Genomic DNA, 57,671 nt, shown 5'->3' with positions numbered 1-57,671 from the left:
GCCGCCGAACTGATGATTCGGGGCATGATCAAGATGATAGATACCGGTAGCAAACTGTTTTCACCTTCGCATCGGATGGTTATTTGTATACCATCGGGGATTACCGAAGTGGAAAAGCGCGCTGTTAAAGACTCTGCCGAACATGCCGGGGCGAAGGAAGTTTACATGGTGCACGAACCAATTGCAGCCGCAATTGGCATCGGTATCGATATTACACAGCCGAATGGTACCATGATTGTCGATATTGGAGGTGGTACTACCGAAATTGCCGTAATTGCTTTATCAGGAATTGTCTGCGAACAGTCGATCCGGATTGCCGGAGACGTTTTCACCCGCGATATTGTCGATTACATGCGTCGGGAACACAACCTGCTCATTGGCGAACGCTCGGCTGAACAAATCAAAATGGAAGTTGGCTCGGCATTGCCCGAACTCGACAACCCGCCCGCTGATTACGAAATCCGGGGTCGTGACTTAATGACCGGTATTCCGAAAGAAATTAAGGTTACCTACAGCGAAATTGCCTACGCTCTCGACAAATCAATTTCAAAGATTGAAGAGGCTACGATGAAGGCGCTGGAAATTTCGCCACCGGAACTTTCTGCCGACATTTACACGAACGGTATTCACCTGACGGGGGGCGGTGCCCTGCTGCATGGTCTCGACAAGCGGCTGGGCGCAAAAACCAAGCTGCCCATTCACGTGGCCGATGATCCGCTCAAAGCTGTTGTAAAAGGTACGGGCGAGGTGATTAAGAATCTGGACATGTACAGATCTGTTCTGATTAGTTAAGTTTTTGGAATGTAGCCTGGGCTTTAGTCCGGATAACCGAAAGCTGGATTGTAGCTGGTATTTTGTCTCTACAACCTGGCCTTTGGCTACCCGACAGCGTCCAGGCTACATTGTTAAGATGTTCCCCACTTTATGGGAGAGTTAGTCGACTTTTTTATTCGAAGCCGAAACTTCATCTTGTTTGTGTTGCTGGAAGTATTCTGCTTCTATTTTATCATTAACACAAGCAATTACTGGAGCGTGACCTATTTCAACACATCGAACCGGTATGCGGCTCAGGTGTTGGCGTGGTCCAACGCGGCCAATGAATATGCTCGTCTGCGGCAGGTTAATGCTGACCTGGCCATGGAGAACCAACGGCTCAATACTCAGTTAACGCAATTACTGCAAAGTAAGCCCGCGTCTCCAAGAGAGTATCTGGCCGACTCGGCTTTTGCCGACCGGTTCAAGTACACTGTTGCCAAGGTGATCGACAATACAACCCAGTTCGCTAACAACTACATCACGATCGATAAAGGTACTGATGATGGAATCCGGCCGGGTATGGGCGTGATTTCGCCAACGGGTATAGTCGGCAAGGTAAAAGTCTGTAATCGACATTTTTCGGTCGTTACGTCGATCTTACATTCTGGGTTTCTGGTGTCTTCGGCTTTAACAAAAGCCGACGAAATTGGGACGGCGAGGTGGGATGGCGTAGACCCGAGCCTGATCAAGCTGAATGACATTTCGCTGACCAAGACGGTTCATAAAGGTGATTCGGTCGTTACCTCGGAGCGTAACTCTACGTTTCCTCCGGGTATCCTGGTCGGGTATGTCCGAACAATGGGCATCCAGCCTAATCGGGTCTTTCATGATATTACACTTAATCTGGCCACCAATTTTGGTAGTCTGGCCTTTGTGTATGTCGTCGAAAATCGCCTGCAGGCAGAGCAGGAGCAGTTAGAAAAACAAGTTGAAACAGAGAAATAGTAAGCAGTAAGTAATGGGCATTTGGCAGTGAGAAACTGGCTGATTGCCGACTATCGACTGCCCACCGCCTACTACAAGATGACTTTACGCGAAATTCTGTCTACTGCGTTTTTATTTTTGCTGTATCTGGTATTGCAGATCCTGCTGGTGCGGAATTTGGTGCTCTTTGATTACGCGTTCTGTTTCGTTTACATCGCCTGCATTCTGTTATTGCCCAACGAAACCAGCCTTACCTGGCTGCTGCTCATTGGGTTTGTGACCGGAATTATTGTCGATACGTTCTACAATACGCTCGGTATGCACGCAGCCGCTACGGTGCTCATGGCCTATTTCAGGCCGTTGGTCGTACGAACACAAATCGATGTGCCGGGTATGGAATCACGGATTGAGTTTTCCTTGAAGGAACTGGGAGTCGGCGTGTTTTTTCGGTATGTATTTATACTGGCATTGATTCATCACTCGGCCTTGTTTTTTATTGAAGCCAGCAGTCTGGCCTTATTGATTCCTACGCTGATTCGGGTTGGGGCCAGTACACTGTTTACGACCCTAAGTATCGTTCTCATTCAGTTTTTTACACGGAACTAACTCCGTTTTGTTTTTTGTCATTGAGATGCTGCAGTCAAAAGCAGATTCACAAAATGGCAGAATCTTTATTTCTCCCCCAGACCACCGATCGTCGGCTGGTTTATGATAGTCTGATTCCACAAATTGCCGCACTTCTTGATGGCGAACCGGATCTAATAGCTAATCTGGCCAATATTTCGGCTGCGCTGAAAGAAGCCTTTGGTTTCTTTTGGGTTGGCTTTTATATCAAAAAAGAGAATCAGTTAGTACTTGGGCCGTTTCAGGGGCCTATTGCCTGCACACGCATCGCGTTCGACAAGGGCGTTTGCGGAGCGGCCTATACCCGGCGAGAAACAATTCTGGTGCCCGACGTTGAGCAGTTTCCCGGACATATTGCCTGTAGTTCGGCGTCGAAGTCGGAGGTTGTCGTGCCCGTGTTTGATCGGGCCGGAACAGTTCGTATGGTATTGGATGTCGATAGTGATGAATTAAATGACTTTAGCGAAGTCGACGCTCAGAGTCTGGAACGAATCGCGGCATTGATTACCGATTTACACTATACGACTGAGTAGCTCTCTTCGATAAACCTGGTTAAGATGCAATTAAATTCTGGCGATGGCTTAAACCATAGGCTGTTGCAGGTCGTCTTAGGTTCGAATAAAACGATCACGTACCATGTTTAAGAAAATTGCATTTAGTGGACTGATGCTTTCGATGCTCTCCTTGCCGCTGTTGGCTCAGCAAACGACTACGCCTGATGCTCCTGCTTCAGCCCAAAGAGGTAGAGGTCGGGCCATGAAGGAGTATCAGGCTGGAGACCCGACTACACGTGCCCGGAAAATGACGGACCGGATGACGCAGCAACTAGGGCTGGACGAGGCTACTTCTAAAAAAATTTATGATATAACCTTGGCCCGCGCTGAGAAAGTGGATGCGATTCAGAAAAGTTCTGATGACAACAAAACAAAAGCAGAGGCTTTGAAGGCTAATGCCGACGATTTTAAGAGTAAACTGCAAAGTATTTTGACACCCGATCAATTCACTAAGTTTGAATCGATGCGCGGCCGTATGGGCAGAGGCAAAGGTGGAAATGATGGAAGTAAGGACGGTCAGGAAAAAAACTGAACGAATTAACTTAAATAGCAGACGCCTGATTCTTCGACAAGCAAGAATCAGGCGTCTGCCGTTTGAATGCTTTCAGGAAGCGTGCATACCTACTGATTCGTTCAATAATAGATTAGGTAGCTTAACCCCTTAGCCTGGTAACAGTAAAGTTTAGGGCCAACTTCCTTTTTCTGTAAATAGTACATACACCATGGCTTCTTCGTTTTCGCGTCGGTCATTTATTCGGCAGGCATCGCTCGTAGCAGCGGCAAGTACCTCCGTACCAACGATTCTTTCGGCAAAAACCAATCGTTATAGCGCCGAAACAACTGTTTTAGGGCATAATGGATTTCGTTATCGGGTAGTGCCAGGCTGGGGCGTATTGGACGCGGGAAAAAATCCCGTTAATGATTGCCACGAAATGGTACAGGACGCTAAGGGACGAATCATTTTACTGACCAACGAGACCAAAAACAATATTCTGGTTTATGATAAGTCAGGTAAGTTACTCGAAACCTGGGGTCACGACTACCCCGGTGGTCATGGCTTAACGCTGGGTGGAGAAGGCAATGACCAATACCTGCTGATCAGCGATACTGACCGGCATCAGGTCATTAAGACTGATCTGAAAGGGCGCGAACTGATGAAGCTGGACTACCCGAAAGAAACAGGCTCATATGCTTATCCGACGCAATTTAAACCGACCGAAACCGCTATAAATCCCGCTAATGGCGATATTTATGTAGTCGATGGGTATGGCCTGAACTACGTCATGCAGTATGACAAAGCCGGTAAACTTATCCGGTATTGGGGTGGTAAAGGCGAAGCGAATGATACGTTCGATTGCTGCCACGGTATTGTCGTTGACCGGCGTACCAGCAGCCCTACACTACTCATTACCGACCGCCGACGGAATGCGCTCAAGCGTTTTACGCTCGATGGCAAATACGTGTCGACCATAGCGCTGCCTGGGTCATACATTTGCCGACCGGTTATTCATGGCGAAAACATCTATGGCGCTGTTTTCAGGAGCACATCCGATAGTTACCCTGATTCGGGTTATATTACCATTCTGGATAAAAACGACCGGGTAATTTCGACCCCCGGCGGATCTGAGCCAGTCTATCAGAATGGCAAACTTGGTGAACAGCGCAAAGAACGTGGTGTTTCGGCGTTTCTGCATCCGCATGATGTGCTGGTAGATGAAGATGATAGCATCTATGTAGCGCAATGGAGTTCCAAGAAAACCTATCCTATAAAATTAGAACGGGTTTCCTGAATCGAGTGCTGACTATGAATAAACTGATTTTTTTGCAGGCGAATGCTACTCAGCCCTCCGACTGGGTATTGTTTTTTGGCCATTTTCACCCACTGATTGTCCACCTGCCGATTGGATTTTTGCTCATTGCGGGCTTGCTCGAAATTGACCGCCTGACCCGGCGTAATTCGGTTAGTCCGCATACAATTACACTGATTTTATTCTGGTCGGCGGTAAGTGCAACGATGGCGTGCGTGTTTGGTTATATGCTTTCGCTGGGCGGAGGCTATGATACGGAAACACTCAATAATCATAAATGGGAGGGAATTGGCGTAGCAGCGTTTGCCTGGATTGCCTGGGCTGTAAAATCGGAGAATCTGGGCCGGGTGATCCCCTTTGCGCAATTGATGTACCTGCCTGCGCTTGGCGTATCGCTGCTGCTGTTACTGGCGGCTGGTCATCAGGGCGGAAATCTAACCCACGGTTCCGATTTCCTGACTCAGTATGCACCCGGCCCCCTGAGAACACTGGCTGGCTTACCGTCGAAACAGAAAGAATTTAAAGCGGAGCCGATTACCGACGTTAATCAGGCAATGGTGTATAAACAGATTATCAATCCTATTCTTCAGACGCGTTGCGTTCAATGCCATAATGCCGATAAGTCAAAGGCTGGCCTTCGGCTGGATTCGCCCGAAATGATAAAGAAAGGCTACGAAGATGGCCCTGTTTTCGTCGCAGGTAAAAGTAGTACCAGTGAAATGGTGAAAGTTTGCTTACTGCCCGAGGAAGATGATCACCACATGCCGCCAAAGGGGAAATCGCAGCTTAGTGAAGGGCAGATTGCCTTATTAACCTGGTGGATCGATCAGGGGGCTTCTTTTGATAAAAAAGTGTCGGAGTTAGCCGTAAACGACGCCATCAAGCCCGTATTGGCATCGCTGGGTGGTAGTGGTTCGACCAATGCTTCCTCAGGCAGTGGAATTGCTGCAATGGGCCCTGCGCCCGAATCGCCCGTGCTGACAATGAAAGTTCCGGCCGCTGACCCTAAAGTAATTGAGGAACTGAAGAAAACCGGTTTACTGGTCTTACCGCTCTCGAAAGAACAGAATCAACTGGAAGTTAGCGCAGTTAATGCACGAACCTACAATGATGCACAAGCGGCTTTGTTGCCCAAACTCAGTAACCAGATTGTTTGGTTGAAACTGGGTGAGACCGACATATCTGATGCGACATTAGCGCAGCTATCCAAATTGAAAAACCTGCAAAAACTACATCTGGAGCAGACAAAAATAACAGACGCTGGCCTGAAACAACTCAAAGGGCTGGCCAATCTCGAATACCTGAACCTGTATGGTACGGCAGTGACGGACGCTGGTCTGGCGGAGCTGACAAACTTGAAAAGTCTCAAAACGGTTTACCTCTGGCAAACAAAAGTAACTGCGCAGGGACTGGCTACCCTGAAAAAAACGATGCCAAAACTAGATGTTGTTGGCGGCATTGATGAGCAGGCCGTTGCCGCATTTGCCAAAGCTAATTCGGCTTCCGAAAAGCCGGACGAATCCAAAAAGAATTAGGGCGAGTAATTGCTAAACCTGGCACGCATACCCCGTCAACCCATTGTTCTAGCCCAGGAAATGGCGAAAACGGTCCAGCCGTCTGGCTCAGTTTGTAGTGAAAACGAAAAGCCGTGATTCAGTAAAATCTCCCGAGTTAGGGTCAGACCGATTCCCTGTCCGTTGGGGCGGGTACTATAAAAAGGGTTGAATAAATTAGCCACTACCTCCTCCGGAATAGGAGCACCGTTATCACGAATGATCAGGTGACTGGGTGTAATCAGCACCTCTACACGATTGCCTGGCTCACAAGCCTCAATCGCATTTTTGACAATGTTGACCAGTACCTGCTCCAGTTGCCCTAAATCGACGGGGTGCATAACCGGAGTATCGGGAGCCGTGATGGTTAGTGCTACATTACCGGCTTCGGCCTGTGGTTGCATAAGCCGCACAACGTTACGGGTTAACTCAGCCATATCGCTGGGAGACAGGTTCGGCTGAGGTAGCCGCACAACGTCGGCAAAGCGACGCATGAAGCGATTAAGCCGGTCGTTGCGGTCGATCGCTACCCGAACGGCTCGCTTTAGCTCAGAGTCGGGTAGTTCAGATTCAGTCACGCTCAGAATGGAGTTTACGGCCCCAATGGAGTTATTGACCTCGTGTGCCATCATCCGAATTACTTTGCTGTATGCTTTCTTTTCAGAAGCCAGAATCTCAGGCGTTAACTCTTCAATGATCAGAAACGATCGGCGAAAGCCCCGATCGATGAAATTGGACCGTAGTACTTTGTAGGTTTCAATCCCGTTGGGCTTCATCACCCGCGACTCGCCGTCGGCCAGATCGGCCATGTGAGCCAGCAAGGAGTAACCCAGCTCCGCCAACCGTTTCATGAGCATTTCGTCCGCTTGCATCCCCAGAAGTTGGCAAGCCTTGGGATTAACGGATGCGATCCGATCGTCGAAATCAAAGATCAGTATGGCAATTGGAGCGGCTTCAATCAATTTGTTAAGGAAGAACTGCTGCTCAACCTGCCGGGTACGCTCTTGCCGAAGCTGGTCGATCATCAAGTTATAAACCGTAATCAACTCATCGACTTCGTAATTGCCAGTCGGTACGAATTTGACGGTAAAGTCTTTATCCCGAATCGCTTCAATTCCTGACGCAATGAATTCCGACGGCTGCTGAAAGGCCCGATAAATACGAATGGCTACGTATACCGAAATCAGAATCAGAACCTCTGAGGCAATAAACAATGCTTTTTGTTCTCTCAATACCCAGCCGATTAAAGCGACCAGCGCGAGATGAACCGTAATAATGTAAATCAGGTAACGCGTACGCAGGCGTAAGTTCATTCCTCAGTTGTATAGGGAATGCCAAATTTCTCTAATCGGCGGTAGAGCGCAAAACGAGTGATGCCCAGCGCTCTGGCAACTTTGGCAACCCGATTGTTATGAAAGGCCATGGCCTGTTGAATCATCTGGTATTCCATCTCTTCGAGCGTCATGGTTCCTACTTCGGGCAGGGAGCGGGTAGCCTGGAGTTTGGGACTCACAGTGAGGTTTTGTTCGAAGTCGGCGATCGTTAATTTGTCGTTATGGGCCAGTAGTACCGTTCGCTCTACGACATTTTTCAACTGGCGGATATTGCCGGGTAACGACAGCGTTTTGAGCCAGTTCATCGCTTCTTTGCCGATGTGCAGATTGGGCCGTCCGTAGAGTGTTTTCAGGTTATTGACAAAAAAAGTCGCCAGCCTGGCAATGTCTTTTGGACGTTCGCATAGGGAAGGTAGTCGTACCGTGATGAGGTTGATCCGATAGAGCAAATCTTCCCGGAATAACCCTTTAGCGACCATATCTTCCAGGTTTCGGTTTGTCGCGCAGATTACCCGCACATCAACCGTTCGGCTTTTGCTGCTGCCCAGCGGCTCGAATGTTCGATCCTGCAATACACGTAGTAATTTTACCTGACTGGCCGGGTCGAGATCACCGATTTCGTCCAGAAAAATACTGCCTTTGTTGGCCAGTTCAAATCGCCCTACGCGGTCGGTTCGGGCATCGGTGAAGGCTCCACGAATATGCCCGAATAGTTCGCTTTCAAATAGTGTCGATGAGATACCACCCAGATTGACTTTGACAAATGGCTGTCGTTTTCGTCGACTATTCTGGTGAATGGCTTCTGCAATGAGTTCTTTGCCCGTACCACTCTCGCCCGTAATGAGTACCGGAGCATCGGTAGGTGCCACGCGTCCAACGGTTTTCAGAATAGTTAACAGGGTTGGATCTTCGCCAACGATGTTATCAAATGAAAATTGCTGATCAAGCTCCCGACGATCGGGTGAGACTGGATCTGACTGGGCCAGGTTTAGGGCCGTTCTGACCGACTGAACCAAGTAATCATTCTGCCAGGGCTTGGTAATGAAGTCTTTGGCTCCAGCTTTCATGCCTTCCACGGCAAGATCGATGCTGCCCCAGCCCGTTATCAGAATGACTGGCACATCCGGCAGGCGCTCCCGAATCCGACGTAGTAAGCGTAAGCCATCATCACCGGAGGTATCGACGGAGAAATTCATATCCAACAGAATGACTTCCGGCGTTTCCTCCTGCAAAATCTCGAAGGTATCAAAGGGCCCGTCGGCCGTACGTACCTTGAACCCTTCTTTCCTGAACAGGAGTGAAAGAGACGTCTGGATGGCAATATCGTCGTCGATGATGAGGAGCATGCTGGTCTACTGGCGAATGGACAAGGGATACTGTAAAATGATGGTTTTGAGGTTTTTGGGATTTACAGCATTCACTCCCTGCTCATTCTTCATGAAGCGCTACGGCTGGTTGAATGGTTGCAGCCTGCCGACTCGGGAATAAGGCACAGAGCGTAACGATCAGATAGATGACTATGATCGAAACGACAATGGCTGTTATATAGACATTTGCGTGTAAGTCAAATACGTTCAGGAGTGGAAATTGAGCGGCAAATAACAAACCAACCAGCATTCCAAAGGTGGCCAGCACCCAAATTTCACCAATAAACTGTGTCGAAATGCCTTTTTCGGTAGCCCCCAATGCCCGGCGCAATCCTATTTCGCTCCGTCGTTTAGCAATGCTCAAATTAAGAACGCCAAATAGGCCAAGTGCAACATTGATCAGCAGAAAGCTACACACGATCAGAAAAATTATTACAGGAACGAGTGTAAGATTATGCTGGTTTTTTCGGGAATCGGCCAGGTGATCGACTTCTACACTCCATCCTGTCAACATCGACGTGATATTCTTTACTATTTTGGCTTCAAACACTGCATCTGTTCCCGGTTTTACCCGAATAAGCAGCAAATCGTTCCAGGGACTTTTGGCATTTAGTAGTTCAAATATGGCGGGTTTATCGGCCATAAATTCGCCTTTCGCCTTAAAGGTATTAACCGTGCCCACTACCTTAAAGCGTTCGCCAATGATCTTTCCCATTGGGTTTTCATCACCGAACAAGCCTTCTTTCGCCTTTTGATTGATGATAACGGGCGTGTATTTACCGATGCTGTCAGCATTTCTGTACCACTTCCCAGTCGCCATGGGAATATCGAGTGTTTTGGCGAAATTATCGTCAGTTACGTAAAAATCAGCCATTATCTTTTTTTTGTTGTACTCTACCCCATTGTTCATTGAGTTTGCTGAAAATGGAAAATTACTGCTCATTCTGGTAGCTGATTCTACATCGGCGTATGTCTTTAACTGCTGCAGGGCTCGTTGAATTTTCTGCTCGACATCGGTAGTGTCCTGATTACTTTTCAGACTGATTGCCCAAACGTTTTTGTACTCAAAACCTAAAGGTTGTGTGTAATTCCCAACGTTATAGACAATCAGCGAAGCGAGCCCAAAGAGGACCATAAATGAAGCCCAGATCTCTATCATCAATAGAGCATGGGTTTTCTTCTTGTTCCAGATTAATTTGAAAAGATGACGGATCATGGTATAAAGAGTAAATGAAAGAGCGAATTCGTGAAAGAGTGAATGAGCGAAAGAGAGAATGCGTGATTAGCAGGTGAAAATCTTGCGCCGGCATTTCACTCTTTCATTCATTAAGCTTTAAGTGCTTCGGCAATGTTAAGTTTTGACATTCGTAAGGCCGGTAGCACGCCCGATAAAAGACCGAATATGAGACAGACCAGTATGCTGATAATAAATACGTTAATGTTGATCGTTAGATCGGCATAAGCGATCCATCCACTGTTGTTGATGAGCTGGATGATAATAAACGTGAGCACGAGAGCAATGGCGCCACCAATGAAGGTGATGAAAATGTTTTCGACAATAAACTGCCACACAAGCGCTTTTACGGGAGCACCAAATGCTTTTCGTATACCTATTTCTGATGCCCTTTCCATAATTCGGCTGACGTTTATATTTACCAGATTGATGGCCGGTAAACCCATGAGCATGAACATAATAAAGCCAATGACGCCAAAAAATATGGTCCTCAGGCCGGGCCCTCCGTCTAAAAGGGTGCCAATGAAATTTTCCAGATATGGATCACTTTTTACCTCCAGTACCGAGTACTTAAACCCATCCTGATTGCCCGGTAATGGAATTCGGTTTATATGATTTTGAAATTCATCCTGAATCGCTTTCAGGTCAGATTTATTTTTGGCTAATAATATCGCTACATAACCGCCCCGAAATCCAGATCGCTGATAATTACTTTTGGGAGTCGTATACGGGAAATAAACATCCGCATATGTAAACGGCCGGGTAACAGGGCTACCTTTTACCACACCAATTACCTTATAATGAATGTTCTCAATTTCGACATCCTTACCAATGACCGATTCTGTCGTATTACCAAAATAGTGGTTTTTGAAATCGTCGGTAATTACCGCTACATAGTCGCTATTGGCAATATTTTGTTCATTATAGGGTTTCCCCTCCAGAAACTCAAAGTCAGTTACCTGCCAGAAATCGGCATCCGTAAATTTGGTATTAAGCTTTATTTTCTGGGAGCCTACATAGGCGTTCGAACTGTTGATGAACGTGCAGAGCGTTACCCGTTCCGGCGTTTTCAGCGATTTAGCATAGTCTGTCAGAAATTTGAAACTCATAGGGCCCATACTTCTCGAACTTCTGCTCGAATCGGTCTGGAGCATCTGCATGATATAGAGCGACCGATCCCGTTTCGTTTCCGGATAGTGACTTCCAATCAGATGGTCGAGAAAGGAAGTTAGCACCATCAGCACCGTTAAGGTAAGGCTAATGCCAAAGAGCGTGATGAAGGTATAGAACGGATGCCGTAGCAGGACCTTCCAGGCGATTTTTATGTAGTTGATTAACATGGCGCAAAGAGTAGGAGGGGTATGGAACGCGGATACCCGTTGTGATTCGTAAGCCTATAAAGTTGATTTTTCTTCCGATGGGAAGACACGTCCAAGACCGGTCTCCATGCTCAGAGCTCCTTGTCCTATGCTGGAGTCTCCCACCATCGATCCGTCGAACAGTCGCACAAGCCGATGCGTCTTTTTAGCCATCGACTCATCGTGCGTTACCATAATAATCGTGCTCCCGTCGGTATTGAGTTGCTGGAGAATGGCCATGATTTCGTTCCCCATCCCGCTGTCGAGGTTTCCGGTTGGTTCATCGGCCAGAATAATATCAGGACGACCGACAATCGCACGGGCAATCGCTACCCGCTGTTTCTGCCCGCCTGACAACTGGTTCGGAAAGTGCTTTATCCGGTTACTCAACCCCACACGTTCAAGTGCCTGGCGGGCCAGTTCCCGACGTGACGCGCCTGTCGCATCGCCTTTCCGGTAGAGCAACGGGATCTCGACATTATCGAGTACCGATAAGTCGTTGATCAGGTGGAAACTCTGGAAAATAAAGCCAAGTTTCTGGTTCCTGAGCTGAGCCAGTTCTTTGTCGCGATAATGCGTTACAGTCTGACCCCCAATTTCAACGCTACCCTGGCTGGGTGCATCTAACAGGCCCATCAGATTCATGAGAGTCGACTTGCCGCAGCCACTCGGCCCCATGATGGAAATAAACTCACCAGCCCGAATGTCGAGGTTGATGTTCGTCAGCGCCAGCGTCTCGATGCTGCTGGTCCGGTAAACTTTTTCGATGTTTTTGAGAGTAATCATGGCGTTGGGAAATGGATAATGGTGATTGCCGAATGGATGGCGGATGGTCTTGTTCAATTATTCATTCGATCGAATCCATTCTTCATTTTATTTTCTGGTTTGTTTCAAAATCATATAACGTCAATAAGCGAAGCGTATAAAATGCCTGCCAGTAATCGCGTAAGGCCAGAATCGCGTCGCGACGGGCGCGATCTTTGTCCTGTGTGGCAATCCCGAGATCGGTTACACTCAGGTTGCTGAGTTTAAAGCGATCCTGGGCGATCTGATAACGGCTTTGGGCAATTTGATCAGCCTCGGCAGTTAGTTTAACCTGCTGTCGAAGCATTTCCAGCAGGGTTACCTGTGTATAAATCTGCTGCTCAAATGTTCGTTTCGATTGTTCGACCGTTTGAGCCGTAAGTTGCTGGTTGGCGCGGGCCGTTTCGGTTCGGGCCTGGGCTCGTCCCCACGTCATAATGGGAAGCGTAAACTGTATTTCAACAAACTCCCGATCCTGTGGGCGTACGTATACATCGCCAGGCCGATTGCCTCGATTCGACAAGCCAAAAGCAGCATTTAAGGTAGCATTTAGACCGTTTTCTTTACGTGCTTTGTCCAGATCGCGATCGGCTTCGAGAACCTGACGACGAAAGGCGATAGATGCGGAGCGATTGGCAAATGCTTCAGCCAGGGCCTGGTTGATGTCGACCGAAAAATCGGTCAGCTGTGTCGGCACGACTAATTCGAATCGTTGCGGTTGCCCGCTACCTTCGTTTCTAGAGTTCAGATATGATCGCAGTTTCAATGACGCGACTTCGGCTGTTTGGCGCGCCGATGCCAGATCTTTTTTTGCATTCAGAACGCTTAGCTGCAACTGAAGCAGATCATTTTGTGAGATTTTCCCCAGCTCCAGCTTATGTTCGGCTATTTTGAAGAGGGTATCGTTATTGGCGCGGTTTGTTTCGGCAATCTGAAGATTCACCTGCGAGACCAGTAAGTCAAAATACAGACCTGTGGCATCAAGGGCAACCTGTTCGAGAGCCTCGATGTATTGCTGGTTACTTTCAGCGTAGCGTAGCGGTTCGGTCCGGCGGTCCCATTTCATCTGGTTGAATCGAAACAGCGGCTGAGTCAGGCCGATTGCGAAAGGAATTCCGTTATAAAGTGTGCTGCTATTCAGGAAGTTATCGAATCGCTGGAGTTGTTGTTGTATAAAGATTGAGCCACCTGTTAGTGGAATATTCTGACTCAGCGAGAGGTTCAACACTGAGTTATTATTCGAAACGGGCTGAAACGCAATGGTTCCATCGGGTTGTGTGACCTGAACAAACGAGCGTGTAAAGCTCGGTAACGAGCCATCGAGACTCAACTGCGGTTTAAAATCAGCCAGAAATGAGCGGTATTTCCAGTAATTGGTTTTCTGCAAGGTAGACGCCTGTTTGCCCGCTATCGACTGTTCGCGGGCTAGTTGCACTACTTCATCGAGCGTAAGCTTCTGGGTTTGTGCCACGGCCAGATGGCTCATAAGAGGCCATAATAGTCCTAAACCCCATTTTGTCAGCGAGCGTATCAATTTGTCCGTTTCAGTAAAAAGTGCGCTCATCGTCAGGGCTTGTTAGGGTCAATAGTGAGTTGTTCGAGGTGTTCATACTCACTCAAATCCGTCAGAATAACCCGGTCGCCAGCCTGCAATCCACTCTTGATCTCTACCCAGTCGAAGTTTGACAGTCCCAACTGTACTTCCCGTCGGGTAGCCACAGTCGGGCTGGTCATAACATACACAAACTGCTTCCGTTTACCCTTAAAGGCAGGCCCATTGGCTACCCGCACAGACTGAGCAACCCGGTTTGTGACGATAAATACCTCGACTTTCTGATTGGGACGCAGTGAGGTATGGTGGTTATCGTCCAGATCTACTGCAAACTGCACCACACCATTCTGGACAGACGGTTTTACCTGAGTAATCTGTCCGCGAAGGGAGGTTTCATTGATTTTTACGATTACTGGAAGGCCTACTTTTACCTGTTCGGCATAAATATCGGAGCAGGAACCTTCTACGCGAAAACTGCCCAGATCAGCCAATCTTGCGAGCATTTCGCCCTCGTTTACGGCCGAACCAATGTGTTCATTTACCCAGGTCAGCACACCTGCCCGGTCGGTGAGTATGTCGGCCTGCTTAAGTTTATGATCGAGTACCTTAAGATTAGTCGCTTCAATTTGTGCCTGTAATTCAGACTCTTTCAGGCTGGCGCTCATCGACTGACGGTTGTAGGCCAGATCGTTCTCCAGTTGTTTTTTTTCTAATTGGGCAATTTGCAGAAGGTTTTCGGCGCGGGTTACGTCTTCGGGTGTTTGACCACCAACTTTCAGCAGGCGTTTGGCATCGCCAAGCTCGGCCTTGAGTTTATTGATCGTCAGTGATTTGATCTGATCATCGACATCGGCATCGTAGAGTTCCTTGTTGAGTTTCAGTCGCAGTTGTTCAATGCTATTTTTTTTGAGCGCAAGCTGATCTGCAATTTTTTCGTACTCAATCTGGGTCAGTGATTTATCAAGCTCAAGAATGGGCTGGTTGGGCCGAACACGGGTGCCGGGTGTGAGCAATACCCGCCGGATGCTGGCGCGAATGGGGCTGGTTATGATTTGTTCGTAAGCTGGAATAATCTCACCCGTAGCGCTCAGGGTATTTTCAACGTAACCGATTTGGGCAATGGCCGTTCGGATTTTGCTGGCTTCAACGGATGTTTTCAGGATCTTTTGAAACCAGACGATGCCACCCGCCAACGTGATAAACACGACGGCGCCAATCAGCCAACTTTTTCGGCGGGTTCGGGCAACAAGTTCGGGTGCTAATTCGCGGTCCATGTTTGGCTAGTGTAGTTACCTACCAGGTATGCCAAACACTATGCCATCTATAAGTGATTGTATATGAGGGTATTGCTTGAAATTGCTATATAAAAACTGTGCGAAATCGCACAAGATGTGCGATTTCGCCCGATTGGGAAAGACTCCAGAATTCTATAGCATATCAATGTGTAGAATCTCAGGTCATTTTAGTGGGAAGCTGTGCCACGGCTTCCCACTAAAAACCTGTTATTGAAGGGTCAACTTTTCCGGTTGGGGTTTATAAGTGGAACCGGCCGGTTTTACGGCAACCAATGTGATTATTGCTGATAAGAAGAGAGAGCCAGCCATAAAAATATAGGAAGCGCCGAACCCACCGGTTGTTCCGTTTAAATAGCCAACAATATAAGAGCCAACAAATGACCCTAAAGCACCTAAACTGTTGATCAGGGCCATAGCACCACCCGCCACGTTTTTGGGTAAAACATCTGGAATAATTGCAAAAAACGGTCCATAGGGCGCATACATCGCACCGCCGGCAATGATCAGGAGTACGAAGGATATCCAGAAGTGATTTACGCCAATTAAATATGAGCCATAGAAGGCAATGGCACCTAATAATAAAAACGGCCAGACAAATATCTTTCTGTTCAGGGTTTTGTCGGAAAAATAGGAGGCACTTAACATACCGATTATGGCCAGCACGTAGGGTACTGATGACAGCCAGCCGGTTTTTACAATGTTCATGTTTGGGGCAGCATTGATAATGGATGGAAGCCACATAACAAATCCATAGACACCAATACTCCACAAGGCATATTGCAGACTCAACAGAATAACAATTCGGGATTTAAACGCTTCTGCATAGTTTTTAACAGGTTTAATTCCTTGCTGCTCTTGCTGTAACTGCTCTTCTACAGCCAACTTTTCAGATTCGGTTAACCAGGTAGCATCTTTTGGCTTATCATCGACTAACCGCCACCAGAAGAATGCCCAGACTATGGCTGGAAGCCCTTCCAGAATAAACATCCATCGCCAACCAACCGCTTTGATTAAATAACCCGATAGAACTGACATCCAAAGTATAGTTGCCGGATTGCCAAGAATTAAAAACGTATTGGCCTGGGAACGTTCAGCTTTTGTAAACCACCGGCTTAAAAAAAGCAGCATGGCCGGCATGACGGCACTTTCGACGACACCAAGCATAAAGCGAATAACAATCAATAAATTGACATTGCTAATTATTCCGGTTGCCATGGCTAATCCACCCCACAGAATTAACGACCAGAAAATTAGCTTTTTCGCACTTCTGTTTTCCGCGTAGATCGCGCCGGGTACCTGGAAGAAAAAATAACCGAGAAAGAAAAGAGATCCCAACAAGGAAGACATGGAGGGCGTGATCTTTAAATCAGTAGCCATTCCACTGGCCGCTCCAAATCCAAAATTTGCTCTGTCGAGATAAGCAAGACTATAAGTAATGAACGCTATGGGTATCAGACGATACCAGCGGGATTTTGCTAAGGGTTGTCCCATTTTAAGCTTACTTTTATGAATATACGTACTGATTTAAAACCTGTGTTTGACCCCCACGAGCATCAGAAAGAATAAAAAATAGAGACTAACTAGTATAAGCAGATAAAGTTTCGGTCACTCACCACTTGTCAATGCTAGTCCGGTACTAATTTATTTGTCAAAACTACCCGCCTTATAAAGACCGGTGAACCCTTTAATAAGACAGTCAGCTGCCTATTTTCCTCTATATTGGGGGTTATTCCTCAGAATTTATTTGAACACTATCTCTAATGAAGGACAAATCGTCTTTATTAACTTCTGATCGGATCGTCGAAGAATTGAGAGGGAGGGAAATAAGTATGGCTTCTATTAACGATGGAAGAAACAGGATATAGCACATAAATGCCTTTTAACCATACAGCTATTAGTTGGCTTTATAGATTGTCATTGAAGCGGTTTTGCGATACGAACAATTGCAGAAAATATACTGATAGGAAGTGGACTTGCCCGATAAGTAAATTAAAGATGATGAATCACTGACAGGAAAGGAATTTGGCTAAAACTGTTTGGGCGGGGTATTGACATAATATTATAACTGGATCAGTTCATCAAGTCTTCTGGCAACTTGTTTCTGATAGAGCTGCGATTTAGCCATTTGCCGCTCATAGCGATCAATTTCCAATTTATAGTGGAGTATAAGTCTGGATCTTATGGATTGATCCTGAATTCCCCCTTCAGCTCTTACTAATAAAGCTTTGAACCTGCTGATAACTAGTTTTTGGCTTGATAAACTAGCCTCGCATTGATGCATCCGTTTCCTGGTCAAGTCAATCAAGTCTTGATCAACGATAGAAATAGAGCGAACAGGTTGGCTTAACAGATATTTCCATTCAATCTCTAATTGTTGTATAGGCTCCAGGCAAGGAAAACCGTCAAATACCTCCAGAGGGAGTTGACTCTCCTTACCATTCTCGATAAGCAATACCTTGACCAGAGTTTCTCCACCTGCGACTACCGTATTAAGAAAGTCAAAACCAACCTCAAGTTTATCGAGCATGCAGGAAAATTCCCGAAATTGGGCCTGGTGGTCTAAGATGGTTAGGCGGAATAGCATACAATTTATTTAATCGGTTTAAAAACTCATTGATTTTAGAAACTGTAGTCATGTGACCTCAACATCTGCTTTTATGCTTGAAGTAATTAAACAACTAGTTTTGACCAATTGATTTAACAATGTACGATAACTAAACCAGATTGTGAACAAAAAGTCTTTTGATAAAACCTGAATGGCTTTAAATGGCAGGGATTAGATTGTGTATAAGGCCATTGCCAGAAACATTACTGGCCTCAAGACAAGGTCGACTCATCAAGAAAGGGGAACCAGGCTCAGAGCATAGGAAAAAAATTAGATACCTGTCCAATTAGGATAGGTTTGTGCGAAGTTAAGTAATCGGATTAATCGCTGAACGGAAGGGAATTTTTAAGAGGTATCTATGATTTTTTATTTTTTTGAAACTGTTGCTTTAGGATATAACTTAGCCAGTAACAAAAAGTAGTAGATAGGTTTATTTATGCCCTGCCTGCTTGATCAAAGTTCGCTGAAAATTACCAATTGGTTAGTAGATCTATCTATAGGTAACGGAAAATTACATTGATAAATCCAATAAAACGCCCGTTTAAAGTAAGTGGTAAAAGCAGCAGGAAATTTTACTATTAATCAATATAATTCAAAAAAAGCTACGTCATAGGAAAATGGGCGCATATTTACTTCCTATAAATTTTATGTTGGATTAACACTAGTAAGTTGCTGGAATTTATGACCGCAAAATAAGTATGAACGTTATATTTGTAGCTTATTAGAAGACCGTATCGCGATTGTATTCACCCTAACCTTGATAGTTTAGTTATGTTATTTGAAATTGGAAGCGCTGTTGAGTCAACGATTTATGGATATCAGGGGTCCATTGACCTAATAGCACCTAACTTCTGGCAGGTTTATGACGGACCCAAATCGGAAGGTATGTGGTGGCTGAATCAGCAAAGCGTTGAACCTACTAAAGATCAAATAAATAATGAACGTTGGTATCATGTAAAAGGCTTTGGGAAGGAAAGCTTTTTCTCCTGCGAGTCTCGTTTACGACTTATTTCGCCAGTTAACTTCAAAGATCCATTAAGTTTTGATGGACAAATTGCCAGCGTTGAGAACCAGGCCGGTCGATTATGTCTGATATTAGATAAGCGGATAGAGTCCTGGTCTGGAAAGATGCCGACCCTGACTATCCAAAATCCAACGGTAACCCCTTTTGTTGGCGATTGGATTTATGGAACTAGTCAGTCTGTTTCGATTGCTGCTGATGGACTTATTTATCCGTATAGACGTGATCAGGATATACTAACCCAAGGCTGGTAACACCGGGCTGTGAATCAGGAAGTGGTTTCGGTTTACCCGACTAGATAGATTCTTTTTGATCAGGCCGATCTAATCTTCAACTACAATGGGGAGTCAAAGCCTTGGCTAACTAAGGTTTGGATTCGAGGAAGCCATCTCACCTGCTTCGGTTGTGCGGCTACTAGTAAAAAGTGACTTGCCCATGAATAAGAAGCTCCGCCGTACTAAGGAATAGGATGATTCACACTCCCTTCTCATAGCTGATCGAAGAACATAAGGGGCAGGGCCGGTGGGTGATAATTATTTGGCATTTTACTTATATTTTTTGACCAATATCTGGTTACTACCCCTACCTTAGAACCTATATTCATATTCAAGTTTAATTTTATGCTAAATTATAAGGGCCAGAATTATAGTTTTTATGCAGCCAGATTAAAAGCATTCTGTTGTAAATTTTATTAAATCACTAGAAAAAGAATAACTATTTTCGGCTGCTTTGGGTCGATGTTTTTGTGAGGTAGTTTATTAATAAAAACAAACACTATTTTACAAATTTAGGCGCGGAATAATACCTTATTTCCTGCTGTATTGTATAAGGTTTATTGTTAAGATAATAATGACTAAGTGTTTATTTTTTTTATAAATTATCTCATCAACTTATGCAAAAAGATCATTAATATTTAGACTGGAAGAAGCCTTGTTGTGAGATAATGTACCTGGCTTCTTGATGTGTGAAGCTTTGTGCCGGATCAGGTTTTAAATTAATCAATAGCAACTATAAAAATTAAACTATTTATTTAACTACTAATCCTTTGTAAGATCGCTAATGTCACGGAGTAGTGATCCTATTGATAGCTAGAAAGTTTTTGCAAAATTTATTTCATCCATCCAGGCGCTGTAATGCTTAAATGCATTCATCCAGGTGCCAGTTTTTGCGAAGTTTACGAATGATAGGGCCAAACATTTCCAGGCTTAGGGGCTTAGAGATAAAGTCATTAGCCCCTAATTCATAAGCTCGGTACCGATCATCGATTGCACTTGATGTCGTTAGAATAGCAATTGGTGTATCTTTATAAAGTGGATTACTTCGCAAAACGGACAAAGCCTCCAGCCCATTGAGACGGGGCATATTGACGTCCAGAATTATTAGACAGGGATGCGAATCGGTTTGTGCCAATGCATCAAGCAGAACGAGTCCGTCCTGCGCAAAAACAAGCTGACATTCCGGGCTATGTTGTTGAAAGGCTAATTGTAATAAAAAACGATCGTCTTCATCATCATCGGCGACAAAGACAGCCTGAGAAGCATTCTGTTCCATCTTAAATCTGTTACGGTAGCGATGGCGAATATACGAATAAATAAACCCTGTGTTTTAACTGATAAGCCTTTCTAAATGGAATTGTCAGTCCCGTCTCAATTCTACCAGCCTTCAATAGAAATACACAAAGTATGAGTAGTAATCGCGATTATAAAAACCCGGTAGCCCCACTACGAGCTACCGGATCGCGGTTAAACTACTCCACAAAGCACGTTGCATGATGAAGTTGACGTAAAATTACAAGTTAGTCATTGACTCATCAAGAAGCGTTGATTCATATGTAAAAATTAGATTTGTAGTTTAGATCAAATCCATAGAGGAACATTTCATGCTACATAAAGCGTAAGGAAATGCTAAAATCGACTCCACTCTGCTGCATATAGTGATCAATCTATTCGGCCCCGCCGAATAGTGGATACAGACAAAGCTTAACGTTTCCCCGTATCGACATGTAAAACAACGTTTAGCTATCAAAATGCTATGGAGAAAGGACATTTAGTGCGTTTTGGCGGAGTAACAATGAACACGAAATCTCTTTGTTTCAAAAACGGCTGAATGATCAAGTCTCTGATGCAAATGAAATACCACCTCTTGAACAACATACACAGGCAGATCAGGCAAATTGACTCATGCGTTTTTAGGGGCGTTTTTGATAAAACAATACTGGGCGTGGTATTGATGCTGGTAGTGACTACTTCCGCTCCTTTTGCTCAGGTACCAAAAGGATATAAAGGTAAGCCGTTTAAAGATGCTGAATATACACAGGGTGCGCAGCTAATACCCGGACGCCTTGAACTGGCTTACTATGATCTGGGTGGAGAAGGTATCGCTTATCACGATACCGACCTAATTAATAATGGAAGTGGGAAACTCAATCGTGAACCCGACCATCAGCGACCAGGCGTACCCGAATATCTGGTGCATTTTCGGGCCAATGAAGGTGTTGATATTTCGTTTACAAAGGACTTTGCGGATTTCAATCATCCCAATAAAGTTGATCCCAAAGTAAACCAGTTATATATTGGCTGGCAGGATGATGGCGAATGGACCAATTATACTGTTGACATAAAAGTACCAGGCCTCTACAAGATCATTACTGTTTATGGCTTTCAGGATAACAAATCGTCGTTATGGCTGAATAATAAAAAAGCCGTTGACCTGATACTGCCTGAGAATACCGGGGATTTTCATCGGTGGACCCAGGCTACCGTTGGTGAAGTTACCTTTCCCGTAGCAGGGACCAATCTGCTTACCTTACACTACAACAAAGGGTCTAATCTTGCTTATCTCGACTTCGTGCTCGTTAAGCAACTACCAGCAACCAAAAAGTAATAAAAGTTTAGTATCAGCGAATACTGGATCAGCTTTCTCACTGATTTGCTGACTAAAGGTATAATTTATTGAGCCTATCGCATTAGCCGTAATTTTCAGGAAAGGAATGCCCAGAGGGTGATGGCTTATACGACCGATTCACCAGTGATTATTGCAGCAGATTAGCTTAAATATTCTTTAGTAAACGTGATCGGCAGCTAGGCAATAGGAAGCCGTTCGAAGCACAATTTTTCTGGATCATCGCTGTCTATTTGGTAAAATCCGTTTTTAATTAATGCCCCGATCGATGCTTTATTCGTGGGTAATGTATGGGCAATGATTCGTTTAACACCTATTTGTTGCCATCCATGATTCAGTAGGGTAGCAATAACTTCGGTGGCTATGCCTTGGCCTCGCCAAAACTCAGAAACCGAATACCCAATTTCGAGTACTCCTTCCGTACTGGGTGGGCCAAAATAACCACCGGCAGCCACTAAAGTAGCTGGTGTTGTTGTCGTTGGATAAGCAATAACGTACCAGCTATACCAGCCAATTGCATCCCGTCCACCGGCTAGAAGTTGGTCCAGAAAAAACTGAATGGCATCTTTATCATATTCGCCTGGCGGCCAGTCAGAAGGCGTATCTACATTGAGTAATTGAGCTAACTGTAAAGTATCTTCTAGCTCAGCTTGCAATAAAGTTGGTGAGCTGGCAATAAATAGCAGACGTGGTGAATAAAGGAAAGGCGAATACATTAAATAAAATGACTGATACGGCCACAAATGAACGTTATTCTGGTCAATAGAACGATACCTCACAACAAAACTCAAAAGATAGTATCTTTATTATAGCACTAAATAAGACCAGGTCATGTCAAAGAAAGGGTTTTCATTGCCGTTACGAATTGGGAAACGTGGAATTGGTCAAGCCAGGGTAGGGCAACTGGCGATCGGAGCTCTGGCTGTTGGTGCTTTAGCTGTAGGAGTCTTGGCGATCGGAGCCCTGGCCGTTGGGCAATTGCGCATTGGACGAGCTAACATTCGTAAACTTCGAATTGGCGAACTGGAAGTAGATCAGTTAGTTGTCAAAAAAAACTGGGCTGACAAAAGAGGACAATGAAGCCTAATGATTTAGTCATTGCTTCTTTTAATAACAGATATATCATTTGGTAAGTGGCGTAAAACAACTTGACTAAATGTTTATGACTGGCGTTCAGGATAGCTCGAGTCGCTTTGAGGTGTAGTGTTATTTTGTTTACACTGCCAGCGGTGAATAATCCTGGCGCTAATACGATTCAAACTCGTCGGTGAGTGATGAGTTTAGGCCGGTGTTTATTCCAGAGAAAATACATAAATACGCTTATTTGCCGGTTAATTAATTCATTAGTCCTTTACAAGTATCTCTTTACAGCAGCGTAGCTTTAAATGGGGAGCTGTATATAATGAGATAGACGCCATTCGTACGGTTCACCCTGTCAGGTTTTATTGTCTGGCAGGGTTAATTATTAGTTGAATAGAAAGAATATCGTCCGACTTTTTAGTTGGCGGAGTTTCATCGTTTATCATTGATGGGACTAACTGATTTTTTTTTCGAATAAAACAGGCGCTAATTATCTCCTGAAAAGCCTATGTCGTGAGTACATTTGCTCTGATCTGTTAAACGCCAAACTAAAGATCATATCGTCTTAAATAGATAACTCTGGCGGTCACTTCTGTGATTAATAGCCAATGAAAAAGCCCGACTTCAAAATGAGCCGGGCTTTCCGCTTCTATCCACACCAAAACAAACTTGTTCGAAGAACAAAGTTTGTTTTTCAAGGCGAAACTACTATTTGTTATTCACTTATACTAAAGAAAGGCCCGACTGCAACAAGATGCGGCCGGGCTTCAGGTAGTATAGAGTGGCATACTGGTATGGTGAAGCGGGAAGCCTCGCTAGAGAAATAACGGAGAAGTGAGGCAAACCTATTGATTAAGAGTGAAAAAGTATCGGCAACTAATCCATTGGAGTCAATTTGGAGCCTATAAATAGGAAAAACTCCATCGCCAAAAAATAGAACAGGCTATCAGATTTAAAGATACACTGCTTTGAATCGGCGGTAGATTGCTTACAATACAGCGATGGAAGTTTTCCTAGGAGGCATTCAGTGAGCTTAAGACAAGAGCCCGCTGGATTCGTTTAGCCTGCTGTTGAAGTTTTAACGTATGTGAATGAAGCCGTTCGATATCCTGATCAAAGCATGACAGTTCATTCATGTCATTTACTAGCTGATGGAGTTCGTCAAACATCGCTTTCCGCAACTGTTCAAGCTCACAGGACGAATACTGACGAAGGGGAAGAGTACCCTTATAGGTTGAAAGACGTTCTACCTGCTCACGTACGGCAATGGTTTGCATTAAAATCTTATACAAATTATAGAACTTGGTGGCAGCCTGCTGCCAGTTTTCTATGGGAGAGAGCAGGTCAGAAGTACGTATGGTAGCGCTCTTGCTAACTTGCTTTTTAGTAATCATCATTATGATTTTGTTGAACGGTATAGGTACCCAATGTGCTATTTGGACGTTCTTGCTTAAACAAAGTCACTTTATTTATTGATTATACGGTATTCTTGTTTAATAGCTGTAAAATCTGCACGTATAGAATTTTGCTAGAATTTGACCTATTGACCAGGTGCTGGCTCAACATTTGGGCAATTATACTCTTCTGGATTATGATGATTTACTAGACCCTTGGCACTTTAGGCGGTACCTCGATGCCGCTCCTCTCTTTGTAGACTATCGAAATGGAAATTTGTCATTAATACTTAGGTAAATTTTCTAAAATCAGGAGTAGGCGATGTAAGTTAATGGTATATACACATCCTTACTCCGCTTGGTTATCAGTAAGCCCGGATCAAAATAGGTCTGGGCTTACTTGAGCCAGTTTCAAACGTTAAGGCCTCAAAAGCTTCATCTGTTGGTGTTCTTTGGCCGTATGGACCTGTAAGAGGAGTATCCCCTGACCCGTACGGATGGGCAAAATCACCCGCTCCAGCGAAGCCGCTTCCTCAAGACGCTGCTGATGCAGGAGGTTGCCCTGCATGTCCACCAGATTCAACTGAACAGCCTGGCCTGAAACACCCCGAATCTCGACCTCCACAGCATTACCCTCCACAGGATTGCCCAGTACCTTGACCTGTAAGCCTGTTGGGGCTTCCCCGGAACCGACCCGGGCAGGTGGATTGCAGACCGAAAGCCAGTTGTAGACATAGCTAGCCGTTGATGCCCCCTGTTTAGCCGTCAGGGTAATATTGGGATTGTCGGTGTACAAATTCAGACTATACGGTCCCGGATTGGTAGTAGCCACCATCTCGTTGACTACCGAAAAACTAATGGGTGAACTGTCGGTGCCGCCGTACTGGGGGGTAAACGTTACCCGACGAAGACCAGCGCTCAAGACCGAACAACTCACCGTCGAGACACCCACAATCGTAAAGCCCGCTGGCGTAGAAGGCATAGGGTTGACCGTCAACTGAAAGCTGGTTTGGGCGGACAAACTACCTGGGTCAAGTGCCGTAATGGACACCGTCAAGACTCCCGTCGTAGAAGGAGTGCCGCTGATTAGACTGCCATTGAGGTTCAAGCCCGCAGGTAAGCCCGTCGCTGAGAAGGTCAGCGATTGGCCATCAGGGTCGGAGAAATAATTGGTCAGCTGTAATTGATAGGCCTGCCCCGCCAGGATGGTCTGGTTGGGGATTCCGCTGGTCGTAGGCGGACTGTTGGGGTTGTTGCCCGTCTGGCAGGAAGCCAGCCAGTTGTAGGAAAAACGCGCTTCGGGATTACCCGCCTGATTAGCCACCAGCGTAATTACCGGATTGTCATTGTACAATTGAAGTAAGTAGGGAGCCGGAGCCGTCGTGGCTGGCATCTCATTGACTACCGAGAAACTGATCAGGTTGCCATTTTGCCCCACGTACTGGGGAGTGAACCGAACCTGATAGCTTCCTCTGGCCTGATCGATGAGCGTACAGTTGACCATCGTCACTTTGGTAATGGCAAAGCCACCGGGCAGAATCTGCAAACTCAACGGACTTGCCTGCGGACTGGAGCAGGACTCAACCGTGCAACTCGCCGAGAGGGTGTAGTTGCCGGGCTGGCTGAACGTATAGACGTCTCCACTGGCCTGACCTGTGCCACCCTGAGGAAACCAGTTTAGCATGCCCGAGCAGCCACTAGCCGTTACCGAGATCGGTTGATTGGTTGTTGAGGTGGCACTGGCCAGTAGTCCAGGGGCAGGCAAATTGGTGCTGCTCTCTACCGTTCTGGTGGCAACGGCCGAACAGCCATTGCCATTGGTTAGTGTCACCGAATAAAGCCCCGGTGTGGTGACATTGATTTGTGACTCAACTGAACCCGTATTCCAGCGAAAAACCCCCGATCCCTGTGCGGTTAAGGTCACCGATGGATTGGCGCAGGTCAAAGTGGCACTGCTGGGACTGATGTTCACGGAGGGAGCCGTTTGATCCACAGAAACCATTATACTGGTGCTCGCCGTACAGCTGCTGAGCGAGGTCAGGGTCACCGAGTAGGTGCCCGACGAACTCACCGAAATCTGGCTCTCGGGCGAGCCCGTGTTCCACCGGAAGGACCCGGTGCCATTGGCCGTTAATGTGACCGATGGGTTGGCACAGGTCAGAACAGTACTCGATGCCGCAATGCTCACCTGAGGAGCATTCTGGTCAGCACTTACAAGTATATTCGTTACAGCGGTGCAGCCACTGGAAGCCGTAACCGTCACCGAATAAGTGCCCGATTCGGTAACCGTACGAATGGCATTGGCCGAGTTGTCATCCCAGTGATAGGTATCGCCCCCCGTAGCTGTCAGGCTGTTACTCGTTGTCGTGCAACTGAGGGTGGTGCTGGCCGGAGCCAGAATGGTAGCCGTGGCCGCCGTGGTGTCGCTGCTGACCAACGTAGTGGCCGTCGCCGAACAGCCCCCTGCCGAGGTGACCGTGACCGAGTAAGTACCAGCCGCGTTCACTACCGCCGTGCCACTTTCGCCATTCTGACTCACTAGTCCAGGCCCACTGAAGGTATAAACAGAACCTCCACTGGCCGTCAGTGTGACACTGGTTATCGCACAGCTCAGGGTCCCACTGGCCTGGAGGCTAGGGGTAGGTAGCGCATTCACCATCAGGCTGGTGGTGGCACTGGCCGAGAGGTCATTACTACGAATAATCAATGAATAGCTCTGATTGCCGGAACTGGTAGCCACCAGACCCTGGCTGAAAGCGGTACTGCTACTGTTTCCGGTTAGAGGACTGCCGCCATTGGTGAGCGTGTAGGTATAGCTCCCCGACACGTTGCCTACCGTGGCAGTGAAGGTCACGGGGCTACCCACACAGACCACACTCACCGTAGTCCCAAAACCGCTAATGGTGGGCTGAACACCGCTGGCCGTCACCGAAACGGTGGCCGTCTGACTACAGGTTCCCCCATTGCTGACTACTACGGTGAAGGTCTGTAGGCCGGCTTGGGTCAGTGTGGCTGAGACCACATTCGCTGTGGACGGGTTGCTGAGTTGAGCTCCCGCGGGCGCTATCCAGCTATAGCTGGTGCCCCCGGCAGTACTCAGACTGACCACCCCGCCCACAGTCACCGTGGGGGCACTGGCACTGGCAGTAGCCACAAAAGCATCGCTGCCCTGCCCGGTGTTGCAGAAGGCAACAAGGGCGGCATTACTCCCTCCCCCAGGCAGGCCCGAGTTGTTGGTGAAAAACATATTAGTTTGCCCACACAAGGCCGACAGCGAAGCTGGCCAACACCCACTCAACTGGTTATCAGACAGAGTAAGCAGTGTTAGGTTGGTCAGGCTACCCAGCGTAGATGGAATACTGCCACTCAACTGTTTCGTGTTCAGACGAAGGGATAGCAGGTTGGTCAGACTACCCAGACTAGCTGGGATACTACCACTTAACTGGTTGTTGAACAGCTCAAGGTATTGCAGATTGGCCATATTACCCAGACTAGCCGGGATATCACCACTCAACTGGTTGTTGCTCAGAATAAGTGATATTAGGTTCGTTAGCGCACTCAAACTAGCCGGGATACTGCCACTTAACTGGTTTTGGAGCAGATAAAGCAGTTGCAGGTTGGTCAGATTACCCAGACTAGCGGGAATACTGTCACTTAACTGGTTCGTGACTAGATTAAGCGTTTGCAGATTGGTCAGACTACCCAGACTGAAACTCTGACTGCCCGACCCACTCACTACCAGGCTCTGGCTAAAGCTGGTACTACTGGTGCTGCCCGTGAAGGGGCTTCCGTTTTGTCAATGAGTTTATTACTTGCCTGATCAAACTGACGGAACGATACCAGTTGGATTGGGAGTGGAGCCGGTGGAGGTTCGACCGCAAAATCCTGCGGATCGAAGGTTGTGATTCCATTGAGACCACCGAAGTAAATCCGACCAGCCTTGTCCTGGGCATGCGCAATCCGGTTGAACTCATTCTGGGTAATACCATCCTGCACAAAGTAGGTACGGGTCGTGAGCCGGATCGGATCGAACTGCATAATGCCATAGTCACTGCTAAGCCAGAGATGCCCTCGCCCATCGGCATAGACGGCATAGATGTTGTCGTTGGATAACCCCTCGGAGCGTCGAAATTGTCGGTACAGATGCGCCCTCCGATCCCAGCGAATCAGGCCGGCATTTTCCTGTGGCCAGCCAGTAAATTCCCTGCTTATCGGCATAAAAATGCTGATAATTGTCGGCGGGCAGGTAAAAACGACCTTTACCCCCGCTCCAGTAGCGGGCAGTAATGCCTTTTATCGGGTCTATGGTATACAATCCGGTCGTCGCGCAAATCCAGATGGTGCCCTGCCGGTCAGGAGCGATGTGGAGAATATGGCCCTGCGCCAGTTCCGTAAATTGATTGTATTGATTAAACTGGGTTGCCTGTCGGTTTTGGGGATTTATCAGTCTAAGTCCTTTTGGCGTACCCACCAGCCACTGGTCAGAATTCCAGGGATATAGTGCCCAGGCTTCCGAGTCGATGGGTAGGGGAATAGTGGTAGTACTACCCGTCGATGGGTCATAGTGAACCACCTGATTGACATCTCCTTTAAACAGTTTTCCCTGCCGATCCTGCGCTAAACCATAAGCAAAAAAACGATTTCCGTATGCTTTTTTAGGTACACCCCCTTGCCACGGAACCGAATAGAGACCAAACTTTTCCTGATTGGCAAATACCTGATCGCCCAGTACCGTGATACCCCGAATGGCCGCTACCTGATCGCCTTTGTTGCCTGGCTGATAAAACAAACGGTGGAAGTAGTTTGGCGTTAATTTAACCTGGTAGACACCAAAGCTGGTCCCTAACCAAAGCAGACCGCTCCGATCCCGGTAAAAACTACGATTCTCAATGGTTTCGCCAGCAGTCTGGTCGGTAATGGTTAGCAGCGTTCGGTTGTTGGAGTCACGCAGCGTGATGCCATCCCATAGTAGACCATTCCGGTTCAATGGATAGCAGATCGCGCCCGTATAGCGAGCCATTGCATCGATCAGGGCCGATGGCCACTGCTGCCGCTGCCCCTGTTCATCGATACTGTAAAACAATCGTTTACCACCTTTTGCCGGGTTATAAACCGAATAGAAAAACTCGATTCCCGCATTTCGCTGGCCGAAATGCCAGCTGATCTCATCGCCCTGCCCATGAGAAAACTGATGCAGCACACGGCCGTCGGGGGTCAATTCAACAATATGTCGATCATCGGCAATGCACCAGACCGTATTTTCGTCCGTCGACTGAAAGCTACCCAGTGTTTTAAACTGAGGTAGAGAAACAGAACGCACGCCCTTAGTTGGTTGGTAAACGGTGAGTTTAGCCGAGCGAAAGTTCGTTAAGAAGATAGTACCATCATGACCACTTAACAGACCTACCGCTTCATGAACGAAAGCGGTATCCTGTTGGGCATAACGTATGTCTTTAAAAGCAACCGGCTTACTCGTCAACGGGTTAAATATGGCTATCCGCGCTTCATGGTAAGGCCCCATTAACCATAACAAACCATTGGCATCTTGTGCGATAGCATGAATATCGTCAAAATCGAGTCCGTTGCGATCTTTAGTGAACGTAGTGAATGTCTTTCCATCGAAGCGGCTAAGACCAAACTTGGTGCCGAACCACATAAACCCCTGCCGATCCTGAAAATAGCATTGACTTCCCGGTGTGCCAGTCCTCCTCCGGGCCATAATGCTTCACCCAGGCCACATAGGGCTGGGCCTCTACCCAGGTACAGAGCCCAATGAGCAGGCTTATCAGGTAAATGGCCGGTTTTACAGCCATCCGCTTAAGTCGATAAAAAGCAAGATGTATATATGTTTCTGGTAAAAGAGCACTCACCTGTTTCTAAATCAGTCATCTACAAATGTATAACAGGCTTTAAATATACTGTTTAGGACGAATGAAATCCTCAATGGTCAATGTTAAGAAATGGTTCAAACAACCTTGTGTTCAAGTGTAGTTGAATCGGGTTGAATCAAACGGGGGATACCTGGCCATACGTGCGGAGATTTGTGTGAAATAGCATCGAAAATGCTCTGCCAGCTATAGCCACTGTGAATACCTAAATCAGTTATTACCTGGCTAAATCCTTCCCGGCCCAAAAGGATACGAAAAAAAATAGTCCTCGGAACTGCTCCCTGTATTGAAAGCGGTTCTACAGTCGCGAATATAATTCTTGTCAGGTTGATTATTTTAATGAAAATTAAACTTAGATGTAGCCAAAAAAATAGCTGAAGTTTTGACATTTAAAAGATAAGTGTCATTTTTACACCAATAAATAATGGCGCCCTATTAGTTGCCGATTGCCTATTGTTGGGCAAATCAGTACAACACAGCTTTGGTGAATAATGTCTTTAAGTAACTAGATAAGTATATGCACATCAAAAGGTTGGGTTATCAGAGTATTTGTACTTATCAGGCAAAGTTGTGATCTGTCGTCGTACTCAGAAGCCAGATAGTGCTATTGCTCGTTAATTTCGGGCTATATGCATCTGCATTCAGCTTCTCGACTCATTCGTGTATTCTAACGTAACTGCTGATTACCTTCCCAAATTTTATTCAGATAAAAAGAATTACTTATTGTACAATTCAAAACATTTGTATGATTTTTTTATTTTTGTAAGCTTACTCACACTAGTTTCATGATTTTTCAGCCACAGGACCAAGCGCTATGGCAAGCCTATCGCGCAGGTGATAAACAGGCATTAGGTTTACTGGCCGAACGCTATTATGGCGTACTGAAACACTATGGGCTAAAATTTATGGTTGAAGAATCGATCGTAGAGGACTGCATACAGGAATTGTTTTTACAGCTCTGGCAAAATCGATTACAGATAAATGAAACGGAGTCAGTTAAGCATTATTTACTAAAATCAATCCGGAACCATATCATTCAGCATCTCCGCGCTCAAAAACGGTTAAAATACGAAGAACTGGACTGGGATACGTCGGTCGCTGAGGATGTTGACTCAGAAACATTATTGATTCGTCAGGAGTCATTGGTCAATATGACGAAACTGATTCAGGATCAACTGGCAGCCTTGCCAGCCCGCGAGCGGGAAGCTTTATATCTACGTTATTACGAAAATCTATCCATACCGGAGATCGCCGAAGTAATGAACGTAAACCGCCAATCAGTCTCCAATTTTCTCCAGAAAGCACTTAATAAGCTTCGGAGCCAATGGCTTGTCCACGTATTTCCGGTGATTTGTATTTTTTTTCAAAAAAATTTCCTTTGAGAAGGGTATAGGCGAATAGGAACTTCATACTATCAATAAAAATAGTAGAAAAGTACCAATGACGCTGCCGCCCGACCATTTTTCAAGTGTTGACGATTTCTTAGAAAACGACGCCTTTCGGACGTGGGTTCGTGAAAGGCGGCCGGAAGATCAGTTGTACTGGCAACAATGGCTGGCCCAGTATCCCGAAAAAAGGGACCTCTACGAACAGGCCGTAGCTACCTTACTGGTACTTCAGGGAAAGCAGGCTGCAATTTCAGACCAATTCGTAAAAGAACATACCGAAAAAATTCTGGATCAGCTTACGCCAGCGACTACCCCAATAAAACCTTTATTTAGTGGGCATTGGGGGCGATGGGCTGCTGCGGCAGCAGTAGTTGCTCTTATAATCTGGTGGCAAATAGGTAGCCCCATTCCCGAACAGATAGCGGTATTCAACAAACAGGTAGAGCAGCCTGTACAGGATGCCGGCTGGAAAATTGTAAAGAATGTAACGGGCCAGCCTCTGGTCATTCTGCTGCCAGATAACTCCTCCGTATTGCTATCGACAGGAAGTCAGCTACGTTTTCATAAACAAAACACGCATACGCTTCGGGAAGTGTATTTACAGGGAGAAGGGTTTTTCGAAGTGACTAAAAATCCGGCCAGACCTTTCATTGTTTACACAACCAATCTGACCACTAAAGTGCTGGGAACCAGTTTCCAGGTACGTTCTTTCGACAAGGAAACGGCGGTTTATGTCAAGGTGAAGACGGGTAAAGTTTCGGTTACTCCCATTGATTCACCCGACAAAACGGTTCTGCTGACAAGAAACGAACAACTCAGTTTTGAAACGAAAACAGATAAGGTCGTCAAGCAGGATTTTAGTCCATCGAAAGAAATTTCGTCAACCATTGTCAACCAGCAGTTTAGCTTCGAATTCACGCCAGTATCGGACGTATTTGCTCAACTGGAATCCAGCTATAACATGCCTATTCAGTATGATCGGCACTTGCTTACCAAATGCACATTTACCGGGCAACTTAACGATGTTCCTTTTCTGGAGAAAATCAGACTTATCTGTCTAACCATTGAATCTACCTTTGACGTTGTTGATAACCAGGTGATTATTCATAGCCGCGGGTGTAATTAATTGTTTCTGTAACCTTTAACCAATCTACTATCTATGGTATAAAAAACTATCCTTTTTCTAACAGAAAAGCGATAGTGCTACCAACACTATCGCTCGAATTCCCCTAAATGTGTCAGATATACACATTATCTCTTCGAGTAGAGAAGGGACACGTTTTATGTCATTTCTTCCTAAAAACAACAAAAACGCATAAATGTATGCATTACCTTTTCATCAATCGCAATGTTTGGATCAGGATTATGAAAATTTCAAGCCTGCAAATCTTACTTGCACTTACCCTAACTAATGTAGGCTTTGCCCTTGACGGCAAAGCGCAGGAGCTTTTAAGTCGACGAGTCAGTATCTCAGCCCAGAATGAGGATGTTGAGGTGACGATCCGGCGAATTGAAAAACAGACAAGCGTTCAATTTTTATTCAGCCGGGAAATCATTCAATCGAAACGAAAAGTTAATTACCAGGCAAAAAATGAACAGCTTTCGCAGGTATTGGATCATATCCTGACGCCACTTAATCTGAGCTATGATGTTGTAGGTCAGCAGATTGTAATTAAAAGGTACGCTTCGCCAATAACGCAGCCTCAGCAAAACGCTTCCAGCGAACTCAACACGGAGGCCGCTGTGGACAAACAGCTGACTGGCCGGGTCACCGGTGAAAATGGCGAAAGTTTACCCGGCGTAAATATTCAAATAAAGAATACGACACGCGGAACAACTTCAGACGGTGATGGTAATTACAAACTTTCCATTCCGGATGAGGCCAGTACTGTGCTTGTTTTCTCCTTCATAGGCTTTGCTACGCAGGAGGTGACCGTAGGAAATCGCTCGGTTATTAATGTCACACTGGTTGCCGATGACAAAACACTCAATGAAGTGGTCGTGGTCGGGTACGGCACCCAACGTAAACGGGATGTTACGGGTTCGGTGGTTTCGGTTAATGAAACAACCCTACGGGAAGTGCCCGCACCTAACCTAGTCAGCCAGTTAAAAGGCCGGGCAGCGGGGGTCTCGATTATCAGTAATGGCTCAACACCTGGTTCACAGGGACAGATTAGAATCAGAGGTAACCGAACACTAACAACCAGCTCTGGCTCAAGCGATGGACTGGATGGGCCATTGGTTGTGGTCGATGGGATACCGTATGGTGGACTCAATGACATAAATCCGGATGATATCGCGAACCTCGAAATTTTGAAAGATGCCTCTGCTACAGCCATTTACGGATCGAGGGGATCGGGGGGCGTTATTCTAATCACGACCAAACGGGGAAAAATCGGAAAGCCTGTATTCAGTTACGACGGCTACCACGGTGTAACGAACATCATGGGTAAATTTAATGTGATGAATGGTCCGGAATATGCTCAGTTTAAAGACGATGCGACCAAGTATAACCGCACCAGCCCGGGCACGACCGCCTATCCGCTTACGCAGAAAGAAAAAGATGCCTTAGCGGCCGGTATTTCAACCGACTGGCAGGATTTGCTTTACAAACAAGGCTTCAACACCAACCATCAGTTAAGTATGGTGGGAGGAGTGGAAAATACACAGTATTCGCTGGGTCTGGGATATTTTAATGAGACAGGTATTATTCCTAGCCAAAAGTTTGAACGCTATACCATCCGGGCGACGATCGACCAGCGCGTTGGTAAGCGTATTAAGATTGGTTTGAACACATTGAATACACTTACCTATACCAATACGCCGGGTGGTGGTGGGATTCCAGGCGGTTTGGTGCGTACAACGCCATTGGCAGCGCCTTATAATGCCGACGGTACGGTGAACCTGTTCCCGGCAGAAGGCTCCATTGATGCGGCCGGAGTAAGCCCACTAACGATCATCACCAAAACCGATTCGTATCTGGGCCGTACCCGGTCATTGCGAACCTTTAATAGTATATACGCAGAGGTGAACCTTTTACCCGGTTTGCGCTATCGGATGAATGCCGGGTTGAATTACAGCCAGTCGAACTACAATGGCTATAATGGGCCACTGACCTATTTTAACTCGGCCACGGTTCAGTCGTCGTCTAATGCTGAAATAAGTAACACGGAATACTGGGACATCAACCTCCAGCACCTGTTGTATTATGATAAAACGTTCGGGAAACATAAACTGGGCTTTACCGGGTTGTATGAAATTACGAAAAACCATTCACTGGGTAGCCGATTTACGATAACGGGGGTTCCAGCCGATTACATCAAGACGTCTAATTTCTCACTGGCTTCCGGGACACCAGTTGCCAATTCTGACTTTGGTAACTCCTTCTCGGAAACCGGTTTGCTTTCTTACATGGGTCGTGTGAATTATAGCTACAATGATCGCTATTTGTTAACCTTGACCCTGAGACGGGATGGCTCTTCGACCCTATCGCCGGGTAACCAGTATTTCAACTATCCGGCTATTGGCGCTGGCTGGAATATTATCGAGGAAGGCTTTATGAAAGGAGCCCCTTTCATCTCAAACCTGAAACTGCGGGGTAGCTGGGGATTATCCGGAAATAGAAACGTAGGCGCTTACGCGACACTGGGAGCCTTGTCGGCCGGCTATTACAATTTTGGTACGAGTACTGCCGGTCAGCAGCTAGCGTACACGGTTACCAGTCTGCCCGCTACCGGTTTGGGTTGGCAGTCGACCTCCCAGGTGGATCTTGGTATTGACTTCGGCTTTCTGAATAACCGCATTACAGGTTCGGTCGATTGGTATCACCAGCAAACCAAAGATATTTTGCTGTCGGTGCCACTACCTCCCAGCAATGGAGCCGGCTCGACGTTGAAAAATCTGGGACGAACGGAAGGAAAAGGGCTGGAGACCGCATTGACAGTCGATATTTTCAGGAACCCGAAAGGCTTCAACTGGAGTGCCGATATAACGTACTTCTTTAACCGGGAGAAAATTACGCAGCTCACAACACCAACTGAACTGTCCAATTTAGGAGCAGGATGGTTTGTGGGACAACCCCTCTCTGTCATTTTCGACTACAAAAAAATTGGCATCTGGCAGACATCAGATAAAGAAAATGGTACGTTGGCCAAACAAACCTCACCCGTTCAGTTCCCCGGTCAGATTCGAGTGGAAGATGTGAATGGAGATGGGAAGATTGATCCTGCTGATCGGCAGATTCTGGGAAATTTCCAGCCCAACTGGGAGGGAGGCATCACCAACCGGTTTAGCTTCAAAAACTTTGATCTGTCTATTGTAACCTTTGCCCGAATGGGGATGAAAGTAATCGTGCCTTACCTAACCGGTAACTCTACGGGTTCGGGCGGTTTTGCATTCTACAATCAGGGCCGGGTAAATCAGATCAAAACCGATTATTGGACAGAAACGAATCCGACCAATGCCTTCCCGGCGCCCGATGCTGGTAGTGCAGTCGCTTATTTCGGCTCTACGTTAGGTTATTACGACGGTTCGTTCATCAAAGTCAGGAGTATCAACCTGGGCTACACCTTTTCCAGCACGATGATCAAAAAAATCGGGATGAATTCAGCCCGGATTTATTTCAATGCGACCAATCCGTTAATACTTTATTCGCCATTGGTTAGCCAGAAACTGGCTGTCGATCCAGAAGGCAATAGCTATGCCAGTGGTCAGTCGACCCTGAATCCGCAGGGTGCCAGCGATCGCGGTACGCCGGAGCGTCAGATCGCTGTGAACCTGAACAACCCGCCCGTACGGCAATTCACGCTTGGGGTAAATCTTAAATTCTAATCATTGATCGAGCCATGAAAACAATAAATATCTGGTCCATCATTGGCCTGGCTGCCTTGCTTAACACAGGCTGCGAAAAAATATTACAGGAGAATCCACAGTCCCAAATTGTTCCTTCCTATTTCAATAGTCCATCCGGCGTATTAGGCGGCATTGCCGGCGTGTACAACGATATCCGTGGCCAGTGGGGTACTGAAGGCTTCACAGTAGAAATGCAGGCAGGCACCGACGAATTCATCCAGGGAGCCAGTAGCGGAGGAGTTCCACCCTATACATATAATGGGTTAAATGGAAGTAATTTCGGTTCGGCCTGGGGCGTAGCTTTTCAGGATATCAACACGCTGAATGGTGTACTCAAGTACGGTCAAACAATCGACCTTCCAGAAGCTACCCGTAAGCAATACCTGGCCCAGGCCAAGTTTTTGCGGGGGTTCTGGTACTTTTATCTGGTACAAACCTGGGGTGACGTACCGCTCAGTACTGAATTTATTACAGTACCCTCCCAGGCAGCCTCACGTCAGCCTGTAGCGCAGGTTTATGAGTTGATTATCAAAGATTTATCTGAAGCTGCCGCTGATTTGCCCAACCAACCTACAGCCCCATTCTTAGGAAAAGCCGCCACCAAACCCGTAGCTCAGTTGCTGCTGGCAAAGGCCTATTTAACCCGTGGATGGCTCAATAATACGGCCGCTGATTTTACGCAGGCGGCTTCCCTTTGCGCCGACATCATTGCCAATAAATCCACCTACGGGCTAGATTTGTGGCAGGATTACGGCGATGCGTTTGTACCGGCTAACGATTACGGCAAAGAAACCATGTTTGTCAGTGATCACATGCTCGACCCGAAATATGGCTACTATAAGGTCGGCGCTGCGGAAGGGGGTGGATTTGCCAATAACTTGTCTCCCTGGTTCACGAACTGGAATTATCCCAACAATAGTGGCATCAACTCCTTCAAAAGTGCTACGGGAGCTTACGTGAATAGTGGAACCTCCCTGATGATCCGGGATTCGCAGTACGGTCGTCCCTATACGCGTATGCGTCCCAACAGCGACAAGTTGAAAACAGGGGCCAATGCCGGCAAGAACTATTTTCTGGATCAGGCCTTTACGAATCGGACTATTGATTCACGGTTTATAAATTCGTTCTATACGGTTTATATTGCCAATACGTCTGTTACCAATACGCCTACAGCTGCCAATAACAGCCGGGGAATCGGTTACACGACCGTTGTGGGAGCGGATACCGCTGTCTGGTTACCTGATTTTGAAGTAGCGGGAGCCCCACAATTCGTAGGTACAAGACCGTTTAAAGGGTTAGTTGTACCGCCCAGCTTATGGGATAACGGAATTTTTCCGGCTTTGAAGAAATTCATGGACCCCAGCCGGGGTGCCAACTTCAACGATCCATCGACCCGGCCCTGTGTGCTCTATCGCTTTTCGGATGTGTACCTGACCGGTGCCGAAGCCTACCTGAAAGCAGGTGATGCCACTAAAGCGGCTGCGCTACTGAACACAGTCAGACAACGGGCCGCTTTCCGGAAAACCAATACGGCCGCTCAAAATGCAGCCGCTGCAACGGCTATGGCCATTACCGCGGCCGATGTAACCGTAGACTTTATTCTGGATGAGCGTACCCGCGAATTATTCGGTGAATGGCAACGGTGGCATGATCTGGTTCGTACCCGTTCGCTGGTACGACGGGTGAAAGCCTGGAATCCTGAGGCAGCCCCATACATACAGGATTTTCATATGCTGAGACCTATTCCGCAATCACAAATCGACAGGGTAGTTGAAGGTCCCAAGTTTCCGCAAAATCCTGGTTATTAGCGCCTATCTAGCTTTTTTATACCTGACCAATGTCCTTGATCTTTTCCAGTTGGACAGTGGTCAGGTATAAAGGGTGATTCGTAAGCGAGCCTGGAAAACCCATCATCTGATTATCAATTATCCCAGCTGGTTCTGGCAGGAAGTAGAATAATATTGCCAGATCAGCTAACGTAATTTTCTGCAATCATTATGAGAAAATATCTTTTCTCTTTTGTTTTTTCGGCATTTTCTCTGGTTTTGAGCCATACAGGGTTTGCTCAGACTACCTTGATCAATCCCATTCTGACGGGCTTCTATCCTGACCCAAGTATCGTGAAAGCCGGGCCGGATTACTACCTGATTAATTCGACCTTTTCCTACTTCCCCGGCATTCCTGTCATGCATAGCCGGGATTTAAAAAACTGGAAGCAGGTCGGCAATGTGATCGACCGGCCTGAACAACTGGATTTTATGGGCGAGCGGATGACACGAGGCCTTTTTGCTCCCGCCATAAGCTATTTTAGAGGAACGTTCTACGTTACCTGTACCGACATTGACCACGATGGAAATTTCGTCGTTACGGCCAAAAATCCCGCCGGTCCGTGGAGTAACCCCGTTAAACTTCCACAGGTGCACGGCATTGATCCGTCACTGTTTTTTGATGAAGAGAGTAACAAAGCTTATATTCTTTATAACAGCGATGCCCCCGACCGTAAACCGTTGTATTCGGGCCACCGAACCATCCGGATGTATGAGTTCGACCCGGGTAGCCTACAGGTGACAGGCGAAGAAAAACAATTGGTCAACGGTGGGGTCGATATTGCCAAAAAGCCCGTCTGGATTGAAGGGCCGCATATTCTCAAAAAGAATGGCTGGTATTACCTGTATGCGGCCGAAGGGGGTACATCCGTCAACCACTCGGAAGTGGTGTTTCGAAGTAAAGAGGTTTGGGGACCTTACGTGCCCTACGAACACAATCCTATTCTGACCCAAAAGGGGCTTCCCGACAATCGAAAAGATCCCATTACTTCGGCGGGACACGCGCAGTTTGTGGAAGGTCCCGATGGGAAAACGTATGCCATTTTCCTGGCTGTCAGACCTTACGAAGGCGATTATTACAATACGGGTCGCGAAACGTTTATCGCACCCGTTGAATGGAAAGACGAATGGCCAATTATTAATCCCGACAGCAAAGAAATAAAGTATTCATACCCAGTTAGCTACAAAGAGATAAAGCAGAAAGGCGCCCGCCCGCAAGCTGGTAATTTTGCATACACCATACCTTTCGATAAGGAGCTTGATCCTGCCCTTCTGTTTATGCGGACGATTGACAGAAGCTCGTTCTCGCTGTCGAAGAAACAGGGCCTGACGCTCAAACTGAAACACGAAACCATCATGGAAATGGGTAATCCGGCTTTCATCGGGAAGCGTCAGCAGCATCTCTACAGTACGGCTGAAACAGAATTGACTTTTACTCCAAAATCAGAGAAGGAGAAGGCGGGACTGGTTGTTTTTCAGGATGAAAGCCATTTCTATTTCCTGTGCCGATCACAGTCGCAGGGTAACGATGTTTTGCAGCTTTACAAGAGCGTTCCTAAAGAAAAGAATATGGAATTACTGGCAGCAATTAAGCTGGATTCGAAATCAGAAAAAGTCGGCCTACGCATTACATCGCAGGGCGACACCTATAGTTTTTACTTATCAACCGACACTAGAAACTGGCAGCTTCTGAAAGATAAAGTGGATGCTAAATTCCTGAGTACCAAAGTGGCAGGAGGATTTATCGGGTGCCTGTACGGTATGTATGCTACATCGTCCGGCGAGGCAACATCCAGCTCGGCTTCTTTCCAGTTTCTAAAATACCAGGGCGATGACCCCGTATTCAAAAAGTAAATTTCCTTCCCGGAATCCAGCGCACATCAGTTATTAGAAAACGAAGCTTTTCCGTTGAAAACGAACGTACTACCTATCCTAATCCTTCTCCTGGTCAGCTTTTCAGGGTTGGCGCAGATGCGGTCATTTTCCCTACAGGAAGTGAAGCTAACGAGTGGGCCGTTTAAGAATGCACAGGACGTTGATCTCAACTATATCCTGGCCTTGAACCCTGATAAACTCCTGGCGCCCTATCTGATCGATGCGGGTCTACCCCTTAAAGCCAATCGGTATGGCAATTGGGAAAGCTCAGGGTTAGATGGGCATATCGGCGGTCATTATCTGTCGGCATTGGCCATGATGTATGCCGCGACGGATCACGCAGAACTCAAAAAACGGCTGGATTATATGATTTCCGAACTGGCCCGTTGCCAGGCCAAAAACGGGAACGGGTATGTGGGCGGAATTCCTCAGGGAAAACTGTTTTGGGAACGAATTCATAAAGGAGATATTGATGGAAGCAGCTTCGGACTAAACAATACGTGGGTGCCTCTTTACAATATTCATAAGCTTTTCGCGGGCTTACGTGATGCGTACGAATATGCCGGTAACCAACAGGCAAAACAGGTATTGATCAGATTGGGCGATTGGTTTATCGACCTCATCAAACCCCTTTCCGATGATCAGGTCCAGCAGGTACTTCGCACGGAGCATGGTGGTATCAACGAAACATTTGCCGATTTATATAGCCTGACTAACGACAAAAAGTACCTTGAAACCGCGCAGAAACTGTCGCATCGCTCACTGCTAAATCCGTTGCTCGAAAAACAAGATAAACTGACGGGTCTTCATGCCAATACGCAGATACCGAAAGTGATTGGCTTTGAGAAAATTGCTACCCTTTCGGGTAAGGCAGACTGGTCGGATGCCGCTCAGTTTTTCTGGCAGACCGTTTCGCAGAACCGTAGTGTAGCATTCGGTGGCAACAGTGTACGAGAGCATTTCAACCCGACAACCGATTTCAGCCGTATGGTCAAGTCGAACCAGGGCCCCGAAACCTGCAATTCGTTTAATATGCTGCGATTGAGCAAAGCGTTGTTTCTGGATAAGGCCGATCCGGGCTACCTGGATTTTTACGAACGGACGCTCTACAACCATATTCTGTCGACTCAGCACCCCGAAAAAGGTGGATTTGTTTATTTCACGCCCATTCGACCTAATCACTATCGGGTGTATTCACAGCCCGAAACCAGCATGTGGTGTTGCGTAGGTTCGGGCCTGGAAAATCACTCCAAGTATGGCGAGTTGATCTATAGCCATTCCGCAAACGATCTTTTTATCAATCTGTTTATTCCGTCGACGCTAAACTGGAAGGACAGGCAGATTCAACTCATTCAGAAGACTGAATTTCCTTATAAAAACGAAGCCGAACTGGAAATAAAATTGACTAAACCCCAGGTTTTTTCGGTGAATATCCGCTATCCGAAATGGGCCGAAAATCTTGCTATTCTGGTCAATGGGAAGACCCAAAAAGTTGATGGTAAATCAGCACATTATATCGCTATCAACAGAAAATGGCAGAAGGGCGATAAGCTTACAGTACGCTTCACGACGTCGACGAATCTGGAATATTTGCCCGATGGTTCTAATTGGGCCGCTTTTGTGCATGGCCCTATTGTGCTGGCGGCCAAAACATCAACAAACGATCTAGACGGGCTTTTTGCTGATGATAGCCGCATGGGCCACGAAACAAAGGGCAAATTATATCCAATTAATGATGCCTATGCGCTGATTGGCAGCCCCGCTACATACACGTCGAATCTAAAGCCACTTAGCCAGCTGAAATTCAGGATGGATTCGCTGACGCTGCAACCCTTTTACGAGATCCATGAAGCCCGCTATCAGATGTATTTTCAGACGTTTACGCAGACGGCCTTCGATGACCTGAAAGCGAAGCTGAAACAACAGGAAGCCGAGGCATTAGCCATCGATGCGAAAACGGTTGATAAGGTTTCTTGTGGCGAGCAACAACCCGAGGTCGATCACCTGTATAAAGGCGAAAAAAGCGAGTCCGGCTACGATGAAGACGGCTATTTCTGGCGGAATACGCGGTCCTCTATTTCGTATCAGTTGCAGAACAAAAACCAGTCGGCAAAAGCTCTGGAAATCTCCACGTTAGATACTGTCAAGGCAGATAATCTGATCATTCTGGTCAATGATAAACCCGCTGAGGTCATTTCGATGGAGAATAAAGAAATTGTGTTAAAAGTAGATGATAGCCAGCTAATTAATTTAAAGATTATTGCAAAAGAAGGAAAGCAGACACCGCGCTTTTATCAAATCAGGCTTGTGAAGTAATAAAAAATGATCCCTTTTAAATGTAAATGAAAAAGGACTGAGTGGAATTGTGTTCAGTAGACACAAGCAGAACGGATGTTGTATTGGTATTTCCTGTCTGTACAAGGTCCCGATGGAATTTTTTAAGACTAGTTGGTCGCTTGACATTGAATAGATTGTGGTGTTGGTAAAATGAGACACAGGCACATGATTCTACCCCAGATGAAAACCCTTTTCTTTCGATTTTGTCGACTGGCAATAGGACTTTTTCTGATGCCATTCTCATCAGTCGCCCAGCCTGCTCATAACCCGGTCATTTTCGCTGATGTACCCGATATGGCCATGATCCGGGTAGGTAATACGTATTACATGAGCAGTACAACCATGCACTTGAGTCCGGGCCTGCCCATCATGAAATCGAAAGACCTGGTGAATTGGCAACTGGTTGGTTATGCCTACGACACACTGGCTACTGTCGATGCCTTACAGCTCAACAACGGTAAAAGCGCCTACGGAAGAGGTTCATGGGCCAGTAGTTTACGCTATCACAACGGTACATACTACGTAACCACGTTTGCCCAGACAACCGGCAAAACCTATATCTACACCACGAAAGACATCGAAAAAGGCCCCTGGACAGCGCATTCGTTTAAACCGGCTTATCACGATCATAGCTTGTTTTTTGATGAAGATCGGGTATATATGATTTATGGAGCGGGTAAACTCAAACTGGTTGAACTAACGCCCGATGCCTCCGATGTAAAACCCGGCACTACCGAGCAGGTCATCATTGAAAATGCCAGTACGCCCTCGGGTACTACAGGCGGCCTGCCCGCCGAAGGGTCACAGCTCTTTAAGGTGAATGGCAAATACTATCTGTTCAATATCACCTGGCCTAAAGGGGGCATGCGAACAGTAGTTATTCACCGGGCCGATAAAATTACGGGTCCTTACGAAGGCCGGATCGCGTTGCAGGATTTAGGTGTAGCCCAGGGCGGGCTGATCGATACGCCCGACGGAAGCTGGTATGCCTATCTTTTCCGTGACTTTGGTGGCGTAGGACGCATCCCTTATATAGTTCCCGTCAGCTGGGAAAATGGCTGGCCGGTATTAGGTGTTAATGGCAAAGTTCCGGAAACACTGCCTCTGCCTGCTAACAAAAGTTTACTTCCGGGCCTTGTTGCTTCCGACGAATTTACCCGCAAAAAAGGTGAACCTGCATTGCCACTGGTATGGCAGTGGAATCATAATCCTGACCATACACTCTGGTCGGTTAACGACCGAAAAGGCCATTTGCGCCTGAAAACGGGCCGTATTGATACATCATTTGTTCTGGCTCGAAATACGTTAACGCAACGTACCATTGGCCCGGAATGCTCAGGAGCTACAAGGCTTGATGTATCGAACATGAAAGAGGGTGATCTGGCCGGTTTGAGTCTCCTGCAAAAGAACTACGGGTTTGTAGGCGTGAAAATTGACAACGGTACGCAATCGATTGTCATGGTGAGTGCCAGTTCAGGAAAACCTGTTGAGGTTCAACGCATTCCGCTTAGCCAAAAAATAGTCTACCTGAAAGCAGTCTGCAATTTCAACGACCGTAAAGACACGGCAACTTTCTTTTACAGTCTGGATGGTAAAACATGGACAGGCATTGGCGAACCGTTGAAAATGCCTTATACCATCCCACATTTTATGGGGTATCGCTTTGGGTTGTTCAACTACGCGACCCAGACTGTGGGCGGGTTTGCCGACTTCGATTATTTCCGCATACATGATAAACTCTCTGACAACTAATCCCTAAATCATGAATCAATCTGTAACTGTCTGTATGTTAGCTGTTTGGTCAGTGCTGTGCCTTTTCGGTATGGCAACCGCGCAGCCACCGAGAGGGCCATTGGTAGTATCGCCCCAGGTAAACGCCGATAAAACCGTTACGTTTCGTTACCTGGCTCCGTCGGCTAAAGAAGTAAAGCTGAGTGCGCAATTCGAGAAAACGCCTGTACCCATGACGAAAGATGGGCAAGGTATCTGGAGCGTAACCGTAGGACCAGTTAAGCCCGATATTTATCCGTACAGCTTTCAGGTCGATGGCGTTACGGTCATGGACCCGGCCAATGTAGCATTTTTTCCCAATGAGCGGTTTAAAGCCAGTTTAGTGGATATTCCCGGCGATACGCCGTTGGTTCACACCATGCAGGATGTGCCGCATGGAAGTATCAATTACGAATATTACCCGTCTGCTGAAGGCACTACGGGCTCGCTGGTTGTCTATACGCCACCCGGATACGATAAAAATCCGGCGAAGAAATACCCGGTTTTTTACCTCATCAGTGGTACAACCGATACCGAAGAAACCTTCTTTAAAGTGGGTCATACCAACCTGATTCTCGACAATCTGATTGCCGCAGGAAAAGCAAAGCCAATGATCATTGTGATGCCTTACGGAAATATCGCAGCCCGGGTAGCCGAACAAAAAGGGGGGCCAAACCCGCTGACCCGACGGTACGCGATGGAACCGATGCTATAAGCAGGGCCAGGGCCTTCGAGATCGATTTGCTGACTAACGTGATACCCTATACTGAAAAGAACTACCGGGCTATTGCAAATCGGGAAAGCCGCGCCATCGGTGGATTTTCGCGGGGGGCGGACAAACCTTACGGGCCGCTTTTGGCAATATGGACAAGTTTGCCTGGGTATGCAGTTACAGTTCGTATCTGTCACCTACCGAAATGGACAAGAGCTTCAGTCAGATTGGTGGTAAGCCCGAAGCCACTAATAAACAGTTGAAATTGCTGTGGGTGAGTGTGGGTAGTGACGACTTCCTCTACAAGGGAACCGTCGAATTTATGGACTACCTGAAAGCGAAAAACGTGACCTTCAAAAGCCTGATTACCGACGGGGGGCATACCTGGATGAATGTCAAAAAATACCTTGCCGAAACCGCTCCGCTACTTTTCCAATAAGCCTGCTCCTTTCTTATGAAACATAGTCTCTGTCTCCTGCTGGCCCTGCTTTGTTCGACGCTTACGGTTGTTGGCCAGCGTCCGCCATCCATCAGTTCACCCGATGTCCATCCCGATCATAGCATTACATTCCGATATTATTCGCGGAATGCTAAAAAGGTGACGGTGAACGGCGAATTTTTAACGGCTCCAGTAGCCATGACCAAAGACACGTCGGGGATCTGGAGCGTTACGGTGCCCCCTGTGAAACCGGATATTTATCCGTATAGCTTTTCGGTCGATAGTGTTCAGCTCGCCGACCCGAACAATACATACATCTTTGCCAACGAACGCTTCAAACGGAGCATTGTCGACGTTCCGGGCGACCAACCGCTGATTCATTCACTGCAAAATGTACCGCACGGAAAAATCAGCTATCGCTATTACAAATCCGCTACCCTGGGCCAGACTCGCCCCCTATTGATCTATACACCCCCTGGATTCAATCCCAATGGTAAGACAAAATACCCAGTACTATACCTGATTCACGGCGGTTCGGATACGGAAGAAACCTGGGCCAAAGTAGGACGGGCCAACTTCATCGCCGATAATCTTATCGCTCAGGGTAAGGCGAAACCCATGTTGATCGTAATGCCCTACGGCAATGTACGCCCTGCGCCCATGTCCGACTTTACGAAAGACATGGTCAATGATATTGTTCAGTTTGTGGAAACAAACTACCCCGTTATAGCCGATAGCCGACACCGGGCCGTTGCGGGCTTTTCGGTAGGGGGCGGGCAAACGCTCAATATCGGCCTGACGAACCCCGACAAGTTTGCGTATGTGTGTTCGTATGCGCCCTATACGGCTACCGACGAGTTTAAAAAAAACTTTACCGACTGGAATCCCAATGCTGAACAAATGAATAAGCAACTGGCGGTATTCACCATCAGCGTTGGTACCGACGATTTTCTGTATGAGCCTGTCAAACAAAATATTGCCATGTTCAAAGGAAAGAACCTGAAGCTGGATACACTGATCGTACCCGGTGGTCATACCTGGATGAATTGCAGGCTTTATCTCGCTAATACGTTGCAGCAGCTTTTTAATTAATACATCTCATACACCTTTTCTCTCCTAAACCAATGACTAATATGACACGCAAGATTATAGCTTTTCTGTTCGCGGTCGCTTTGACAGGTGCGGCCTGTTTTTCGCAGACAACCCAAACAGCGGTACTGGAGGATTTCAAACCATCCACATTAAATCAGCCGGGGCAGGAATATCCTCAGGTAAACTCCCAGGGTTACGCACGGTTCCGTATAAAAGCTCCCCAGGCCGATAGTGTCAAGGTGAGCCTGGGACTGGGCGGAAGGGGAGGGACTAAGCTCACAAAAGGAGCTGATGGATTCTGGACAGGCACCACCGAAGGGCCAATGGACGAAGGGTTCCATTACTACCACCTAACCATTGATGGAGGTACCTTCAATGATCCGGGCGCTTTAAATTTCTACGGTTCCGTCCGGTGGGAAAGCGGTATCGAAATCCCCGCTCACGATCAGGACTTCTACGCCCTGAAGGATGTTCCTCACGGTAATGTCCAGCAGATTCTTTTCCCTTCCAAAAGCACTAATACATCACGCAGGGCTTTTGTTTATACGCCACCGGGCTATGAGAAGGATAAATCGAAAAAATACCCGGTATTATACCTGCAGCATGGCTGGGGAGAGGATGAAACGGCCTGGAGTAATCAGGGACACGCTAATCTGATTATGGACAACCTGATCGCTGAAGGCAAAAGCAAGCCCTTTCTGATTGTGATGACCTATGGAATGACCAACGAGGTAAAATGGGGCAGAATAAAGGAATTTAAGATCGAACCATTTCAAACCGTTCTCGTCGACGAATTGATCCCCTACGTTGATGCCAATTTTCGCACCCTTGCCGACAGGTCGAATCGTGCCATGGCGGGCCTGTCGATGGGTGGCATGGAAACCCGCACGATTACCGTCAATAAGCCGGATGTTTTTGGGTATTACAGTCTCCTCAGCGGTGGTGTCTATTCGCCGGACGAGCTTAAAGATAAGTCGAAGGCCAAATTGATCTTCCTTAGTTGCGGCAGCAAAGAAAAGCCCGATGGCGTCAGGAATGCCGTCTCTGCCTTAAAAGAGGCTGGCTATAATGCTGTTTCGTATGTTTCCGAGAATACGGCTCACGAATTCCTGACCTGGCGTCGCAGTTTGCATGAGCTTGCCCCGTTGCTGTTCAGGTAATGAAAATAGCAATGATAACCTGTTGATTAGTAGTGTATTGATTGATTTTTAGCCTAACTACTTGCCTAAACCATGAAAAATAGTTTATTCCTGAAAGGAGCGTATATAGCCATTGCCGGCGTCATGTTGATGGGGGCAACAGCCTATTCGCAAACCATTGAAAAAGAAGCACCCAAAGGCTTCGATCAACCACGAACGGGCATTGCTCAGGGAAAACTTGACTCCGTTCAATACGATTCGAAAACGGTAGGTACCAAACGAAAAGCCCTGGTATATACCCCGCCGGGCTATTCCAAAAAGCAAAAGTACCCAATACTATATCTGCTGCACGGCATCGGCGGTGATGAAAAGGAATGGCTTAAAGGAGGCACTCCACAGGTAATTCTGGACAATCTCTATGCTGAAGGTAAACTACAACCCATGATTGTGGTAATGCCCAACGGACGGGCCATGAAAGATGACCGCGCGGTTGGCAATATTTTCGACAAGGATAAAGTCGAGGCTTTTGCTACGTTCGAAAAAGATCTAATCAATGACCTGATTCCGTTTATCGAAAAGAAATATCCGGCATTGACTGATCGGGAACATCGGGCTATTGCTGGTTTGTCGATGGGAGGTGGACAGTCTCTGAATTTCGGATTGGGCAATCTCGACAAATTTGCCTGGGTAGGCGGCTTTTCATCGGCTCCCAATACCAAACGACCCGAAGAGCTGGTTCCAAACCCCGAAGACGCCAGAAAGAAACTGAAACTACTCTGGATTTCCTGCGGGGATAACGACGGCTTGCTTACGTTCAGCAAGCGGACGCACGATTACCTGTACGAGAAAAATGTACCGCACATTTACTACGTTGAGCCAGGCGTGCATGATTTCAAAGTCTGGAAAAACGGGCTTTATATGTTTTCCCAGTTTCTTTTCAAGCCCGTTGATGGTTCATCTCTCACCAGATATACCGTGTTGGGCACTCCGGCTTCTACCAATATCCGCTCGGCCAAATACCCCCAGATTTTGCCGGATAATCGTGTTGTGTTTCGGGTAAAGGCCCCCGATGCGCACAAGGTCCAGATTGATCTGGGCAAAAAATATGAAATGGTGAAAGATACAGCGGGATTCTGGACCATTACGACCGATTCGATCAGTCGGGGCTTTCATTATTATTCGCTACTGATCGATGGCTTACCCGTTGCCGACCCGGCCAGTGAAACATTTTATGGGATGGGGCGCATGGCCAGTGGCATCGAAATTCCGGACAAAGACGGCGGCTATTACGCCATGAAAGACGTACCCCACGGCGACATCCGAATCAAACACTACCTGTCAAAAGCCTCGAACACCTGGCGTGAGATGTACGTCTACACCCCGCCGGGCTATGATCAGTCGAGCGAAAAATACCCCGTATTGTATCTCTTGCACGGCGGTGGCGAAGACCAGACCGGATGGGCTACGCAGGGCAAAACGGACCTGATTCTGGATAACCTGATTGCCGAAAATAAAGCGAAACCAATGCTGATCGTTATGCTCGATGGAAATGTAAGTAACGCTGGGCTGGCCGGTTTTAATGAAAACGTACTACGGGCTTTTGAAAACGAATTAAAGCAGGGCGCAATACCGTTTGTCGAAAGCAATTTCCGGGTAGTAACCGATGCAAAAAGCCGGGCTCTGGCAGGTTTGTCAATGGGGGGCTTACAAACGCTTTATGCGGGTATAAAGAATACGCCAATGTTCTCCTATCTGGGCGTGTTTAGTTCGGGCTGGTTCGCCAACAACCCCAAGCTGACTGACCCACAATATGAATTCATGAAAACCAACGCCAGTTCCATCAATAATAACCTGAAACAACTCTGGATTTCGATGGGTGGTAAAGAAGATATTGCCTATCAGAATTGTCAAATCATGATGAAAAAATTTGACGAAATGGGCGTTAAATACCAGTACAGCGAATATGCCGGCGGTCACACCTGGCCGGTTTGGCGGCACGATTTGTTTGCATTTTCACAGTTGCTGTTTAAGTAATAGAAGCCCTTTACCCTAACGAATCATGAAAAAATTAACAGGATTAACGGTATTGCTGGGTGGTCTGATCGCTACGGGAGCAACGATGGAGCCAGGTTACCAGACGGCTCAGCCCACGTTAAAAGAAGCCTATAAAAACTATTTTCCCATCGGGGTGGCTGTCAACCCGCGTATGGTGCAACCCGGTCCGGATGCCGAGCTGATTAAAGCTCAGTTTAATAGCATGACGCCCGAAAATGCGATGAAAATGGGACCCATCCATCCGGAGGAGAACCGTTACTACTGGAATGATGCCGACGCCATCGCCGACTTTGCCCAGCTGTACAAGATCAAACTGCGAGGCCACACGCTTTGCTGGCACAACCAGACACCCCGCTGGTTTTTTACCGATTCAACAGGTAAAGCCGTGAGCCGGGAAGTACTGCTGGCTCGCCTGAAGCGGCACATTACCGACGTAATGGGTCGATATAAAGGAAAAATCTATGCCTGGGACGTCGTGAACGAAGCTGTTCCTGATACGGGTACCGGCATATATCGTAGGACGAAGTTTTACGAAATCATTGGGGAGGAATATATTGAGAAGGCGTTTCAGTATGCCCATGAAGCCGACCCCTCCGCGCAATTGTTTTACAACGATTACAATACCGAAAACGCATCGAAGCGGCAACGTATCTACCAATTACTAAAGAAGCTTAAAGAAAAAGGAGTTCCCATCAACGGAGTGGGTTTACAGGCTCACTGGTCTATCTACGAGCCTACTAAACAGGAGCTTGACGAGTCAATTAATAAGTTTGCCAGCCTGGGCCTAAAGGTGCAGTTCACGGAAGTTGACGTATCTGTTTACCCGAAAGAGCACGAGCGTCGGGCCCGTCGCGATACCGACAAAAGCGAGTTTACGCCCGAAATGAACGACAAACAGGCAGACCATTACAAAATGCTGTTCGAGGTGTTTCGCAAGCACCGCGACAAGATCACGGGCGTTACGTTCTGGAATCTGACCGACAAATATTCCTGGCTGGACAATTTTCCGGTTCCGGGCCGCAAAGATTATCCGTTGCTATTCGATCAGAACGGACAGCCCAAAAAAGCCTATGAGAGCGTAGTGAAGTTCTAAGCTTCGACCGTGAACAAGCCCCCTCACTTGTCAATGAATGAGTCGGTTCGTGTAACCGACAAGTAATAGAGACTGTCTGCATCCGGGATTTTCTCTCTTGCAGACAATCTGTTACGCCAACAGAAAACAGAATGCAGTTACCTAACATGACGGCAAAATGAAACGAAACCTGATTACTGGCTTTGTAATCCTCTGTTTTTCAATAGCTGGCCGGTCGCAAAGTATCCTTACTGACAAGTCATCGTTTGCTGTTACTGACGCGGTGATCTATGTCGATAACAGTGAACCAGAACTTGTAAAGACGTCGGCAACAGCGTTGCAGGAGGACATCGAACGAGTTACCGGGGAAAAGATACCCATCGTTACCGCAATTGATCAGGTCCGCAAAAATGTGATTGCTATCGGCACGATTCAGCAGTCGTCTTTTCTGAAACGACTGGTTTCGCAGAAAAAAATCAGTACCGATGCCATCCAGGGGAAATGGGAAGCTTCGCTAACGCAAATCATCCACAAGCCTACGCAGGGTATAGCCGATGCCCTGATCGTGGCCGGTTCTGATCGACGGGGAGCGGCATATGGCGTATTCGAACTCTCAAAACAATTCGGCGTTTCGCCCTGGTACTGGTGGGCAGACGTACCCGTTCAACAGCGAAAGGAGATTTACATCAAGAGCGATGTTAGTCTGACCGATGCGCCTAAGGTAAAATATCGCGGCTTATTCATTAACGATGAAGCCCCGGCACTTTCCGGCTGGACCAAAGAAAAATTTGGCGGGTTCAACCACAAATTCTACGAGAAGTTTTTTGAACTGATTCTTCGTCTGAAAGGCAACTACATCTGGCCAGCTATGTGGGGCAATGCTTTTTATGCGGATGACTCACTGAACATAAAAGCGGCCGACAAATACGGGGTGGTCATTGGCACCTCGCACCACGAACCCCTGATGCGGGCGCACGACGAATGGCGGAGAGTCGGCGGTGGCCAATGGAATTATGAAACCAATCAGGAAAAGCTAAAACAGTTCTGGCGCGACGGTATCAAAAGAGCTACCAACGAAAAGATTGTAAGTATTGGCATGCGGGGGGATGGCGACGCACCCATGTCGCGGGAAACGGCCACGGCGCTGCTGGAACGTATTGTTGCTGATCAACGGAAAATTATTCGTGACGTAACGGGCAAACCAGCGGCCGAAACACCACAGTTATGGGCATTGTATAAAGAGGTTCAGGATTATTATGACAAAGGTATGCGTGTTCCGGACGATGTGACGCTGCTGCTTTCCGATGACAACTGGGGTAATCTTCGAAAACTACCCCGACTGGATGAAAAGCCCCGAAAAGGCGGGTATGGCATTTATTATCACTTCGATTACGTTGGTGGTCCACGCAACTACAAATGGCTGAATACCAATCCGCTGCCCCGAATCTGGGAGCAAATGCACTTAGCCTGGGAATATAAAGTACGGGATATCTGGATTGTGAATGTGGGCGATATTAAGCCCATGGAGTTTCCAATCTCCTTCTTTCTGGATTATGCCTGGAATCCTGAGGAAATCGACGCTGACGCGTTGGCGACCTATACAGAAAACTGGGCGGCTGACCAGTTCGGAAAGCAGCACGCCAGAGACATTGCATTTCTGCTGGCGAAATACGGAAAATACAATTCACGCCGAAAACCGGAACTGCTCGATGCCAACACTTACAGCCTGCCCACAGGCGAATGGAAAGCAGTAGTTGATGCGTATAGGGCTCTTCTGAAAAAAGCGGAGGAAATAAACGACGGATTACCGACTGCCTATAAAGACGCCTATTTTCAGTTGGTACTGCATCCGATCAAAGCCTGCGCTAACCTGAATGCAATGTATTATTATGTAGCCCTGAACAAGCAGGCGTATAGTAACAAACGGAAAGAAACCAACCTGTATGCTGATAAGGTAAAAGAACTGTACACCAACGATTCGCTGATCACGCGGCAATACCATCAACTCAACAATGGTAAGTGGAATCACCTGATGAGTCAGACTCATATCGGCTATACGTACTGGCAACAGCCAAACCAGCAAAAAATGCCAGCAGTACAGTATATCTCGTCCGATTCAACAGTTGCGGGCAACGCTGGTCCCGTTCAGACGACCAGGCAGGGAATTTCTATTGAGGCTGATCAGTATTCCAAAGCGGTCAATACAACCAATATCAACTGGAAAGTCCTGCCAGATCATGGCCGAACCGGTTCGGCCATGACACCTTTCCCGGTGACGGCCAGCGAACAGAAACCAGGCGGTAATTCGCCCCACTTACAGTACGATGTTGTTACGGATAACCAGGGAGAGTTTACGATCAATGCCTACTTCTCGCCCACGTTAAACCTGTTCAGGGATGAAAACGGTCTGCAATATGCCATTTCGGTGGATGATGAACAACCGCAGATCATCAGCCTCAACAAAGAGGATAAAACCAGCGACAAAGGCATCTGGAATAAATGGGTGGCGGAGAACATTATTATTAAATCAAGTACCCATAAAATCATTCAATCCGGAAAGCACACGGTGAAATTCTGGATGGTCAGTCCCGGTGTCGTTCTGCAAAAGCTGGTACTTGATTTTGGTGGTCTGGAGCACAGCTATCTTGGGCCGGAAGCAACCTTGAAAAAAAATGCAAAACAATAACCAAATGCCAGCCAGATTTGCCTCCGCAACTGGGCTATGTATCCTGATTATTCTCCTGACAATAAGTGTATGTGTACAGGCTCAACTCCGTTTACCCAAATTAATCAGTGATGGTATGGTGCTGCAACGGGATGCTACGCTTAAGGTTTGGGGATGGGCCAAAGCGGGCGAGAAAATAACCATACGCTTTAACCGGAAGACGTATAAAACCATAACGGCAGCCGATGGAAAATGGCTGCTTACGTTGCCTCCTATGCCAGCGGGTGGCCCTTACAGCATGGATATTTTGGGTAATAGCCAGCTTACGATAAAGGATATTCTGATTGGTGACGTCTGGTTTTGTAGTGGTCAAAGCAATATGGTCCACCAAATGAATATTCACGACGTAACGTACGCTAAAGAAATTGCAGAAGCGAATTATCCGCAAATCCGGCAGTTCTGGGTGCCCACGCTGACAAATCTGCAAGGTCCTCAAAGCGATCTTCCGAACGGGCAATGGAAAGCGGCCGTCGGTGATGATGTTCGGCCGTTTTCGGCTGTAGCTTATTTCTTTGCCAAAAAGCTTCATTCGACCTATAAAGTACCCATTGGTATCATCAACGCCAGTGTAGGTGGTACGCCCATCGAAGCCTGGACGAGCGAGGAGGGACTGGCTGAATTTTCGACATTGAAAGCTACCGTTGAAAAGAACAAAGACACGACCTACATCAATAACCTGACGAGGCCCGACCTGACGCGAAGAGCACCCGCTACGGCCACTCGACCTGTGCCACCTATAGATTTGGGCCTGTCGGGTGCCACCAAATGGTATGACGTTTCGTATGTACCCAAAGGCTGGCATCCGATCAACGTACCGGGTTATTGGGAAGATCAGGGAGTCAAAGACCTCAATGGCGTCGTGTGGTACCGGAAAGAAATCGACATACCCGCTTCGATGGTGGGTAAGCCCGCCAGGGTATTTCTGGGCCGGATCGTTGATGCAGATGAGTTATATATTAACGGTAAATCGGTCGGCAAAACCACTTATATGTATCCGCAGCGTCGGTACAATGTTGCGGCTGATCTATTGAAAGCTGGTAAGAATGTGTTTGTCGTACGGGTGACTAACAACGCTGGTAAAGGAGGCTTCGTGCCTGATAAGCCATATTGTGTTTTTGCGGGTGCCGACACCGTTGATCTGAAAGGAACCTGGCAGTATAAGGTAGGCACTGCCTACCGTCCCTTTGCGGGTGGAGGCAATCCGTCCGGGGGCAGTCCAGCCGGGGGCATCAACGCCCAGAATCAGCCAACGGCGCTCTACAATGCGATGGTAGCCCCGGAAATCAACTACGCCATCAAAGGCTTTTGCTGGTATCAGGGGGAAAGCAATGCCGGTAAACCCCAGGAGTACGAAGGGCTACAGGTGGCTCTGATCCATGACTGGCGAAACCAGTGGAAACAGGGGCCATTGCCTTTTCTGTATGTGCAGCTTCCGGGTTTTATGGATTATAATTACCAACCAATGGAAAGCAACTGGGCCAGGCTGAGGGAAGCGCAACTCAAGGCTCTGTCGGTGCCCAACTCGGCTATGGTTGTGGCAATTGACCTGGGCGAATGGAACGATATTCACCCCGATAATAAGAAAGGCGTCGGCGACCGATTGGCCCTGGCCGCTATGAAAATCGCCTATAAGGAAAATCTCATTTCTTCGGGCCCGTTGTATGAATCGGCAAGCGTCGACGGCAATAAACTAGTCGTCAGTTTTACGAATACGGGCGGTGGCCTGATAACCAACGATGGCGAAGAGTTAAGTGAATTCTCGATTGCAGGCCCGGATAAAAAATTCGTCTGGGGCAAGGCTAAAATTGACGGCAATAAACTAATCGTCTGGAGCGACGAAGTTCCTAATCCCCAATATGTGCGCTACGCCTGGGCCGATAACCCGGTCAACCCGAATCTGTACAATAAAGAGGGGCTACCGGCCTCACCCTTCCGAACCGACCAGTAAACCTTTCCTAAATCCTAATTATCATGCAAAAATACCTGGTGTTTGCACTGTCTATAGCTTTGTCTTACAGGAGCGTAGCGCAGCAGGTTGTCATCGACAGCAGCAAGTACCCTCCGCTTAAAACCTGGACGGCTATTCAGGATCAGGCCAACATGATGCAGCAACTGGGCATCAAAAAATTAAGGCCCGGTCCAAGTCCCAATGAATCAGAGCCTAATCACGCGAATTACGACGAAGCTCAGGCCGACCCCTGTCCGCAGTTACCCGATGTACTGACCACGAAGAATGGGAAAAAAGTAACCACGCCCGATCAGTGGTGGAAGATCCGTCGCCCTGAACTGATCGAGGGTTTTGAGCAGGAAATGTATGGCCGGGTCCCTAAAAACGTACCCAAAGTAACCTGGATAACAAAAGTTACGGACAACGAACTGGTAGGCCGCATTCCGGTAGTAGCCAAACACCTGATTGGCCGGGTCGATAATAGCGACTATCCGTTGATCAGCGTGAACATCAACATGGTATTGGTTCTGCCGCAGAACGTGAAAGGTCCGGTACCCGTCTTGATGATGTTCGGGTTTCTACCCCCAACCTTGCCAGCTCCAGCACAGCCTTCGCTCGCTGACATGGAAAAAATCAATACGACATTCAAAGAGATGATGATCAGGCAAAATCCTGAGATGAAGGCCATTTTTGACAGGTATCCGGCTTATGCGCCTATCACAAGGTTACCCGGCCCCAATTTCTTTGCACCCGCCCCGAACGGCGATTCGCCACCGACCGAACAACTGCTGGCGGCAGGCTGGGGGTATTGTATGTTGGAAACCAGCAGTATTCAGGCCGATAACGGTGCCGGTCTGACACGGGGTATCATTGGGTTAGTGAACAAAGGTCAGGCCCGTAAACCCGACGATTGGGGAGCCCTGCGTGCCTGGGCATGGGGAGCATCCCGCGCCTTAGACTATTTAGAAACCGAACCTCAGGTGAACGCCAAACAGGTTGGCATTGAAGGCGTGTCGCGTTATGGGAAAGCTGCTTTGGTAACCATGGCCTTCGATCAGCGTTTTGGTCTGGTTTTAATCGGTTCATCGGGAAAAGGAGGTACGACATTACAGCGCCGGGTTTTCGGTGAAGCGGTTGAAAGCCTTGCCAACAGCGGAGGTTATCACTGGATGGCTGGTAATTACTTAAAATACGCGACTGAAGAGTCGTCCTTTGGCCGGAAGACCGGTTGCGACCTCCCGGTTGACTCGCACGAATTACTGGCTCTATGTGCCCCACGCCCGACCTTTGTCAGCTATGGAATACCAGAAAAAGGTGATGCCAAATGGCTCGACCAGACCGGCAGCTATAAGGCTACGGTAGCCGCCGGACCAGTATTCAAACTACTGGGAGCAAAAGACTTAGGAGTTAGCGACGATTATACAACCGAAAAAATGCCACCCGTACTAACCGGCCTGACGGACGGCGAACTGGCCTGGCGGCAGCACAATGGTGGGCATACGGATGCACCTAATTTCCAGTATTTCATCCCCTGGGCCAGTAAACTGCTAAAATATGAACGGACAGCCAAATAGGGTTTAGCCAATCAATTGAGCGTTAGTTTAGGTCGATACGTCTCTAAATTAGCCATACGATCCAATCATTAGATCTAATGATTGGATCGTATGGCTACCGAATACCTTCTTATGGTTGCTCGATTCGTTAAGGCGAAACCCTACCAAACGGTTATTCTCTCATTTTCAGGCTTATACATTTTATCGCCCGGTTGCACATTAAATGCTCTGTAAAATGGTGTGAAGTTCATCAGGGGGCCATTCACACGCCACCTTGCCGGTGAGTGCGGATTCGTGTTTACATACATACCCATATACGCATCCCTGGTTTTTACCCGCCATATCCTGGCTATCGAGATGAAGAAACGTTGATCGGGCGTAAAGCCATCCAGTTTCGTCGTGTCTTTTCCTTGTTCGGTCAATTTAAAGGCATCGTAGGCAATGGCAACCCCAGCAATGTCGGCGGTGTTTTCCCCCACGGTTAAGGCCCCTTTCACATGCACTGAATCCAGCACGGTAAACTTGTTGTATTGATCAATCACCTGCTGGGTTCTCGCTTTGAATTTTGCATAGTCGGCTTTGGTCCACCAGTTGGTCACGTTACCGTATTTATCATACTGCGCGCCCTGATCGTCAAACGAGTGCGTTATTTCGTGGCCAATCACCATTCCGATGCCGCCATAGTTAAGCGCATCATCGGCATTCACGTCGAAATAAGGAGCTTGTAAGATCCCGGCTGGAAAAACAATTTCATTGAGCGGAGGATTGTTGTAAGCA

Annotated in this window: 41 protein-coding genes and 1 pseudogene (2 of these 42 cut by a window edge); 25 read left to right on the top strand and 17 right to left on the bottom strand. The window is 47.2% G+C overall.

Annotation, left to right across the window (positions count from 1 at the left end):
* The 7 genes from G8759_RS00435 to G8759_RS00405 all read left to right on the top strand — a co-directional run.
* Positions 1-792 carry the 3' portion of a rod shape-determining protein gene (locus G8759_RS00435; protein ID WP_077923646.1) on the top strand. 234 nt of this gene lie to the left of the window's left edge, so only the last 792 of its 1,026 coding nucleotides appear in the window; its start codon lies off the left edge, out of view; its stop codon occupies positions 790-792.
* 132 nt (positions 793-924) lie between these two features.
* Positions 925-1,761: a rod shape-determining protein MreC gene (mreC, locus tag G8759_RS00430; protein WP_167204244.1), complete on the top strand. Its 837-nt coding sequence runs from the start codon at positions 925-927 to the stop codon at positions 1,759-1,761.
* A gap of 78 nt (positions 1,762-1,839) precedes the next feature.
* Positions 1,840-2,346: a hypothetical protein gene (locus G8759_RS00425; protein WP_167218589.1), complete on the top strand. Its 507-nt coding sequence runs from the start codon at positions 1,840-1,842 to the stop codon at positions 2,344-2,346.
* 53 nt (positions 2,347-2,399) lie between these two features.
* Positions 2,400-2,897, top strand: a complete 498-nt coding sequence (locus tag G8759_RS00420) for a GAF domain-containing protein (RefSeq protein ID WP_167204243.1) — start codon at positions 2,400-2,402, stop codon at positions 2,895-2,897.
* A gap of 103 nt (positions 2,898-3,000) precedes the next feature.
* Entirely contained in the window at positions 3,001-3,450 is a 450-nt protein-coding gene (locus G8759_RS00415) for a DUF4890 domain-containing protein (protein ID WP_167204241.1), read from the top strand.
* Positions 3,451-3,640: 190 nt separating this feature from the next.
* Positions 3,641-4,708 (top strand): NHL repeat-containing protein, encoded by a 1,068-nt coding sequence (locus tag G8759_RS00410; protein WP_167204239.1) that lies wholly within the window; start codon positions 3,641-3,643, stop codon positions 4,706-4,708.
* A gap of 14 nt (positions 4,709-4,722) precedes the next feature.
* The gene (locus tag G8759_RS00405) at positions 4,723-6,261 is read left to right on the top strand and encodes a c-type cytochrome domain-containing protein (protein ID WP_167204237.1); all 1,539 of its coding nucleotides are present in this window, start codon (positions 4,723-4,725) and stop codon (positions 6,259-6,261) included.
* 35 nt (positions 6,262-6,296) lie between these two features.
* On the opposite strand, the gene G8759_RS00400 is transcribed toward G8759_RS00405, so the two are convergent.
* The 9 genes from G8759_RS00400 to G8759_RS00360 form a co-directional block, all read right to left on the bottom strand.
* Complete coding sequence (locus G8759_RS00400) at positions 6,297-7,592, bottom strand: sensor histidine kinase (RefSeq protein ID WP_167204235.1); 1,296 nt, start codon at positions 7,590-7,592, stop codon at positions 6,297-6,299.
* Positions 7,589-8,959 (bottom strand): sigma-54-dependent transcriptional regulator, encoded by a 1,371-nt coding sequence (locus G8759_RS00395; RefSeq protein ID WP_167204234.1) that lies wholly within the window; start codon positions 8,957-8,959, stop codon positions 7,589-7,591. Before G8759_RS00395 ends, G8759_RS00400 begins: the two co-directional genes overlap by 4 nt.
* 82 nt (positions 8,960-9,041) lie before the next feature.
* Positions 9,042-10,196 (bottom strand): ABC transporter permease, encoded by a 1,155-nt coding sequence (locus G8759_RS00390; RefSeq protein ID WP_167204232.1) that lies wholly within the window; start codon positions 10,194-10,196, stop codon positions 9,042-9,044.
* Positions 10,197-10,306: 110 nt separating this feature from the next.
* The gene (locus G8759_RS00385; RefSeq protein WP_167204230.1) at positions 10,307-11,554 is read right to left on the bottom strand and encodes an ABC transporter permease; all 1,248 of its coding nucleotides are present in this window, start codon (positions 11,552-11,554) and stop codon (positions 10,307-10,309) included.
* Positions 11,555-11,608: 54 nt separating this feature from the next.
* A complete protein-coding gene (locus tag G8759_RS00380) occupies positions 11,609-12,358 on the bottom strand; it encodes an ABC transporter ATP-binding protein (RefSeq protein WP_167204228.1) in 750 nt (249 codons plus the stop codon).
* A gap of 82 nt (positions 12,359-12,440) precedes the next feature.
* The gene (locus G8759_RS00375; RefSeq protein ID WP_167218587.1) at positions 12,441-13,862 is read right to left on the bottom strand and encodes a TolC family protein; all 1,422 of its coding nucleotides are present in this window, start codon (positions 13,860-13,862) and stop codon (positions 12,441-12,443) included.
* Positions 13,863-13,942: 80 nt separating this feature from the next.
* Positions 13,943-15,202, bottom strand: a complete 1,260-nt coding sequence (locus G8759_RS00370) for an efflux RND transporter periplasmic adaptor subunit (protein WP_167204226.1) — start codon at positions 15,200-15,202, stop codon at positions 13,943-13,945.
* Positions 15,203-15,430: 228 nt separating this feature from the next.
* On the bottom strand, positions 15,431-16,714 hold the full coding sequence (locus G8759_RS00365; protein WP_167204224.1) for an MFS transporter: 1,284 nt from the start codon (positions 16,712-16,714) through the stop codon (positions 15,431-15,433).
* 568 nt (positions 16,715-17,282) lie between these two features.
* A complete protein-coding gene (locus tag G8759_RS00360; RefSeq protein ID WP_167204222.1) occupies positions 17,283-17,750 on the bottom strand; it encodes a hypothetical protein in 468 nt (155 codons plus the stop codon).
* 849 nt (positions 17,751-18,599) lie between these two features.
* Between G8759_RS00360 and G8759_RS00355 the strand changes: the two genes are divergently transcribed.
* The gene (locus tag G8759_RS00355) at positions 18,600-19,103 is read left to right on the top strand and encodes a hypothetical protein (protein ID WP_167204220.1); all 504 of its coding nucleotides are present in this window, start codon (positions 18,600-18,602) and stop codon (positions 19,101-19,103) included.
* 883 nt (positions 19,104-19,986) lie between these two features.
* On the opposite strand, the gene G8759_RS00350 is transcribed toward G8759_RS00355, so the two are convergent.
* Positions 19,987-20,400: a response regulator gene (locus tag G8759_RS00350; RefSeq protein WP_162388949.1), complete on the bottom strand. Its 414-nt coding sequence runs from the start codon at positions 20,398-20,400 to the stop codon at positions 19,987-19,989.
* Positions 20,401-20,976: 576 nt separating this feature from the next.
* On the opposite strand from G8759_RS00350, the gene G8759_RS00345 reads away from it, so the two are divergent.
* Positions 20,977-21,732, top strand: coding sequence for a carbohydrate-binding protein (locus tag G8759_RS00345; RefSeq protein ID WP_167204099.1), 756 nt, complete (start codon positions 20,977-20,979; stop codon positions 21,730-21,732).
* A 197-nt stretch (positions 21,733-21,929) separates the two neighbouring features.
* On the opposite strand, the gene G8759_RS00340 is transcribed toward G8759_RS00345, so the two are convergent.
* Entirely contained in the window at positions 21,930-22,406 is a 477-nt protein-coding gene (locus tag G8759_RS00340) for a GNAT family N-acetyltransferase (protein ID WP_167204218.1), read from the bottom strand.
* 175 nt (positions 22,407-22,581) lie between these two features.
* Here G8759_RS00340 and G8759_RS00335 point away from each other — a divergent pair, with 175 nt between their 5' ends.
* Positions 22,582-22,830 (top strand): hypothetical protein, encoded by a 249-nt coding sequence (locus tag G8759_RS00335; RefSeq protein WP_167204216.1) that lies wholly within the window; start codon positions 22,582-22,584, stop codon positions 22,828-22,830.
* Positions 22,831-23,843: 1,013 nt separating this feature from the next.
* Here the strand turns inward: G8759_RS00335 and G8759_RS00330 are convergent.
* The 5 genes from G8759_RS00330 to G8759_RS35740 form a co-directional block, all read right to left on the bottom strand.
* Positions 23,844-24,227 (bottom strand): hypothetical protein, encoded by a 384-nt coding sequence (locus G8759_RS00330; protein WP_167204215.1) that lies wholly within the window; start codon positions 24,225-24,227, stop codon positions 23,844-23,846.
* A gap of 415 nt (positions 24,228-24,642) precedes the next feature.
* On the bottom strand, positions 24,643-27,960 hold the full coding sequence (locus G8759_RS00325) for a putative Ig domain-containing protein (RefSeq protein WP_167204213.1): 3,318 nt from the start codon (positions 27,958-27,960) through the stop codon (positions 24,643-24,645).
* Positions 27,960-28,322, bottom strand: a complete 363-nt coding sequence (locus G8759_RS35745) for a hypothetical protein (protein WP_232074340.1) — start codon at positions 28,320-28,322, stop codon at positions 27,960-27,962. Before G8759_RS35745 ends, G8759_RS00325 begins: the two co-directional genes overlap by 1 nt.
* Positions 28,279-29,880 (bottom strand): ligand-binding sensor domain-containing protein, encoded by a 1,602-nt coding sequence (locus G8759_RS00320; RefSeq protein WP_232074083.1) that lies wholly within the window; start codon positions 29,878-29,880, stop codon positions 28,279-28,281. The genes G8759_RS35745 and G8759_RS00320 overlap by 44 nt, the downstream gene beginning before the upstream one ends.
* Complete coding sequence (locus tag G8759_RS35740) at positions 29,852-30,037, bottom strand: hypothetical protein (protein WP_232074082.1); 186 nt, start codon at positions 30,035-30,037, stop codon at positions 29,852-29,854. Before G8759_RS35740 ends, G8759_RS00320 begins: the two co-directional genes overlap by 29 nt.
* Before the next feature lie 860 nt (positions 30,038-30,897).
* On the opposite strand from G8759_RS35740, the gene G8759_RS00315 reads away from it, so the two are divergent.
* From G8759_RS00315 to G8759_RS00245, 15 genes and pseudogenes are all read left to right on the top strand, one after another.
* Entirely contained in the window at positions 30,898-31,494 is a 597-nt protein-coding gene (locus G8759_RS00315; protein WP_167204211.1) for an RNA polymerase sigma factor, read from the top strand.
* Between the two features lie 58 nt (positions 31,495-31,552).
* The gene (locus G8759_RS00310) at positions 31,553-32,626 is read left to right on the top strand and encodes a FecR family protein (RefSeq protein ID WP_167204209.1); all 1,074 of its coding nucleotides are present in this window, start codon (positions 31,553-31,555) and stop codon (positions 32,624-32,626) included.
* 239 nt (positions 32,627-32,865) lie between these two features.
* A complete protein-coding gene (locus G8759_RS00305) occupies positions 32,866-36,330 on the top strand; it encodes a TonB-dependent receptor (protein ID WP_167218585.1) in 3,465 nt (1,154 codons plus the stop codon).
* Positions 36,331-36,344: 14 nt separating this feature from the next.
* Complete coding sequence (locus tag G8759_RS00300) at positions 36,345-38,159, top strand: RagB/SusD family nutrient uptake outer membrane protein (RefSeq protein WP_167204207.1); 1,815 nt, start codon at positions 36,345-36,347, stop codon at positions 38,157-38,159.
* A 189-nt stretch (positions 38,160-38,348) separates the two neighbouring features.
* Positions 38,349-40,031, top strand: a complete 1,683-nt coding sequence (locus G8759_RS00295; protein WP_167204205.1) for a glycoside hydrolase family 43 protein — start codon at positions 38,349-38,351, stop codon at positions 40,029-40,031.
* A 54-nt stretch (positions 40,032-40,085) separates the two neighbouring features.
* Positions 40,086-42,368 (top strand): glycoside hydrolase family 127 protein, encoded by a 2,283-nt coding sequence (locus tag G8759_RS00290; RefSeq protein ID WP_167204203.1) that lies wholly within the window; start codon positions 40,086-40,088, stop codon positions 42,366-42,368.
* A gap of 252 nt (positions 42,369-42,620) precedes the next feature.
* Positions 42,621-44,141 (top strand): glycoside hydrolase family 43 protein, encoded by a 1,521-nt coding sequence (locus tag G8759_RS00285; protein WP_232074339.1) that lies wholly within the window; start codon positions 42,621-42,623, stop codon positions 44,139-44,141.
* 34 nt (positions 44,142-44,175) lie between these two features.
* Positions 44,176-45,310 (top strand): annotated as a pseudogene (locus G8759_RS00280) (alpha/beta hydrolase-fold protein).
* A 15-nt stretch (positions 45,311-45,325) separates the two neighbouring features.
* Positions 45,326-46,402 (top strand): alpha/beta hydrolase, encoded by a 1,077-nt coding sequence (locus G8759_RS00275; protein WP_167204198.1) that lies wholly within the window; start codon positions 45,326-45,328, stop codon positions 46,400-46,402.
* A gap of 41 nt (positions 46,403-46,443) precedes the next feature.
* Positions 46,444-47,562 carry an alpha/beta hydrolase-fold protein gene (locus G8759_RS00270; RefSeq protein WP_167204196.1) on the top strand — a complete coding sequence of 373 codons (1,119 nt, stop codon included), beginning with the start codon at positions 46,444-46,446 and terminating at the stop codon, positions 47,560-47,562.
* A gap of 123 nt (positions 47,563-47,685) precedes the next feature.
* Entirely contained in the window at positions 47,686-49,575 is a 1,890-nt protein-coding gene (locus G8759_RS00265; RefSeq protein ID WP_167218583.1) for an alpha/beta hydrolase-fold protein, read from the top strand.
* 85 nt (positions 49,576-49,660) lie between these two features.
* Positions 49,661-50,689: an endo-1,4-beta-xylanase gene (locus G8759_RS00260; RefSeq protein ID WP_232074338.1), complete on the top strand. Its 1,029-nt coding sequence runs from the start codon at positions 49,661-49,663 to the stop codon at positions 50,687-50,689.
* A 157-nt stretch (positions 50,690-50,846) separates the two neighbouring features.
* Positions 50,847-53,354, top strand: a complete 2,508-nt coding sequence (locus G8759_RS00255; RefSeq protein ID WP_167204192.1) for a glycosyl hydrolase 115 family protein — start codon at positions 50,847-50,849, stop codon at positions 53,352-53,354.
* Entirely contained in the window at positions 53,341-55,341 is a 2,001-nt protein-coding gene (locus G8759_RS00250; RefSeq protein ID WP_394353281.1) for a sialate O-acetylesterase, read from the top strand. The genes G8759_RS00255 and G8759_RS00250 overlap by 14 nt, the downstream gene beginning before the upstream one ends.
* A gap of 23 nt (positions 55,342-55,364) precedes the next feature.
* A complete protein-coding gene (locus G8759_RS00245; RefSeq protein WP_167204190.1) occupies positions 55,365-56,915 on the top strand; it encodes a glucuronyl esterase domain-containing protein in 1,551 nt (516 codons plus the stop codon).
* Between the two features lie 140 nt (positions 56,916-57,055).
* Here G8759_RS00245 and G8759_RS00240 read toward each other — a convergent pair whose 3' ends face one another.
* Positions 57,056-57,671 carry the final stretch of a M13 family metallopeptidase gene (locus G8759_RS00240; RefSeq protein ID WP_167204188.1) on the bottom strand. It continues 1,403 nt past the right edge of the window, so only the last 616 of its 2,019 coding nucleotides appear in the window; its start codon lies beyond the right edge, outside the window; it ends in the stop codon at positions 57,056-57,058.

Source organism: Spirosoma aureum (assembly GCF_011604685.1).
GTDB lineage: Bacteria > Bacteroidota > Bacteroidia > Cytophagales > Spirosomataceae > Spirosoma > Spirosoma aureum.
The sequence above is the reverse complement of the archived record's forward strand: the minus strand, read 5'-3'. Positions and strand labels throughout refer to the sequence as shown.

Excerpts from the sequence above, each read along its gene's own strand:
- mreC (WP_167204244.1), top strand. The coding sequence starts at position 925 with ATGGGAGAGTTAGTCGACTTTTTTATTCGAAGCCGAAACTTCATCTTG.
- G8759_RS00425 (WP_167218589.1), top strand. The coding sequence starts at position 1,840 with ATGACTTTACGCGAAATTCTGTCTACTGCGTTTTTATTTTTGCTGTAT.
- G8759_RS00420 (WP_167204243.1), top strand. The coding sequence starts at position 2,400 with ATGGCAGAATCTTTATTTCTCCCCCAGACCACCGATCGTCGGCTGGTT.
- G8759_RS00415 (WP_167204241.1), top strand. The coding sequence starts at position 3,001 with ATGTTTAAGAAAATTGCATTTAGTGGACTGATGCTTTCGATGCTCTCC.
- G8759_RS00410 (WP_167204239.1), top strand. The coding sequence starts at position 3,641 with ATGGCTTCTTCGTTTTCGCGTCGGTCATTTATTCGGCAGGCATCGCTC.
- G8759_RS00405 (WP_167204237.1), top strand. The coding sequence starts at position 4,723 with ATGAATAAACTGATTTTTTTGCAGGCGAATGCTACTCAGCCCTCCGAC.
- G8759_RS00400 (WP_167204235.1), bottom strand. The coding sequence starts at position 7,592 with ATGAACTTACGCCTGCGTACGCGTTACCTGATTTACATTATTACGGTT.
- G8759_RS00395 (WP_167204234.1), bottom strand. The coding sequence starts at position 8,959 with ATGCTCCTCATCATCGACGACGATATTGCCATCCAGACGTCTCTTTCA.
- G8759_RS00390 (WP_167204232.1), bottom strand. The coding sequence starts at position 10,196 with ATGATCCGTCATCTTTTCAAATTAATCTGGAACAAGAAGAAAACCCAT.
- G8759_RS00385 (WP_167204230.1), bottom strand. The coding sequence starts at position 11,554 with ATGTTAATCAACTACATAAAAATCGCCTGGAAGGTCCTGCTACGGCAT.
- G8759_RS00380 (WP_167204228.1), bottom strand. The coding sequence starts at position 12,358 with ATGATTACTCTCAAAAACATCGAAAAAGTTTACCGGACCAGCAGCATC.
- G8759_RS00375 (WP_167218587.1), bottom strand. The coding sequence starts at position 13,862 with ATGAGCCATCTGGCCGTGGCACAAACCCAGAAGCTTACGCTCGATGAA.
- G8759_RS00370 (WP_167204226.1), bottom strand. The coding sequence starts at position 15,202 with ATGGACCGCGAATTAGCACCCGAACTTGTTGCCCGAACCCGCCGAAAA.
- G8759_RS00365 (WP_167204224.1), bottom strand. The coding sequence starts at position 16,714 with ATGGGACAACCCTTAGCAAAATCCCGCTGGTATCGTCTGATACCCATA.
- G8759_RS00360 (WP_167204222.1), bottom strand. The coding sequence starts at position 17,750 with ATGCTCGATAAACTTGAGGTTGGTTTTGACTTTCTTAATACGGTAGTC.
- G8759_RS00355 (WP_167204220.1), top strand. The coding sequence starts at position 18,600 with ATGTTATTTGAAATTGGAAGCGCTGTTGAGTCAACGATTTATGGATAT.
- G8759_RS00350 (WP_162388949.1), bottom strand. The coding sequence starts at position 20,400 with ATGGAACAGAATGCTTCTCAGGCTGTCTTTGTCGCCGATGATGATGAA.
- G8759_RS00345 (WP_167204099.1), top strand. The coding sequence starts at position 20,977 with ATGAAATACCACCTCTTGAACAACATACACAGGCAGATCAGGCAAATT.
- G8759_RS00335 (WP_167204216.1), top strand. The coding sequence starts at position 22,582 with ATGTCAAAGAAAGGGTTTTCATTGCCGTTACGAATTGGGAAACGTGGA.
- G8759_RS00330 (WP_167204215.1), bottom strand. The coding sequence starts at position 24,227 with ATGATGATTACTAAAAAGCAAGTTAGCAAGAGCGCTACCATACGTACT.
- G8759_RS00320 (WP_232074083.1), bottom strand. The coding sequence starts at position 29,880 with ATGTGGTTCGGCACCAAGTTTGGTCTTAGCCGCTTCGATGGAAAGACA.
- G8759_RS35740 (WP_232074082.1), bottom strand. The coding sequence starts at position 30,037 with ATGGCTGTAAAACCGGCCATTTACCTGATAAGCCTGCTCATTGGGCTC.
- G8759_RS00315 (WP_167204211.1), top strand. The coding sequence starts at position 30,898 with ATGATTTTTCAGCCACAGGACCAAGCGCTATGGCAAGCCTATCGCGCA.
- G8759_RS00310 (WP_167204209.1), top strand. The coding sequence starts at position 31,553 with ATGACGCTGCCGCCCGACCATTTTTCAAGTGTTGACGATTTCTTAGAA.
- G8759_RS00305 (WP_167218585.1), top strand. The coding sequence starts at position 32,866 with ATGAAAATTTCAAGCCTGCAAATCTTACTTGCACTTACCCTAACTAAT.
- G8759_RS00300 (WP_167204207.1), top strand. The coding sequence starts at position 36,345 with ATGAAAACAATAAATATCTGGTCCATCATTGGCCTGGCTGCCTTGCTT.
- G8759_RS00295 (WP_167204205.1), top strand. The coding sequence starts at position 38,349 with ATGAGAAAATATCTTTTCTCTTTTGTTTTTTCGGCATTTTCTCTGGTT.
- G8759_RS00285 (WP_232074339.1), top strand. The coding sequence starts at position 42,621 with ATGCCATTCTCATCAGTCGCCCAGCCTGCTCATAACCCGGTCATTTTC.
- G8759_RS00275 (WP_167204198.1), top strand. The coding sequence starts at position 45,326 with ATGAAACATAGTCTCTGTCTCCTGCTGGCCCTGCTTTGTTCGACGCTT.
- G8759_RS00270 (WP_167204196.1), top strand. The coding sequence starts at position 46,444 with ATGACACGCAAGATTATAGCTTTTCTGTTCGCGGTCGCTTTGACAGGT.
- G8759_RS00265 (WP_167218583.1), top strand. The coding sequence starts at position 47,686 with ATGTTGATGGGGGCAACAGCCTATTCGCAAACCATTGAAAAAGAAGCA.
- G8759_RS00260 (WP_232074338.1), top strand. The coding sequence starts at position 49,661 with ATGGAGCCAGGTTACCAGACGGCTCAGCCCACGTTAAAAGAAGCCTAT.
- G8759_RS00255 (WP_167204192.1), top strand. The coding sequence starts at position 50,847 with ATGAAACGAAACCTGATTACTGGCTTTGTAATCCTCTGTTTTTCAATA.
- G8759_RS00250 (WP_394353281.1), top strand. The coding sequence starts at position 53,341 with ATGCAAAACAATAACCAAATGCCAGCCAGATTTGCCTCCGCAACTGGG.
- G8759_RS00245 (WP_167204190.1), top strand. The coding sequence starts at position 55,365 with ATGCAAAAATACCTGGTGTTTGCACTGTCTATAGCTTTGTCTTACAGG.